Source organism: Okeania sp. SIO2C9 (genome assembly GCF_010672455.1).
Taxonomy (GTDB): Bacteria; Cyanobacteriota; Cyanobacteriia; order Cyanobacteriales; family Microcoleaceae; genus Okeania.
This window is the reverse complement of record NZ_JAAHGO010000017.1, coordinates 79,126-136,796: the sequence shown is the minus strand read 5'-3', so window position 1 is coordinate 136,796 and position 57,671 is coordinate 79,126. Positions and strand designations below refer to the sequence as shown.

Here is a 57,671-nt window from a genome sequence, read left to right as displayed (position 1 = left end):
AGGTAATAAAGCTGATAGCTGATAGCTGACTGCTGTTTGCGCAGCATTCCGGAGGAAATGCTTACAAAAGAAAGATACAGCAGATTCCATTAAGCGTGAGATATACCCCGAAGATGGCAAGATTGCCTCACTATAAATATTTAATTGTTAATCTCTCTACTTCTGATGGGAGGAATATGTTGTATTTTTGGCAATATGAAGTTGGAAATTTTCACCTCTACTGATACTTCTAGGATGTTAATTTTATATTGATACATTTCTGACTTCTGATTTATGACTTCTTTTAATTGCAATAAACTTCATCTAAGAAGAAGGTGAGTATAGCTAAAGTCAGAAATCGATCTTTCCTCTCAATAAAAAACAAAAAGAAAGATACAGCAGATTCCATTAAGCGTGAGATATACCCATCGCGGGCAAGATGCCCGCACTACAAATATTTAATTGTTAATCTCTGTACTTCTGATGGGAGGAATATGTTGTATTTTTGGCGATATGAAGTTGGAAATTTTCACCTCTACTGATACTTCTAGGATGTTAATTTTATATTGATACATTTCTGACTTCTGATGTAAGCATTCAACCGTCAGCTATCAGCTATCAGCTATTGTTTTTAGTTGACGATAAAAGCTTTATTAATTATCCTACTAGAAAAATTTGCTCCCTTGCCCTTAAAATCTATATTAATTTAAACACTGTCTTTAAGGAGAGAGTCTTGTTGCTGATAGCTGAAAGCTAATAGCTGAATGCTTACCTTCTGATTTATGACTTCTTTTAATTGCAATAAACTTCATCTAAGAAGAAGGTGAGTATAGCTAAAGTCAGAAATCAATCTTTGCCCTCAATAAAAAATCAAGAGTAAGATATTTTTAGCCATAGGAAGTTGTAAATTTTCACCTCTACTGATACTTCTAGGATGCTAATTTTATATTGATAGATTTCTGACTTCTTGCTTCTTGCTTCTTCCCTCTTCCTTCTGACTTATTTTAATTTCGATAAACCTCATCTAAAATATTGCCATTTGCCGCAATTAATTGAATATGTAATGGCATTTTACCCGCTGCATGAGTCGAACAACTCAGACAAGGATCGTAAGCTCGAATACCTGCTTCAACCCTGTTTAACATTCCCTCTGGAATTTGATTATTGTGAATATAATGTTTGGCTATTTGAGTCACAGTTTGATTCATTGCCAGATTATTTTGACCAGTGGCAATAATCATATTTACTTTCTGAATAATTCCATTTTCATCTACTTTGTAATGATGGAATAAAGTACCTCTTGGCGCTTCACTAACTCCCACTCCTTCGAGGCAGTTAATACCAGCAGTGGCACGAGTGCGAGGAGAAACAATATCCGGGTCATCTATCAATTTTTCAATTCTTTCTAAACAAGCAATAATTTCTATCAAACGAGCATAATGATAGAAGAAAGAAGAAGTAGAAACACCACCTACCCGCTCTTGCATTTCCTTTAATTCTCGGTCTGCTTTTTCTGTACCTATCTGAGAACAAACATTTAAACGAGCAAGAGGTCCGACACGATAAATTCCATCAGGATAACCCATTGGTTTGTAATAAGGAAACTTCAAATAAGACCAACTTTCCACCGCTTCCCCTAAAAATTCCTGATAATTATCTTCGCTTAAATTATCAGCAACAATATTACCTTCACTATCAGTAAACCGTAGTTTTCCGCCGTAATGTTCCCAGTCACCATTTGCGCCAACTAATCCCATAAATAATGATGGAAATTTACCAAAAACTTCCGCTTCAGTTTTCAGTTGTTCGTCTAATAAACCCTTAAACAAACTAATCGCAGTATTAGTAGTTTCAAAAGATTCTGGGAGACGATTTTTTATCCATTCTCGTCCCTCTTCAGATAAAGGAGAACGTACACCACCAGGTACTGCCCAAGCAGCATGAATTTTTTTAGCTCCTAACAATTCAATCACTGTTTGACCGAACTGCCGAAGTCGAATTCCTGCCCTAGCTAAATCTGGATTTTCCTCCATTAAACCAAAGACATTTCGTTTAGCAGGGTCGCTATCCCAACCTAATAGAAAATCAGGACTACTAAGATGGAAAAAACTTAAAGCATGGGATTGAGTTAACTGCCCTAAATTCATCATTCGACGCAATTTTTCTCCCGCGGGAGGAACTTGCACCGCGAGAATTTTATCTCCTGTTTTAGCAGAGGCTAATAAATGACTTACTGGGCAAATTCCACAAATTCTAGCTGTTATTCCTGCCATTTCTGTAAAAGGTCGCCCTTCACAGAATTTTTCAAAGCCACGATATTCTACGACATGAAATCTACAGTCAGATACTTCTCCAGCATCATCTAATATTACTGATATTTTGGCATGACCTTCGATTCTAGTTACTGGGTCGATGACTACTGTTTTAGACATAGTTTATTTTCTCCTTTACTAAATAAATAATCTCTAAATTTTGGGAAATTTGTCAAAGCTATTTTTTTGAGTAAGTAACTAATGTGATGAAAAGGAAACAGGAAAGTAATTTGTAAGCATTAAGCGGTCAGCTATCAGCTATCAGCTATCAGCTTTATTACTTTTACTAGACAATTTAAGCTCGTTGCTCTTGTGCTTCAATTCTTTGTTTAAAAATGTAGTAGAAGTTAAGCAAGTGCTTGCTTCATTCATTTTTATTGCTGTTTGCGTAGCATTCCGTAGGGAAGCATTCCGAAGGAAAGGAAGAGCTGACCGCTAATAGTTGAATGCTTACAGTAATTTTAGTAGGTTGGGTTAAGCGAGAGTGCAACCCAATAAAAAAGATGTGTAGATTGGCGTTAAAATTTGCCCTTGATAAAAAGGAAATAGGAAAGTAATTTTAGTAGTTTTGCTTGAGGAAACAAAACCTAACTTACTTAAATTAAACTCTAGTGCAGGATGGCAGAAATAACTAACCAGTTACAAAATTCTAAAAGCCTTACCAATCAATATTTTTGAGGGCGAATGCAATTTGCTTCGCATAACTATCGTTAACGCCCCTACGACTTTTAACTTCCGCGTAGCGGCACTAGGTTTTGAGAATATTATAAAATTTATTTCTCAAAGCTACCTCTACTTTGTTTATCAGTTTTCTTCTAATTAAAAACGCGGGCTTTTTGCCAAGGTTTTCGAGAATTCCAGATACCTAAACCTGCTTGTTTGGCAGAATTTTGAGCATTTAAGTAAGTAGCTTTTGAACTAGGACAAGTATCATTTAGATGTTTACAGAAAAGGGAAGCTTTTCCTTCGTTTACCAGTTGTAAATTAATGGAATATTACCTTTAAATACTTCTGAAACTATCCGTTTACGACTACTCTTACCTGTATCACTAACTAATACTATTGTACCTCTAGGAATCAGTGTTTCAAGTCTACTTTTGGCAGCCTCAAAAAAAGGATTATCTCCATATTCAGGACCATCAATACAGGCAAGTTGTAGCCGACATAATTGTGAATTTCCTTCCCAAGGAATTCGACATTGTGACATGGTAACTTCTAAAGTATCTCCATCAATAATCTGAGAAATTCTTGCTTGTTGGGTAGCTAAAGACTGGGGAGTATTTAATAGAGATAAAAGTATTAAAATTCCACAGGATATAACAGTTAAAATCAGACTTATTTTGTGTTTTTTCATCAGTTTTTTTTGAGTAGGTTGGGTAGGGGCAAACGGCCGTTTGCTCTTACAGTGAACAACCCAACAAAAAATATCTGTAGGTTGGCGTTAAAAATTGTCATTATTTAGAAGGTAAAAGGTAAGGAATTTTTCGTTTCAGCATCTCTTGAGATCTTATTTCTTTAAGATGTTGATTATTCTATTTAATATTACAGCTAAGTAAATTATTATAGGAGGCGAGCGAGACGCTCGCACTGGGGAAAAAATAATAATTTCCCTTCTTCCTTCTTCCTTCTTCCTTCTTCCTTCTTCCTTCTTCCTTCTTCCTTCTTCCTTCTTATTTCTTTAAGATGTTGATTATTCTATTTAATATTACAGCTAAGTAAATTATTATAGGAGGCGAGCGAGACGCTCGCACTGGGGAAAAAATAATAATTTCCCTTCTTCCTTCTTCCTTCGTCCTTCTTCCTTCTTCCTTCTTTTACCCAAACTTAATCATTTCTCGACCTGCCATTTTTGGCATTTCACCCTTTAATAAAGGTTCTAAAGTTGCCTTAATTCTATCGGCAGAAGGCGGACATCCAGGCATAAAAATATCCACTGGAACAACTTCATGCACTGGTCGAACTTTATCAAGTAATTCTGGTACAATTCCTGGCGCATTTGGTAATTGCTTACTTTCATCTGCCAACTCTAAATAACTTCTTTCTAAAACAGGTTTCGTACCACCCAACATATTTCGCATAGCTGGCACATTTGCAGTAACAGCACAATCACCAAAAGAAATTAAAGTTTTAGTCTTTTTCCTCACCTCAAAAATTATTTCTAAATTATCCTGATTAGCAATACCTCCTTCCACTAAACAAACATCTACATTTTCTGGATATTCTTTAATATCGCTGCCAACCGGACTATAAACAACCTCGACATGATTCGCCAGTTCAAACAACCATTCATCTAAGTCGAGAAACGACATATGACAGCCAGAACATCCAGCCAACCAAACAGTGGCAAATTTTATTTTTTTCGACATAATTAATACCTTTAATTAGAGAGTACCGTTTCACGGAATTCAAAAGTCAAAAGTCAAAAGTCATGCATTATGATTTTATAGCTTCAAAACTTTGACGCTACAGTAATTTCAGGATGTTTCAAATTTGTAGAATAGGGAATAGGTAGTTTTATTTCTAACTGTATTTCAAGAGTTGCTCTAAAACACCTTTTATTTGACTTCTAACTTCTAAATTCTACATTCTAAATTCTAAATTCATTCACCTTGTCCATTGTTTATTTTCCCTAGCATTGACCAAAAATTCCAACTTAGAGCGATCGCGCTCCATTTCAGCTACCGTTGCTCCCTTACGGAAAATAGCACCAGTGGGACAAGCATCCACACATTTACCGCAAGCAGTACAAGCATCTACCTCTCCCCAAGGTTGATTCAAACCAGAAACAATATAACAAGCAGCACCACGACTTCCCACATCCCAAACGTGCGCTCCCTCTATTTCATCACAAACCCGCACGCAACGAGTACACAAAATACAACGATTATGGTCTATACCAAACTGCTTGTGAGATAGATCCATTGCCCGGTCTGGGAAACGATAGGGAAACCGAGTATGATCCATCCCCACCTCTACTGCCATATTTTGCAATTCGCAATTCCCATTCGCAACACAAACTGCACAAACATGATTGCCTTCAGAAAATAACAACTCCACCAACATCCGTCGATATTCTTGCAACTTCTGAGTTTGAGTCTGAATTTCCATTCCCTCCGCAACCTGAGTTACGCAAGCAGGCAATAATTTTCTCGCCCCAGAAATTTCCACCAGACACAACCGACAAGCACCAATATCCCTCACTCCCTCCAAATGACAGAGAGTAGGAATGCGAACTCCTGCTTCCTTAGCAGCTTCAAGAATAGTCGTTCCCTCCTCCACTGCAATTTGATTACCATCAATAGTTAACGTTTTTACTGACATATTTTTTTTCTCCTAAAATTATATCAAATCTGGTCTGGTTAAACAGTTATAGAATGGTTAATTCTCTAGGAATCAACCCACCTCTACTGCTCCCAGGAGGGGAAGTCAGTGGGACCGAGTCATATCATGTCCGGTAGCATCGGTCTTGTATAGTAAATAGGCAACAGGCAACAGGCAACAGGCAACAGGCAAGAAAAAACTTAAATTTCTTGTAGATATCCACGCTAACTTTTACACAAACGATACCAACGGACATGATATCAGGAGTAGAAAGAATCACAAAGATGAGCGTAGTTATGACGATTGAAGATTTTTTTTATGTCCAATCAAACGGATTTGATATTACCGAATAATTAAGGTTTAAATCCTCTCCTTTCAAGGAGAAACAAGAAAAATTTTTCCTTTGAATCAATCCTATCCGTTTTTACTCTTGAGGTAATAATTAATAATTAATAATTAATTATTGAAACCTCTTGTAAAAGTAAAATTGCAGAGCTTTTCAACTCTGATAGCAGAAGGAACAAAGAAGACAGAAAAAAATCTTGTGTTGTCTGAGTTTGAAGCTCTTGATATATCCGCATTCTCTGCTTCGACTGGTATATAGAACACCCGATCGTATCTTCATAAATACGCACGTTTTTTTAGCGAGGAGACAGGAGACAGGAGACAGGAGACAGGAGGTAATATCATGTCCGGTTGAACAGTTATAAATAAATAACGACGGAGTCCTCAGTCCTCAGTCCTCAGTCCTCAGTCCTCAGGAGGAAAGAAGGAAGGAAGAAGAAGAACTGGAGTTGAAGGAGAAAGTTTTTTATCACTAATTATCCGGACATGATATAAGAGGGAAGATGTGGGGAGAAATAATACAAAAAAAACACTCCTTCAGATGATTTTCGGTCAAAATTGATGCGCGAAAAGACTTGACTACCATAATTATTATAGATATCAAATGGGTTCTATAAACCACTTAAATATTTAGGGAGTTAGTATTTTGGTTAATATCTCATCCAAATGCTCTGTTAATTGACTTCTCTAGCAAGGCGATCGCCATCTCCTACATTCTCCTGACTCCTAATATCATGTCAAGTTAATAGCGCACCTCCTTCTTCTCTCCTGACTCCTGACTTCTGACTCCTAATATCATGTCAAGTTAATACCGTACCTCCTTCTTCTCTCCTGACTCCTGACTCCTGACTCCTGACTCCTGACTCCTAAGTTAATACCTTACCGTTGCTGGAAAACTCCGACTCCTGCAATAAATCTAGATACTCTTGCTTAAAATAGTGCAACGTACTCAAAACCGGATTAGGTGCAGTCATCCCCAAACCACATAAACTAGTATCCTTCACCACATAAGACAACTCCTCCAACCTTTCTAGATCCATAGCAGTCGCCTGTTTATTCAAAATTTTCGTCAGCAAAGCATATAACTGTACCGTACCAGTTCGACAAGGAATACACTTCCCGCAAGTTTCACCACGACAAAATTCCATGTAAAACTGCGCCACCTCAACCATGCTAGTTTCCTTATCCATAATCACCATACCACCCGAACCCATCATAGAACCAACTTTGCTCAGAGAGTCGTAGTCTACAGGAGTGTCGAGCATGGAAACAGGAATACAACCACCCGAAGGTCCCCCAGTTTGTACCGCTTTCACTTCCCCACCAGGAACACCACCTCCCATTTCCTCAACAATTTCCCGCAGAGTAATTCCCATCGGTACCTCAATTAAACCGTTATTTCTAACTTTACCTGTGAGAGCGAATATTTTTGTGCCTTTGCTGTTTTCAGTACCAATACTCGCATACCACTCTGCACCTTTTTTCAGAATAGGAGCAATGTTGGCAAAAGTTTCCACGTTATTAATTAGAGTTGGATATCCCCAGAGTCCAGACTGAGCAGGATATGGCGGACGGGGTACGGGGTTGCCACGTTTACCTTCCACTGATTGAATCAGAGCGGTTTCTTCCCCACAAACAAATGCACCAGCACCGATGCGGATATCAATTTTGAAGTCAAAAGGACAGTCAAATATTTGACTACCCAAGAGTCCGTATTTTTTTGCTTGTTGAATAGCTTTTTGTAACCGTTGGATGGCGAGAGGATATTCAGCACGAACGTAAATGAAACCGTGATTTGCTCCCACAGCATAACCAGCGATCGCCATTCCTTCTAATACTAAATGGGGGTCGCTTTCTAATACGCTCCGGTCCATAAATGCGCCTGGGTCACCTTCGTCACCGTTGCAGATAATATATTTCTGACCTTCCGGCATTTTGGCAACGGTTGCCCATTTTAAACCAGTGGGATAACCGCCACCACCCCGACCGCGCAAACCACTACGAGTAATTTCCTCCACGACTTCACCGGGACTCATTTCATGTAACGCGTGGTAAAGAGATTGATATCCACCGACCGCGACATATTCTTCGATGCGTTCGGGATTAATTTTTCCTGTATGTTCCCTGACGATACGGAGTTGATGAGAAAAGAATGGGTGTTGGGAGTCGCCTTTAATGACTTCGGTGGTACCGCCGTTGAGTGCGTCGATAATGCTGGCAGCGTTTTCTGGTTCCACTTCTTCGTAGAGGGTGTCGTCAGGGTCTATTTGTACCAGGGGACCGCGTCCGCAAAATCCCATACAACCTACTCCTACTACTTCAACACGTTCTTCCAACCCTGCTGTTTTAACTGCATTCTTCATGTTTTTCATCACATCTACAGAATTAGCAGCTTGACAACCTGTAGACGTGCAGCAGTGAACTCGAATGCTTTTTTGTCTATTTTTTTCTGTTTCGGCAATGTCGAGCAAATCTTGATAGTCCATCTATTATTCTCCTTTCTTATTTCTAGCTATTAGCACTTAGCGATCGGCAGTTATAGCGCTATGTGCAAGTCAATCAGAAGTCAAAAGTCAAAAGTTAAAAGTTAAAGGTTAGAAATCAGAAGTCATCCATGACTAACTTTGAGCATTGACTTTGTTGCATGAAAGTAGCGTTCTTAACATCCATTCCGAAGCTATATTGCTCTGTTTGGCGATTATGGATGTTCTCATTTATCTATTGTCCAATAGTTATTGCTCTGCTGATTCGCGTACGCTCTCTTTCTATAGTATGGATGTTCTATTTATCTATTGTCCAATAGTTATTGCTCTGCTGATTAAACCTCAAAGCCTTTACAGGTGAAAGTTTCAGGCTTTTTCTGTCAAACATTGATGTTCTATTGATCTATTGTCCAATAGTTACCGAATAATTAACTAATTAATAATTAAATAATTCGCGCCTTGAAGCTTCCCCTTTTAAGGGGAAAAAGCGGTAGAGGGATGGCGAGGTCTCGGAGGCATATCCAATCGACCAAGAGAAAAGAAATAATATTTCCTTATATTCAATCAAGGACGGTTTTAACCAGAGGTAATTATCAATTATCCATTAATGAAAGCTAGTTTCCGCGCGTTATGAAATACATATGCGGAGCAAGTGTGGCAGCTATATACTTTCATGCAACAAAGCCTTGAGCATTTATAAATTCCGTGCCCTATTTGCGTAGTGCTATAGCTTTTTTTTTCTTTCCTTGAGTTTGATTTTGATTTATAAGTCAGTAAAAATAGGTCGTTAAGTAATTAGGGCTTGCTGATTAAATCTAAAACCATTGGCATATAAATACTTTAGCCTTTTTTTTGTCGAAAAAAGTTCCTGGTTTTCAGTCTAAAACGCTCAAAAAGTTAATACTTTAGGCGCATAGTTGGGCAGAAAAATCATTCTTACAATTCTTACTCCTACCTCTTCGCTCATTCCCATTTATCCTGTCTTCCCCTCCCCTCCTGGGAGGGGTTAGGGGTGGGTTTCTCCTGTCTCCTACAAAGAGCAAAAAGACTTTCCATACGCAAACCCTAATTAAGTGAGATGGTTTTTCGGTGGTGGTGCATTGTACGGCAGTGGGAGCATCTTGCTCCCGTGCCAAGCATCCCTTGTTTCTTGTATACCATTACTATGCAGGACTACCGATTTTTCTTAGTTTCCATCTTACTAAATATTCTAACTTCACAACTGGATTCTTTTTCTAGCTTTAAATATTTCCACAATCAAAAAATATCAACTTTTAATCAGGTAAAACTTTACCTAAATATCTATGTTTACTCATGCAATTTTGACTGTTGATTTTTGGCTAAATTTACCGAAATATTGTGGTTTAAAGCCTGCCCTTTTAAGGGGATAATAAATAAAAATTTTCATCTCTTTGTCAATCCTCTTAGTTGTCAAGGAGAGGAAATTCTAAATTCTAAATTCTAAATTCTAAATTCTTTAATCTTGCCAACCTTTAATTTTTTCCATAACTAATTCTGGAGTTTGTTTAGCTACGATACTACCATCAAAAACCACAGCTGGGGCAATCCCACAAGCCCCTAAACAACGGGCAGCCATCAGAGAAATTTGATTATCTGCTGTTGTTTCTCCTACTTTTATATCTAATTCTTTTTCTAGTGCTTTAATTACTTCTCCACCACCTTTTACATAACAAGCAGTACCCATACATACCACACAAGTATGAGCGCCATTAGGCTTAAGTGAAAAAATATGATAAAAAGTTGCTACTCCATAAACTCTACTCAATGGTAACTTTAAACCTCGTGCTATATAGGTCAAAACATCAGGTTCTAAATACCCAAATACTGATTGTGCTTTATGCAATACTTCAATTAAAGAATCTTGACGATATTGATTCCGCTTCATTGTAATATCTAACTGTTTAAAGCGTTTATCGCCACTAGGATGACCCTTTTTTGATTGTTGAGAATCTTTGCTTTTAGTATCTTTCGTGGCAGTTTCCATTTCTATAATACTCCTCAACTTACTGCTCTTGGTATTTGCTTTTGATAGTAGCCGATATTTACTTAATATTTACTGCCTGCTTATTAAAGTTTTAATTTATTTATATTGTTACATATTACTATTTTTTTGAACCACTTGATTCACATTTTATTACATTTTTTTCATCTTGTTTAATAAACAACAAACAAGTTGTTTAATCTGGTGTTAAGACCGAGCTTAAACTTTAAATAATTATGCAACAAAATCTCTAAAATAAACTAAATTTTTAATTCAAAATAGCAAAAGGAAGAAGGAAAAATACTGCGTTGTTTGAGTTTTCATCTTTTGATATGCCCGCGCCCTTTCCTTGAACTGCTATAATATCAAATTGATAAATGTTTGTTACAAATGCTAGAAGTAAGAAGCAAGAAAGAAGAAGGGTTCAAGAATTAAGAATTTAGAATTAAGAATTTAGAATTACCTCTCCTTGAAAATGGATAGGACTGGGTTAAAAGGAATTTTTTTCTTCACAGGAGTCGATTGGAGGACAGCTCCGAGACCTCGCCATCCCTCGACCGCTTTTTTCTCCATGAATGGAGAGGCTTTATACCTTAATTTTTCGGTAAATTTTTTAGGACTTACGCATAATATCAAATCCGGTTAAACAGTTATAGATTGGTTAAGTTAGGAGGAGTTAACCCACCCGCGCGCCTCTCCCAGGAGGGGAAGTCAGGAGGATCGAGTTAGGAGGAGAGATAATTACAAAGATGAGCGTAGTTATGACGATTGGAGAATTTTTTTATGTCCAATTATACCAATTTTAAAAAAGAATGCTACAAAAAGGTAGATATTGATCGGATATGCTTAAAAATAGCTGCTCTAGTTCATTTGAGATAGTTATCTCTATCTTTTTTCCCTTTTTTTCAATACTTACCCCTTCTTCCTTCCTCCCTCTTCCTTTTTTCTTACTTCTACCATTTGTAACAGACATTTATCAAATTGATATTAAACGGATTTGATATAAGGTACGAAAAACTAGGACTCGAGATTGCTTCCATATCGGTCGCAATGACAGAAATATATTGAGGTGCGTAATATCATGTCCGGATAAGAGCGTGATAAGAAACTTTCTCCTTCAACTCCAGTTATTCTTCTTCCTTCCCTCTTTCCTCCTGACTCCTGACTCCTGACTCCTGAGGACTCCGTCGTTATTTATTTATCACTGTTCAACCGGACATGATATAAGTCCTATTTTTGAAAAAAAGGGACATAAATAATTAGTAACATGGAAACTATTTGGAAATTCCAGAAGTAATTGAGATTGCTTCCTTCCACTCCGTTCCAGTCGCAATGACATTTTATATTTACAGCAGTTTTGGAGTTGATGAGGTACAAAATTTTAGGACTTTAGGGAGTAGGGAGTAAGGAAAAAAGATTAATCTTAAAACTGTACCTCAAACTCTACCTCACGCTTCCTCAAAAGTGCTGTAATTATACCTGCCTACTTACACAAAAGACGAAATTATACACCATTTGTACGGGTTAACGTTTGTAGGGGTTAACGGCCGTTAACCCCTACTACTATATGATAATGAGGTACAGTGCTGAACCTGATAAATTCTCACCATTAAAAAAACTGGCTGAAAAATCTTTGTTGCCGTACCTCATCAACCTGAAATACTATGTATTATCGTCGCTACGCTTTCGTTGTATTTTGAATGTTAGGTTTTAGGTATGAGGAAGTAGATTTTTCAGAACTATTCGGAGCAGTTACCTTTAAAACCCCAATTAACGATTTAACCATTAACCTGAAACCTACAATATTCTTCAATTAGAAGATGATATTACTTCCTGAAATTTATCTTCCCAAGAACCTTCTAAACGCGGACCTTGAATTTGTACAACAGCAGAAGCTAGATAATTTCCCCAACGTGCAGCTTGAATAGGTGTGTAACCATGGGTAAGACTAAATAACACACCTCCAGCAAAAGCGTCTCCTGCACCAACAGTATCGATCGCTTTCACAGGAAACCCTGGTACAGGAGTAATTTTTTGATCTTGTACAACTAAACAACCTTCCTTACCATTAGTAATAAAAGCTGTTTCTACCAACTCCCCAATTTTGATAGCACATTCTTCTAAAGACTCAATTCCACAGAAACTACGAGCTTCATCAGCATTGCAAAATAATACATCACAATAATTTGACGCTACTTCGCGGAAGTCATCAGCAAACATATCTACTAAAAATTGGTCAGAGAAGGTAAAACACACTTTAACCTCTTGACGCTTAGAATCTTCCATTGCTTGAATACAAGCTTGCTTTGTATCCGGTCCAGTCCACAAATAACCTTCTATATAACTGTATTTACAACGCTTTATTTGTTCTGCATCAATATCGCTAGTACTGAGACTCACAGATACTCCCAGATTAGTACACATGGTACGTTCAGCATCAGGAGTTGTCAGTACCACACAAGTACCAGTAGGTCCATTTTCTGTAGATGTAGGAACTACATTAAATTCAATTTTAGACTCGAGCATATCTTTGCGGTACAACTCACCATTAAAATCGTTGGCGACTTTTGCCACAAAAATACCCGTTCCTCCACTCTGAGCGATCGCTATCATCGTATTTGCTGCTGACCCTCCAGAACGCATTTTTAAAGGGATGTTTTCCAGGTCCTGCAATATTCCTCCTTGTGTGGGAGCATCCATCAGAGTCATTCCGCTTTTTTGGAGGGAATGTTTAGCGATTAAGTCTTCTTCTACAAATGCTAGAATGTCTACTAAGGCGTTACCGACGCCAAATACGTCTAATTTTTGGGTGTTTGCTGCTGTCATCTATTTTTCTATTTTTTGGCCACTTAGGCATAATATCATGTCTGGATAAAATGCATAATTTTTATTATGATGTCTGGTTGAATATTTATAGAACCCCTGATCGTATCTTCATAAATATTAAATTTTTCTAGCTAGGAGACAGGAGACAGGAGACAGGAGACAGGAGGGAAGAGGGAAGAGGGAAGAGGGAAGATGTGGGGAGAAATAATACAAAAAATTCAACACTCCTTTTCAGATTTTTCCTCACTCATTGATGCGCGAAAAGACTTGGCTACCATAATTATATAGCTATCAAATGGGTTCTATAAATAAGTTATTGGGGTAGTAGGGAGAATCAGGAGATTTGTCTTGTTATTGAGATAATAGGTTTTTTCATAACTAATTATCCTGATTTAATATAAGTACCATTAGGACAAAATACTTTAGTTCAAAGGGAACAGAAAGTATTTTGTCCTAACCTGCACTCGTGTACCATAAATTATGAAATAGAGGAAGAGAAGATTTACTTAGTTTAGTCTCAAACTGGCCTTAAACCTAGAATTATGTTTTATTAACTACACTCGATTTAAGATTGTTGAATGACCCAGAGTAGTTAACATTGAAACCATCAGGTAAAATCGCATCAGCTAACTTAGCACGACTTAAATTAACTTCACTCAAATTAGTATCAAGTAAATTTACCCAACTTAAATCAGCACCATTAAAATTAGCTTTAGTCAAATTAGAAGCAGACAAATTAGAACTGTTGAGATCGACTTGACTGAAATTAGCCTTAGTCAGATTTGCACTACTCAAGTCTGTAACAATTAAATATGAACCAGTTAAATCAGCTTTACTCAAATCTGCCCCTACTAAATTAGCACCAATCAAACTTACATATTTCATATTTGCATGAATCAGACAAGCATAGCTGAGACTAGCACTAAAAAGAAAAGCACCATCTAAATTCGCTTGAGAAAGGTTAGCGCAAAACAAAAAAGCACGATTTGCATCAATTTTTGATAGATTAGCACAACTTAAGTTAGCATTACTCAGATTAGCTTCAGATAATTTAGCACTTGTTAAGTTAGCTTCACTTAAATTTGCCCCTACTAAATTTGTACCACTCAAATTAGCATTACTAAGATTGACTCCACTAAGGTTAGCATTCGTCAAGTCAGCATCACTAAAATCAGAATTACTAAAATCAGCACCACTCAGATTAATACCACTAAGGTCAACTTCCGGCAGCTTTATAGCAATAAAGTTTCTATTACCATTAGTATAATCTTCTCGTATTTGCTTGGCATCTCTTATGGGCATCTACGCTAAATAGTTTAGGTTTGTTCTAGGTACTATTATCTCAAAATACTAATCAATTATAATAAAGCTTAATTTTTTATTAAGTAAAGAAAAGCGATCGCTATATACTCAAGAAGAAAAATGATAGATCGTCAACTAAAAATTGTTTCTCTAATTCCTAGTGCTACAGAAATTGTTGCTACATTGGGATTAACGGATGCTATGGTGGGTAGAAGTCACGAATGTGACTATCCTCGAGAAATTAAAAACTTACCTGTTTGTACTCAGCCTAAATTTAATCCTGAGGGAAGTAGTCGTGAAATTCATAATCGAGCTACGGAGTTATTACAATCAGCTTTGAGTGTCTACCGTGTAGAAACAGAAACCCTAGAAAAATTAGAACCTACTCATATTATTACTCAAGCTCAATGTGATGTTTGTGCTGCTAGTTTGGCAGAAGTAGAAGCTGCAGTGGCAAGTTTAATTAAAAGTCATCCTCAAATTATTTCATTACAGCCTAATTTATTGGCAGAAGTTTGGGCAGATATGGAACAAGTAGCAATGAGTTTAGGAGTGGATGGAAATGAAGTAATTTCTCAGTTAAAATATAGGGTTAAAGCTTGTTCGGAAAAAACTCAAAATTTACCAGTTAATGATATTCCGAAAGTAGCTTGTATTGAGTGGAGCTATCCGCTAATGGCAGCAGGAAATTGGATACCAGAATTAGTTAAGTTAGCTGGGGGAAATTCATTATTTGGAGTAGTGGGAAAACATTCTCCATGGTTAAAATGGGAAGAGTTATTAATTGCTAATCCAGATATTATAATTTTCATGCCTTGTGGTTTTGATTTAGAACGTACTCGCCAAGATACTATGGAGTTAATTAATCGTCCAGAATGGCAAGATTTACCTGTAGTTAAATCGGGGAAAGTTTACATTACAGATGGTAATTCTTATTTTAATCGTCCAGGGCCGAGATTAGTCGATTCTTTAGAAATTTTAGTGGAAATTTTACATCCTGAATTATTTGATTTTGGTTATGGAGGAATAGGTTGGGTGAAGTTATCTTAAGTATCAGATCAAATTTAAGCATTCAGCCGTCAGGTATTAGCTATCAGCTATTAATTTTGGGGAAGGTAAAACCAATTTAGAACTTGAGAGAACTTGAGAAAGAATAAAAAGTTACTGCCAAAGTCCCAGGACAAATCCTGAGAAATAATTATTCATTACTAATTGCTGTTTGCGTAGCATTCCGTAGGAATAGCTGACTGCTGATAGCTGAATGCTTACGATAAAATCCGCTATTCTTAAGTATAAAAATCTTTTAAATATAGGAGTCATAACTCAGAAATAAGGAGGTAAATACAGTTAAAAATATTTATTAATGGTAAAGATGGAGTAGATAAATAACGAATAAGATATCTTTACCTCATACAAATAATTACTAAAAACATTACTTAACCTGACTTATTATTTAATAACTGAAGTTTTCAATAAGTAGAGCATTATTTTTAGGACATTGATATGACTTTATTAATTACGCCTTACATTATTTTTGGGTAGCATTTCCGCACCGAAAGGATACCTCATAATTACACACTTACTTTTAATTTGTGCAAAGGAGTTGCCTGAGAACTTGAAGTTAAGCAGAACAGAAAACTTGCCAAAAACAAAGATATACAGCAGATTTAGTGCTATATGAAGTATAAATATTCAAGAAGAACTCGCCCGATCAGACGGGGTTTAAATAAAGTCTTTGTAGTGCGGGCATCTTGCCTGCCACAGATGTAGCTCACTTATATGAAACAAGCTGTAAATTAAATTAAATTAAATCTCAAATAATATATTTTTATAGTTAAGTTAATTCGGTATAACTAAATGTCAAACTACTAGATAAGTATTCGGGTATTACGTGAGATAAATTGTTTAATTATTACTCCTTGTTCCCTATTTCCATCTCAATATCCATTATTCTATTCATATCTAACTATTTAACATCTAGCAATTTTCATAAGGAGTTAAGATACAAAATTATAGATTTTACCGAACAGTTCATTTTTCAATAAGCAATAGGGAGTCAAAATACAACTTTAATTTATGCTTCCGGAGAAACCCTATATTCCTTACTTAGGATAATTAGTTTTAAGCTTTAATTCTACAATATTCAGATAGTGTGCCATGTACAAACAACAAGTACAAAAAAGAAGTAAACCTCAAACAATTTCAGACATTGAATTAATCAATATCTGGTTACAACAAATTCCTGCTATAAATAAATCATTTCATTTATATATAGCTCAAATGTTCCTGAAATTTGTCAAAAAGCCACTAAAAAAAGTAACTCAAGTAGATGTTGTAGCCTTTGCAAATATTCAGGGTATTCGCTCTAATAATCGAGAATTAGATCGAAATAAACGATTAGAAGCTATTAATTCTCTGCTAAAATTTGGTCAGCAAACTGGTATACTCCCTAATACTCAAAAAAAGATATTGTCTCCTACTATTAAAAACTTCAACAAATCAGCCCCCTCTAAATACAAAACAGAAAGTAATTATACTACTCGGAAAATACAGAAACAGCCCTTAAATTGGTTTAAACTGTTGAACATCCAGCTAGCTTGTACCTTATTAATTATTTTCGTGTTACTTATGGCCATCTTAAAACTATTTCGAGAAGTGGGTGGGGGCGCAAATGCTGCGGATGAAAAATGGCCAGAAACAGTAGCTATTATGCCTGAGATTGAGCCAACTCAGAATTGGGCTTATCCAGTAAATGTACCTAGAATACGAGCTTTTCTGGATACAATTGCTGTAACAGAAGGTACCACAGGTCCTCGAGGTTATTATCGCCAATACACAAACGACCATTTCTCTAGCTTTGAAGACCACCCTAGAGAAATGAAATGTGGCATTGATAGGAATAACGAAAAACTTTGTTCTGATGCAGCAGGTAGATATCAGTTTCTGAGTACATCTTGGGACCTCTATGCTCCTATGGTAGGTGCTAAGAACTTTGGTCCCACTTATCAAGACCGTGTAGCTATAGAATTGATTCGAGAAAAAGATGCTCTGGAAGATATTGAACAAGGGAGAATTGAAGAAGCTTTTAGAAAGTTATATATGGTTTGGCCGTCATTTGGAGAAACAACTACAGAAGTTGAACGGCTCATGCCTAAACTTGTAGGAACTTACAATAATAACTTGGCTCGGTATCAACCTCCTGAGATATCTTCAGAACAAAAGCCTCAGATGTAGTTTGAAGGAGATGGGGAGATGGAGAGATGGGGAGATGGGGTGATAGGGGGATGGGGGGATGGGGAGCATTGACTTAATCCGAGAATAACGATATAATCGGCATTTAAGCATACTTTTAGGCAGGTGGCACTCACCCATAAATGAAATCCATCAGAACAAAACTCAAATTAAATAATCGACAGAAAACGCTCTTGGCTCAACACGCTGGCTATTCACGGTGGTGCTACAACTGGGGTTTGAGTCTGTGGAATGCTGCTTATCAGGACGGTTACAAGCCTAATGCTCGTAAACTCAGAGAAGTGTTTACTAACCATACTAAACCACTTTATCCTTGGATGAAACGCTTATCTTCTAAGGTGTACCAATATGCTTTTCCTACGGAATGCTGCGCAAACATCAACTTAGGTGAAGCATTTAAGAGGTTTTTTCAAGGTTTAGGTAAACATCCAAAGTTTAAGAAGAAAGGTAGGTCTGATTCTTTCACAATTGATAATTGTGGAAAACCAATAAAACTTAATGGTTGGTCTCATAAATTACCTTTTATTGGTTGGGTAAAAACTTATGAACCCATTGAAGCAACAACTCAAAAAATCACCATTAGCAAACAAGCTGGTGATTGGTTTCTTAGTTTAGCTTTTGAATTTGCTCCAACAGTAACACCGAAAAATACTGAAGTTGTAGGTGTAGATTTAGGCGTTAAGACACTAGCAACACTAAGCACTGGTGAAGTTTTTCCAAGCATCAAGCCTTATCGTACAGCTCAAGACAAACTAGCAAAATTACAACGACAACTTAGTAGGAAAGTCAAGCATTCAAGTAATTGGTACAAAGCTGTAGTTAGGCTAGCCAAACAGCATAGACGAATAGCTGACATCCGTAAAGACGCACTTCATAAATTGACAACATATCTAGCTAAAAACCACGGCACTGTTTCAATTGAAGATTTGAACGTCAGCGGTATGTTAGCCAATCATAAGCTGGCGAAATCTATAGCAGACCAAGGATTTTACGAGTTTAGAAGACAGCTTGAATACAAGTGCCAATGGTACGGCTGTGAATTAGTAGTAGTAGACAGATTTTTTCCATCTTCTAAGACTTGCTCTAGTTGTGGTCATGTACAGGATATGCCTTTGAATATCAGAACTTATGACTGCCCAGAATGTGGTCTATCCATTGAGAGAGACTTGTTTGCGGAGCATTCCGTAGGAAATGCCTCAATTAATTTAAGAGATGCGGTTGGCTTGACCGTGAATGCCTGTGGATGAGTAACCGCTGACGGTCTCAGTTGTTTGCGTAGCATTCCGCAGGAAAGCAGGAAGTAAACATCAATTTATCACTTTTTGTGACGCGTTGTATCAGTTTTATGAAGCAGATGGATTTGATATCAAATATCACTTCTAACTTTTGACTTTTAACTTTTGACTTTAGTATGGTACTATGTCCTGTTTGTGGCACAGAATATATTGACACATTCCCAGAATTTTGTTCTGTCTGCAGTTGGGATTTAACATCAGACACCACTTTCCTTTCTACAGCAGAAATATATCAGCGAAAAGAAGAAGCAAAATTGAACTGGGCTAGACAAATGTGGAAATTTGTACAAGACCAGAAAAATCAAAATATTCATAATAATACCATAAGTTTACCTTTTGCACAAGTAGATGAGGTAAATCACAATCAAAATTTCAATGGGGACCTCAAAAGACAACTAGATAAACTACAAGCTCAGTTAGATCGGGCAGCAATGGAACGCTTTCAGCTTCATTCTCAGCTAGAGTGGGTACTTTATCGCCTCGAACAACTTAACCCAGAAATATTGACAGATACTTTATATCGTATTGAAGAAAATCTAAATGCCATGGCAACTCCTGAAGCACCGATGTCAGAAGTAGGGATAGACTATAACCCACTGATAAATCTTTTGGCTGCAGGAAAATGGCGAAAAGCGGACGAACTTACCTGGGAGTTGTTGTTGCAAGTAACCCTCCGCGAAGATGAAGGTTGGCTACAGTTAATAGATATTGAAAATTTTCCCTGCACAGACCTTCTGACTATTGACTGGCTTTGGGAATATTATAGTAACGGGTTGTTTGGCTTAAATGTACAACAACGTATATGGGAAAGTGTAGGTGGACAATATGGAGATTTTTGTGATCGCGTGGGATGGCGAGATGGAGAAAGTTGGAAATATTATGATGAACTTAGTTTTAACCTGCAAGCTCCAGAGGGTCACTTACCTATAATTATATGGCGACGACGTGCTTGTTATGGAGTTGGTAAAATGATGGCTCCTGAAACTTTTGTTGCTTTGATATCGCGACTAATAATTTGTAGTGGCAGTAGTTAACGAAGTCATAAGTTAGATAAAGAAAGCATTGGATTAGCAACGTACAGAAGTCAAAAGATATTAATTGATAAAATCATGACTACAGAAGAAAATGAAAAACCTTCACCTAATCAAAGTCAAACTACTGGAAATATAGATTTTTCTGGTGACGAAAATGCAATGGCTTTGGTAAATGTAGCAAGTACAGCTAATATTAATCAATCTAAGACTATTATCTACAACTATTGTTATGAAAAACAAGAAGTTATAACATCTACTGAAGAAGATGTAGATGATAATTTACCTTGTCCCTATCAAAGCTTATATCACTTCAATCAACAGGATGCCGAATATTTCTTCGGGCGAGATGTATTTATTGAAGAACTCTATCAAGCTACTCAGACAAAGAGATTTATTCCTGTTCTTGGTGCATCTGGGAGCGGTAAATCTTCCGTTATTTTTGCAGGATTAGTTCCGAAATTATTAATAGAAGGAAATTGGCTATTTACCCACTTTCGTCCCGGAAAAGACCCATTTTATGCTCTTGCTCAAGCATTAATTCCACTCTACACACCTGACTTAAATCAAACTCAACTCATTATTCAAACTGACGAGTTATCCGAATATTTAAAAGATACAAAAAAGACTAATCAATTACTAAAAGTTTTTGAGAAAATACAACATAATCATCCTCAAAGTCGGACTTTATTAATTGCCGACCAATTTGAAGAACTTTATACTCTTTGTAACGACGAACAAACCCGCCGGAATTTTCTAGATATTCTCTTAAATACATTTCAATCTTTCAAGGAACAATCTTCTTTATCTACTTTATTAATTACTACGATGCGGGCAGATTTTTTAGGAAATGTATTGTCTTATCGACCATTAGCCGATGTTCTACGAAATAATGGAGATGTGAAAATTCCCTCCATGAACGAAAAAGAACTCAGAGAAATTATTGAAAAACCCGCTCAAAAATTAGGGGTTAACTTTGAAGCAGGATTAGTAGAACGTATTTTTAAAGATATAGAGAAAGAACCAGGAAATTTACCCTTATTAGAATTTGCTTTAACAGAACTTTGGAAAAAACGCCAAGGTAAAATTTTAACTCATAAAGCCTATAAAGAAATTGGTCAAGTATCAGGTGCATTAACTCGTTATGCTGATGAAAAATATAGTCAATTCAAACCAGAGGAACAACAAAAAGTCCACCGCATTTTTGTACAGTTAGTTCGTCCAGGGGAAGGAACAGAAGACACTCGACGAGTCGCTACTAGAGAAGATTTGAATGAGAGCAATTGGAATTTAGTCAAAAAATTGGCTGATGCGCGGTTAGTGGTTACCAACCGTAGAGTTGTGACCCGCGAACAAAAAGAGAATTCAGAGCAACAGCAAAAAACAGAACAAGAAACTGTTGAAGTTGTCCATGAAGCCTTAATTAGAAACTGGGGTCAACTCAGAGAATGGATGGAAGCAGACCGAGAATTTCGTGCCTGGCAAGAACGAATGCGAGGGATAATGCGTCGTTGGCAGGAGATGCAGCAAGATCGGGAACAATTATTGCGAGGGGCGGCACTTGTCCAAGCAGAGGAAAAACTCAAAGAGCGTCAAGAGGAACTTTCTGAAGGGGAGAAAGAGTTTATTCGGTTGAGTCAAGAACAGCAAGAAAAGGAATATAAACAAAAACAACGCCAACATCAACAAATATTTGGTGGACTGGTCACGTTTTCTGTAATAGTTTCTCTTCTTGCTATTAGGACTTTTATTGGAGAGCAAAAAGCCCTGAATGCCCAGATAAGTTCTGAAATTAATAATTTAAAATCACGGTTTGTTGCAACTCAAAATGTCGATGCACTAATTGAAGGTATTAAGCTTGGGAAAAATTTAAAAAAAGCTAACTGGGTAGAAATGAAGACCCGCATTCAAGGTATTGATATACTGCGAGAGATGGTTTATTGGCAGGGTTTCAAGGAGTACAATAGCTTAGATAGACATACTACAGAAATTAATAGTGTAGCTTTCAACCATGATGGTAAATTAATTGCTTCAGCAAGTTCTGACACAACTGCGACAGTTTGGAGAGAGGATGGTACTGTTGTAACTACTCTTAGAGGACATAGTAAGCCAATATTAAGAGTAAGGTTTGGATATCATGTAGCTTACGGAGATGAGGAACTAATTGCTACTGCCAGCCAAGACACAACAGTAAAAATTTGGACGCGAGATGGCACTTTAATAGATACCTTAGATCATAATTCTCAAGTTTATAGAGTCGTTTTTAGCCCCAAACGCGATCTAATTGTAACTGCCACTAAAGATGGCACTGTAAAATTCTGGAAATTTGATGGTAGCTCGTTTCAAATATTCAAAGAGCATAAAAGACATAGCAAAGAAGTCAGGAAAATTTCCTTCAGTCCCAATGGAGAACTAATTGGTACTGCTAGTTTTGATGGTACTGTCAACCTTTGGAAATCTGATGGTAGCTTCTTTAAAACTCTCACAGGACATCAAGGACATAAAGTTTACAGTGTTGCTTTCAGTCCCAATGGCGACCTAATTGCTACTACCAGTGCCGATAAGACTGTTAAACTCTGGACATCAGATGGCAATCTGCTAAACACTCTCGAAGGGCATAAAAAGACAGTTTTTAGCGTTGTTTTCAACCCCAGTGGCAATCTAATCGCTTCTGGAGGTTTTGATAACAATGTCATACTTTGGGACCTTGATGGCAATTTAGTAAATATTCTGGAAGGACATAGTGATAAAGTTTTCAGCGTTGTTTTTAGCTTCGATGGCAGCCTAATTGCTACTGCTGGTGCAGACAACACCATTAAACTCTGGAGACCCAACGGTAACTTAGTGGACACTCTTGAGGGACATAGCAATCCCATTTACAATGCTGTATTTAGCCCCAATGGTACTCTAATTGCTTCGGTTGGTATGGATAATACCTTAAAACTTTGGAAAAAGAATACAGTAACAGACACATTTAATGGATATCATTGCCGACGTATTGCTTTCAGTCCCAAAGGAGATTTAATTGCTTTGGCTTGTTACGATAAGCAACTCTATATTTTGGACTATCACGCTCTGTTGAAGTCCAATGCTACTCCTATTGCCTCTGGAATAAGTAGCAAAGGTCTCAACAGTGTTGCCTTCAGCCCCAAGGGTGATTATATTGTTACAGGTAATGCAAGTGGTATAATTGAAGTTTGGAAATCTGACGGCAGTTTGCTTAATAATTGGAAAGGACACGATAAAAATATTTACGACATTGCTTTTAGTCCTGACGGAAATATAATGGCTACTGCTAGTCGCGATCGCACAATAAAACTCTGGAAACCTGATGGAAGTGAAGTAAAGACTCTCTCAGATAATAGCCATACGGTTCTGAGCGTTATTTTCAGCCCCACAAAAGATCTAATTATTTCAGGAAGTTACGATGCAAAACTTAAATTCTGGAGACAAAATGGCATTCCCTTAAGGACTCTCGAAAAGCATGAAGGTAGGATTTTTAGTATTGCCTCTAGCCCCAATGGCGACCTCATTGCTACTGCTAGTGCCGATCAAAGCGTCAAACTTTGGAAACCAGGTGGCCGTTTTTTAAGGAGTTTCAAAGGTCATAGCAATTTAGTTACGGGAGTTGCTTTCAGCCCCAAGGGTAATATGATTGCATCTACAAGTCACGATAAAACAATCAAACTCTGGAAACGAGATGGGACTTTAATACACACCTTACTTGGCCATAATCACCTGGTCGAATTTCTTGCTTTTAGCCCCAACGATGATATTCTTCTAACTATTAGTGACGATAAAAGCCTCAAACTTTGGAACTTAAATCTTGATGATTTGCTAGTACACGCTTGTAATTGGGTGCGCGACTACCTGAAGAATAACCCCAATGTCAGTGAGGAGGATCGTCGTCTGTGTGGAATAGAACCTTCTGCAACAGCCTTCTTTTTACAGGGCGAAAAATTGGCAGCAGATGGTAAAATTGATGAAGCAGTTTCTGCTTTTCAAAAGGCAGTAAAACTTGACTCTGACTAGAGTTTAAATTCAGCAAAGAGTCTCGTTTTTATTGGAAATAAATTAGTCACACAAGGTCAAGTTGATGAAGCAATTTTAGCTTATAATCAAGCTCAAGAATTGGATTCAGATTTAGAAATTTATGCTGATGATTGGAATTATATTTGCTGGAAAGGTAGTCTGAACAAGCAAGTAGAAAAGGTGATGTTTGCTTGTGAAAAAGCAGTTAAAATTGCCCCTAATAATGGATTAATTCGCAATAATAGAGGTTTCGCCAGAGCATTAACATCTGATTTAATGGTGCTATTGAAGAGTTTGAAGTGTTTATTAAATCGAATTATAATGCAGAATAAAAAGCAGAATAACAAGGTGGGATTGAATTTCTGAAAAAGAAATAAAATTCTTTTACATTCGAGGAATTAGAGAACCTTCGTTAAGAGTAAATACTGTAGGTTGGGTTGAGGAATCGAAACCTAACATAAAATTACATAACATAACATTATTTCTAGATAATACCAATTTAATAAAATAATTTTACAAATGAGTGGTTGGAAATTCTGATCAAATATAGAAACTATTTGGTCTCTTTTAAATTGATTTTCCTTTCTACAGCATTCGCGCTCGAAATTATAACTAGGGTCTGCTGAATAAAGTCTTTTTGTTGGGGTAGGAGACAGGAGACAGGAGACAGGAGACAGGAGGAACGGGGAATGAACGAGGAGATAGGAGTAAGAATTGTCTCTTAATTTTTCTGCCATAATCACCCCAAAATACTAGCTTTTTGAGCTTTTTCTACCGAAAAACTGGTACTTTTTTAGAATCTAAAAACGCTAAAACCTATGTCAGCCAATGCTTTGGTATTTAATCAGCAAGCCCTAACTATTTTTAGTTGAATAAAAAGTCATGTGTATGGGCGAGTATAACCATATAGTTTTTATTATATCAGAATTTTTGTGAGGATGCAACTGAAATTCCTTTGACCCGCCGATTTTTTTCAGGAGCTTCAGAGAATGAAAATGTTTGTGGTTTTTCACTGATATAGTTAGAAATTTTCCCACCCATCTAAGACTTAGATTAGCCTAAATTACCCTGAATCACTTTTCTATATTCACTCTTACGCTTCACACCTTTCAACTGTTCAACCAAACCCTTATTCTTAAAAAACTGAATCGTCGGTGTAGACATTACCCCCGCATTCTGAGCAATTTCTGGATCTTGCTCAATATCAATCTCTACATAATGAATTTTTCCCTCAAACTCTTGTAAGACCTTCTCCAAAATAGGCTTCAAAGTATGACATGGAGCACAGGTAGGAGCAGAATACTTAACTATAATTAGGCGATCGCTCTCGTGGTAAAGTTTCCGCAAAGCATAACCACCCAGATGGTGAGTAGCATTCTGGTCAAAACTCTCAACAGTATCAACAACTATCTCCTCATCCGACTTCTGAGTAACTTTTTCCTGAGCAAACTCCTGTGCCAAACCTCTTTCCGACAACCATCTCTCTACCAACATTGCTCCCATACAACCACTACCAGCAGCAGTTATTGCCTGACGAAACTCACTATCTTGGACATCACCCACAGCATAGACACCTTCAACGCTAGTTTTAACCATATCTCGAGTCAGCACATAACCCTTCTCATCCAATTCCAACTGCCCTTGAAAAATTTGAGTATTTGGGGTATGACCAATAGCATAAAACAAACCACCAACTGGTAAATCCTTTTGTGTTCCAGTCTGATTATTTCTGAGTTTCACACCTTCCAACACACCATTACCATATACATCTATAACTTCAGTTTGCCAATGAACAGTAATTTTCGGATTTTCTAAGACTCTCTGCTGCATAGTCTTACTAGCCCGCATCTGGTCTCGACGTACCAATAAATGAATATGAGAACCATACTTAGTTAAATAAAGAGACTCCTCCGCTGCAGTATCCCCACCACCAATAACTGCTAATTCCACTCCTTTAAAAGCAGGGTTAGCTCCATCGCAGACAGCACAAGCAGAAATACCACTATTCCAAAATTTTTCTTCACTAGGTAGTTTGAGTTTTTTGGCAGTTGCCCCAGTAGCAATGATGATGCTATAAGTCTTAATTTCTCGTTCCTCTGACTTAATAGTAAATGGGTACTGAGTTAAGTCTACAAAAGTAACATCTTCGGTGTATAGTTCTGTTCCCCAGCGAACTGCTTGATTTTTCATTCGTTCCATTAATTGGGGTCCGGTAATACCTTCGGGAAAACCAGGAAAGTTCTCTACTTCAGTAGTTGTCATTAGTTGACCGCCTGGTACACCTCCTATTTGATAACCTTCAAAGACTACTGGTTTGAGGTTAGCACGTCCTGCATAGATCGCAGCAGTATAGCCTGCTGGTCCTGAACCTATAATTACTAAGTTTTCTATTCTTTGTTTTGTCATAATATCAGACTTCGTGTTCATCAATTGATAATGAATAATGGATAATTACCTCTGGTTTTAACCGTTAAGGAATTGAATATCAGGAAATCTGATTTTTTTTCTCCTCGCTCATGAGAGGCAATAAAGCCTAATGGATTAATTATCCATTGTAAGAGTATTGGGCTTCTTGCAACATCATGTTGGGTCAACAAGAAAGCATAGAAGGCAAAGGATAAGTTGAACCTATATTAGGAACTTCAAAGCGTAGTATAAAGGGCAAGTAGTCAGTGATATCATGTCATAATAATTACCTTTATTGAAGAAGGCAGCTATGCTGTTTGCGTAGCATTCCGCAGGAAAGGCAGAAAGTCTAATTGCTTATGGATAGTCAAAGACCGGGCACTCCATGTCTTATAACCCCAAACAATTTTAAGCACCACCCTTGACGGTGGGGAATTAAACCCGCAAAAGAAAATATAAAAATCTCCTCCATCTCCCAACACTTCTATATTATTGTCGAAAAAAATGTCAGCTTTTCAGTCCAAAAAGCTCAAAAAATCAGTATTTTAGGCAGGCAAGAACAGAAAATTAAACAGACAATTCTTCCTCCTACCTCCTCTATAATTCTCCGTCCCTCCTGACTCGGTCCTCCTACTCTGACCAAAAGACTTTTTCAGCAAACCCTAAATACATAGCAAGCCACTGATGTTTGTTGTACTTTTTCTGTGACAAATTTACGCACAGGTACTTACATTTTAATCTAAGTTTTCTGCTTTACGTTTAATTTTGGCTACCTACTGTTATTAACATTATTAAAACAAATATTTCTGAAGAGATAATTTTAAAATTGTCATGTTAAGCACATTATGAATAAACGTAAAGTTGGGTAGTTATTGACATTATTCTCAATTATTTGACGAATTTACTGAATTTGCAGTCTATGATATGATTTTTATAGTCACAGGATTGGTGTGATTAATTTGTAAAAAAACTCTGGAAACTATATTGAAATCGTATGATGTTAAGTAATTTTAATTTTAATTTGTTGGAGGAAAAAAACAATTTTTCTAGAGACAGCTTAACAATAAAAGCCGAAAATTTGACAAAAAACTAGGTTTGTGTATTGCCGTTTTAGTTATTGGTAGGAATTGCACTGAAACAGAAAAAATTATGGACAGAATATTAGAACCAGAGGTCATGGACACATGGGAAGAAGCAGAAGAATATGACTCAATGGACTTTTTGGAAGTCAATCAAGCCTTTGCAAAAAGTTCTATAGAAATCGGCCCAAAAAAAGGATTGGTTCTTGATGTCGGTACTGGTACTGCCAGAATACCGATATTAATATGTCAGCAACAACCAGAATGGCAAATAATTGGCATTGATTTATCAAAAAATATGTTGACTATTGGAGAGAGAAATATTGAAAAAGCACAATTACAATCGCAGGTCAAATTAGAATTAGTAGATGCCAAAAAATCACCCTATTCAGAACATAGTTTTGAGATGGTAATTTCTAACAGTATTGTTCACCATTTATCAGAGCCATTACTATTCTTCCAAGAAGTTAAAAGAGTTTTGCAGCCTCAAGGTGGAATATTTATACGAGACTTACTTCGTCCAGAAACTCCAGAATTAAAAGAGGAACTTGTAGACAAATACGCTAGAGATTGTAATCAACATCAACAGAAATTATTTAGAGATTCTTTGCAAGCTGCTCTAACGATTGTTGAAGTAGAAAAAATAGTTAAAGATGCTGGTATTAAAGAAGTAAAAATATATCAATCGTCAGATAGGCATTGGACTGTAGAAAGAAAATGGTCAAAAATAGAATAGACATCTTCACCAAAAGAGGGAACAGGGAATAAGGAACGGGGAACCCACCCCTCGCCCCTCCCCCTCCCAGGAGGGGAATAATTTATAATTTATGGATAATAATTGATTTAATTTTTGTTTTTTGGAGATGTCTAATAGTCTTGAATAGTAACAAGTTCATACCAAGCTTAGTTACATCTTAAATCGGTGTGTTCTGCCGTAAGCATTTCCTGCGGACTGCTGCGCAAACAGCCGTCAGCTATTAGCTATAAGCTATTAATTTTGGGGAAGGTAAAAATAATTGAGAAATTGAAACAGAATAAAAGTTACTGTTAAAGTTCCCCTCCTCAACCTAATAAGTAATGAATAATTAGGGTTTGCTGATAGCTGACTGCTAATAGCTGAATGCTTACGTTCTGCCTTAAGCACAACATTTTATCGAGCGGAGATATTTTCAAAAATTAATGATTAATAATTACCTATTTGTTTTAAAATGATTTTTTTTCTTAATTTATTCAAATAAGAAGAGGCTTTAAACTTTAATTATTAGGCAAAAGCTAGTTTGGGTTTAGATAACTTCTTAATTCCTATATCTAATAACCTTGAATTTAGTACTCTAAAATAACTCAAAACATTAACTATAACAGGGAACAGGAAACAAGGAACAGGAAACAGGAAACAGGAAACAGGAAACAGTGGCAAAAACTTTTCTCTGTCTCAGGTTCATCATCAGTCTATGTCCTAACCAACTCGTTCCTTGCTATATAAATAGATGTTTTTATAAGTTAAAAAATTATTGAAAAATTGTGTCTTTGATTCGTTGGATTTCTGACGAATAATCTTGAGATATCTATTAGCTAGATTTAGTCAAAAAGACATCACTTCTATTAAAGGATATGATTTGATTATTGAGGCATTATCTTTAGCTGGACTTTAGGAAATTGGCATGAGAAAGCAAAACCACAGTATGTAGTAGATTTTTTGGAAAAATATTTAAGATACATGATTTTCATTAAAAATTTTTTATCATAACACTATACAGAATTGAAAAGTGGTCATAAGCTGTTAATAGAAGGTTAAAAAAATCAAAAGGAAGGAATTAGGGCAGAAGTTAGAAATATTTAGATTGCGGAGTTGTGATTGACCGCGATGTGTTTGCGTTTGCGCAGCATCCTGTAGGGAAGCATGACCTAGGAAACGCGGCGATCAATATAAAAAATAGGGCGGTAGGGCATTCCGTCCTTAAAGCACGCGCTTGCCCGACGGAATACCGGGGCTGCGAAACGAGAAGCCCACACTAAGCGCGCCAGCGAGCGTGTGGGAGTATGTCACTCAGGGATTAACCCTTGCTCTCTAAAGATTGTGCTTATGGAAGAAGCTACGGGCGGTCAAAAGAATTTAGTCAACCTTCTTCCCTTTTCCCTATTCCTTCAAGTTAATTTTTTCCATAGGAGCAATAGATTATGACCACAACTACAAGGTTTAATTCTTATCTAATGGGCAATTTTGCCCCAGTGAGCGAAGAAATTACTGTTGACAACTTAGAAATCAAAGGCGAACTTCCTAGAGATTTGTCAGGAATGTATGTTCGTAATGGCCCTAATCCTCAATTTACCCCTCTAGGTAAATATGACTGGATGGATGGTGATGGAATGCTGCATGGAGTGAGAATTAGTGGTGGTAAGGCAGAATATAAGAATCGTTATGTGCGGACAGGAGGATTTGAAGTTGAACGAGACTTGGGTTATGCGGTCTGGAGTGGAAGATTAGAACCGCCTCAAGTTTGTAATCCTTACGGGCCGTATAAAAATGTATCTAACAGTAGTGTTAGTTATCACAATGGCAAATTATTATCTTTTTGGGAAGCAGGGTTGCCTTACGCAGTTAAAGTTCCTAGTTTAGAAACAATTGGTCCATATTTGTGCGATGGTTACTTGGATTCTACTTTCACTTCTCATCCGAAAGTCGATCCTATGACTGGAGAATTAATATTCTTTGGTTATGCTCTTGATGCACCTCCTTATTTAAAGTATGGGGTGATTTCTAGTCATGGTGAGTTGCTACAAATAGTACCTATTAATATACCTGTGCCCAGTGGGCCACATGACTTTGCCATTACAAAAAATTATACAATTTTGATAGATTTACCATTGAGATTCCGTCCAGAACGAGTGGAGAAAGGTTTACCTGGTTGGATTTTTGAGAAGGGAGTGCCAAGTCGGTTTGGTATTTTGCCTCGGTATGGAAATAATGAAGATATTCAATGGTTTGAAGCTCATCCTTGCTATATCAATCATATTTTGAATGCGTATGAAGATGGGGATGAAGTAATATTGTATGCTTGTCGGATGAGTTCAACTCATTCCTATGCTAGTAACTTTAGAGATAGAGATCCTGATGAGAATATTCCTCGAATGTATGGTTGGGCATTTAATCTCAAAACTGGCGCTGTGAGAGAAGGAATGTTAGATAAAAGACCATCGGAGTTTCCTTCGATTAATCATCGCTTTGTCGGACGAGAGATGCGTTATGGCTATACTTCTAGGATGGCTTCACTGCAACCCTTGTTTGATGGGATTATTAAGTATGATTTTTATACTGGTAGGTCAATAACCCATGATTTTCAGGAGCAATGTTACGGGGGGTCTGTAACATTTGCGCCGAGAATAGGTGCTATTGATGAGGATGATGGTTGGTTACTAACCTTTGTGTATGATGAGAAAGATAAACGTTCTGAGTTATTGGTAATAGATGCTCAGAATATGAGAGAAGATCCTGTGGCACGAGTGATGTTACCTCAGAGAGTTCCTTATGGTTTTCACGGTACTTGGATATCTGAGATGCAGTTGATCAATAGGGTTTGCTGAAAAAGTCTTGTTAAGGAGTAGGGGAGTAGGGGAGTGGGGGAGTGGGATCAATTTATCATCAAGGGAGAAAAATTGTATCCTTTACTCTATAATTCTTCGTCCTTCCTAACTCCTGAGGACTGACTCCTAATTTGAGGCAGACAAGAGCCAAAAAATCATTCTGACAATTCTTCCTAACAACTACTCTATAATTCTCAGTCCTTCCTAATTCCTGAGGACTGAGGACTGACTCCTAATTATTTAGTCCAACGATTTTGACTTTGTTCTAGATGTTCTATTGACATCCTCCCGACGCTGCACTTGCGTGACAGCGCGGGATTCCCTAGCATCACTGTTAGGGGCTTTCTGCTTCAATGCACCCGCCTTCCGAGATTTACTCTCTTCGGGTCTTACGGTCGCTCCACAGACTGACACTGCTCCTCCCGCAGCCTTCGAGCGTGGGCGTTCCCTCTCTTGGTCAGCGTTCCCTTGCGCCTGTCGGCGGCGCGGGGTCTGACCGCTTGCGTCTGACGCCGACGCGGGTTCCCATCCGCAAAATATTTATACTTGCGTTGATATCCCGGTCATGGTGAGTAGCACATTCAGGACAATCCCACTCTCTAATATTGAGAGGCAATTTTTCTACTACATGACCACAATTAGAACAGCGCTTGGAACTAGGGAAGTATCGGTCAATTTTGACTAACTTCCGTCCATACCAATCAGCCTTGTATTCTAATTGCCTCACTAATTCTCCCCAGTTAGCATCACTTATCGCTCTAGCTAATTTGTGGTCTCTTGGTGCGCGTTCCCTTGCGACTGGCGTCGTCGCGGGGTCGCACCGCTTTTTGACAATGTTTCGTACTGCTAAATCCTCAACTACAATAGTTTGATTTTCTCTAATCAGTTGTAGGGGAGCCGTCGGATTGGCGACGTATGTTAGCTTGTGAGTGTAATCAAGTCTTGAGTCTTTAATCAAGCGCGTGTATCTTGGCTACTTTCAGCCTGGCCTTTTGATAGTTATTAGACTTTTTGTTGGGTTTTCTATCTAGGGATTTCTGGGCTATCCTCAGTTTTTTATGTAACCTCTGAAGATTTTTTGGGTTGGCAACTTTTTTACCATCGCTGGTGCTTAGTAAGCTGGTAATGCCTAAATCAATGCCAACTTGTTTGGTAACAGGTTTGAGTTTTAAATCTCTGGTATCATTAACTCTTCATTGATACAGACCATCTACCACTAGGCTCAAGCTTGACAGTAATTGTGCTAGGTACACAACCTCCTGGTAGTTGCCTACTCCATCTAATAGGTAGTGGTTCTGAACCCGATCGCTAAATAAACTTGGCCATCTTTCCACTTAAATGCTGAATTCACGAAGTCGGCACTACCACCGTTGCGCTTTTTCTTGAAGTTGGGATATTTCGCCTGTCCACTAAAAAAATTGGTAAAAGCAGTTTGTAAATGTCTCAAGCTTTGCTGCAATGGTACACTACTTACTTCAGTCAGAAAATCCAAGTCTTCCTGCTTTTTCCAGGAAGTTAGCATGGCTGAAGTTTGCTTGTAACTTACTCGCTCTTTGTTCTCATACCAGGCAGTAGTTCTAGCTGCTAAAGCTTTGTTGTAGATGAGGCGTACACATCCCAACGCTCTCCGCAACAGACTTTCCTGCTCTAGAGTTGGGTAAAATCTAAATTTGTACGCTTTTTCCACCATCTACTGACTAATTTTCAACCCACAACATTCTAACAGATCATTTGTAAACCCGCAACATTGATTGGTTTTCCCATACGGTGCTCCCCTACGGGAGAGCGCGGGTCTTCAACCAACGTTTTGATAAATAAACCATAGTCTTCCACTGTGACGTTCTCCTACATCAAATCAAAGATTATGATGTAGGCTTCCCAACCTCGCGGACGCGGGCTTTCTGTTTCACAGGGAGTGCAACCACTTAACCCTCACCAGACAGAGATGATGAGACCCACCACCTTTTTGTACTGAACAATTCTGTACTCCGATACACACCCTCAAGAGTTTTACCTTTTCACGGGCCGACCGCGAACTTCATGAATTGAACCCCATACTCGCTATTTGTTTTCTATGTGCTGTTATCAAGTGCGTATTACCGCTACTCCGGATATAATCACCAATAACACAAAAAAGCACACAATGCAAGAAATAATTGGACCCTACGCGGTTTATTTGTTGGTCGGCAATTCCCCTCCCGTTATACAAATGTTAACGGGAGACCCCTTGCCGACATCAAAGTTGGAAAAAGTAAGGCAGAAGGCAGGAGGCAGCTATGCTGTTTGCGCAGCATTCCGTAGGAAAGGCAGAAGGAAAGAAAAGGTTAGAAGAGAGAAAGTTTTTTGATTGCGCTTTCCATTCAATGCAGGCATAAAATGCTGGAATATCCCCAGATAATTCCCACTTTCTTCCTACTGACTCCTGACTCCTAACTCCTAAATTATTTAGTCCAACGATTTTGACTTTGCTCTAAATGTTCTAATAATTCTTGTTTACTCAAAGAAGGTTTTTTACATATCAAACCTTGGCAAACTAACCCTACAGAATTTTTTGGTAAATCTGCTTCAACTTTATAAATAGTAGTAGGAAAATAATGAGTAATTAAACTAGATATTTCTGCTTCAGAGGTTCTAACTAAGGTTTGATTTCTATACCAGTCAAGGGCACCAAATAAACTCGGGCAAGCTTGAGGAGATTTTTTCATTATGCTGCTAAAAGCTGTTAAGGCTGACTCAGCTCGGTCGAGATAATATAATTCTTCGGTTAGCAAAGATAGACGTACTAAATTAGCAACTGCTATTCCATTTGCTGCGGGAGTTGCATTATCAATGTAATTACGTTCTCGTAATATTAATTCTCCACTAACGTCGCTCGGTGAATTGTAATAACCTGATGCTTCTAAACTCCATAAAAATTTATCAAATTCATCTTGTAATTTTACTGCTGTTTCTAACCAATAATTAGTATTTGATGAAGTAATAGAAGCCTGTTGTAAGTCTAGCAAAGCTTTAATAAACAAAGCATAGTCTTCTGACTGTGCCATTACTGCCGCTTTACCTTCATAATTTAATCGATGAAAACGTTCGTCAACCCACTGATTTTTGATGATGAAATTAGCAGCATTAACGGCTAATTCTAGATATTCTGAATTGTTAAATACTGTGGCTGCTCGTGCCAATCCAGAAATCATTAAACTATTCCAAGCAACAATCATTTTAGTGTCTGTTACTGCTGGAATTTTACCAGGCCAATTATTATTTTTGGCTTCTTGATTATTGGTTGCTGGTGGGAAAGTTTTTACAGAAAAAGGTTTGGCTCCATACCGTAATTCAAACAGTTTGGATAAGGAATTTTCTAGAGTTTCACTTAACTCTCCTGCTTGCTTTCTTTGTAAGACAATTTTTCCCTCGAAATTTCCAGCAGATGTTATGAAAAATTGTTCTGATAGTTCAGATAATTCCTCTGAGGTTAATAAATTTTCTAATTCTTGATAATTCCAAATATAGAAAGCACCTTCTTCCGGTTCAGCTTCATCTGAAGTGGTAAAACTATCAGCATCTTGAGCAGCATAAAAAAATCCCTCTGGTGCAGTCATTTCTCGTTTTAGCCAATCTATTGTGCCAATAATTCCTCGTTTAAAAGCTGGTTCTTGATGTCCTGCACTCCATAAATTAGCTAAATATTCAACAATTTGACCATTATCGTAGAGCATTTTTTCAAAGTGGGGAACTGTCCATGTTGCGTCTACTGTATAACGATGAAAACCTCCGGCAACATGGTCATAAATTCCTCCTAATGACAGATGTAATCCTCGTTGTAAACAAATTTGATTACCATCATATTGAGATTCAAAATTAAACCTTGTTCCTTGTAATGCTGCTTGTCCATAAGGTATCATCGGAAAGCTTTGTTGAGAGTAGCGATCGCTAATAATTGCGGTACTAACTTCTAAACCTTTTTGCAGTATCTCTTCGCTTAAATCTTCTGCTTCTGGTAATAAAACTGATTTTCTTAATCCCTCCAACATTTCGGATTTTAAATCGTTAAGTTTATTTTTTTCAATGTCATAAAATCCCCTAATCTTTTGTAAAACTTCTAAAAATCCTGGTCGTCCATAGCGAGGTTCAACAGGGAAATAAGTACCACCAACAAAAGGTGTTAAATCATCAGGAGTTAAGAATATATTTAACGGCCAACCACCCTGTCCAGTTAACATTTGTAATGCCTGCATATAGATACTATCTACATCAGGTCGTTCTTCTCGATCTACTTTTATTGGTAAAAATTTTTCATTCAAATATTGAGCGATTTTATCATCAGAAAAAGCTTCCCCTTCCATAACGGTACACCAGTGACAACTTGAATAACCAATTGATAGAAAAATTGGCTTATCTTCCCGCCGTGCCGTTTCTAAAGCTTCTTCACTCCACGGCCACCAATCTACAGGATTTTCTGCGTGTTTGCGGAGATAAAGACTTTGGGATTTAGCTAAACGATTGGTCATTTTTTCTTACTCTCTATTTATCATTAATATTGTCAATTATTCTGGTACTTTGAAAAGTAGATGATTAACATTTCCGCAGATTATAACGTATTTATAAATTTTAGGGCTTGATTTGTAAGCATTCAGTTATTAGCAGTCAGCACTTCCCTGCGGGATGCTACGCAAACAGCAATTAGTAATTATTCATTACTTCTCAGGTTTGGCAAGGGGACGCATGACATTCAACAATTAATAATTAATTATTAATTATTAATATAGCAATATGATTTGAGTTGTGAGACATTGAAAACTTTTAGGGAACAGGGAAAAGGGAACAGAGAAGAAGAAAAAAACGTATCATATAAATATAAGAATTGCTATATTCTATACTTTTAAGGAACATCTCAATTCCCACAACTGATTCCTGATTGCTATAATTAACAATTACCTCTTCTTTTCAAGGAGAGGATTGACTCAAAGGAACAATTTTTCTTCTCTTGGTCGATTGGATATGGCGAGGTCTCTTCGCTATCCCTTGACCGCTTGTTTCCCCTTTTAAGGGGATAATAAAAAAAAATTCATTATTAGTCAATCCTCTTCTTTTCAAGGAGAGGTAATTATTCATTATTCATTATTCATTATTAATTGTTGAAGCAGACCCAAAATTAATAGCTGTTTGCTTAGTAATGAATAATTAGTTCGTAAGTATTCAGCTATTAGCGTTTCCTACGGAATGCTCCGCAAACAGCTCTCAGGTTTTTAATAAATAGACTTCTTGCAGAAGTCAGGGGATAGGAAATAAAGAGATGAAATTGTTGATTTAATATCTTGAATTGATTTAATTAATTTTTGCCAGAGATATAATTAAGCAAGCATTTGTTTGACTTTGACTACATTTTAAACCCATAAATTTGAAGAACAAGAATGACTAGCTTGCGTTAAAGATAATTAAGCTGATAGCTGATAGCTGACCGCTGTTTGCGCAGCATTCCGCAGGAAATGCTTACATTAGTTCTAAGGTTTTCTTCTGGGACTTTGGCAGTAAATTTTTATTCTTTTTCAACTTCAAACCTTGCTTTTACGCAGACCCAAAATTAATAGCTGTTAACGCAGTTCCTCCGTAGGAGGCTAGCTCATAGCTGACGGCTGTTTGCGCAGCAGTCCGCAGGAAATGCTTACATCTAAATTTTGAATAAAGCCAAAAATTTATCGCTTTTAGGGAAAAGGGAATAGAGAAAAGAGAATAGGAAAAAAGTATTTTTGCAAATATTGAGATGCACCCGTTTATTGTCGATCAAGAAGGTAGATAAAAAATAATTTATTCACATTTTTTTCTCTTATTCAATAATTAATTATGAATAATCAATTGCCACTTATATCGTAAGCATTCAGCTATTAGCGGTCAGCTTTTTAATAGACATCTCCTCCATACATAGGGAGTAGGGGGAAAGAATCGATAATTGCTGTGGGATAATTGATTTTATTTTTTATGATTGGAGATGTACATTCATTTAATTTCTACTACATTCTCAACCAGATATTCGTACTCTGAAGCTTTGATAAAATTGCTTTTTTCTCCTTTAAAGGTAATAAAGCTGATAGCTGATAGCTGACTGCTTACCTTATACCTAAAAGGAAGAGGATTAGTATAGCAAAATAAATTATTGATTTTTTTGTTTTTTATATAAGAGTAATCCAACCTTAACTATATATTAGTAATAGTAATTTATATTTCTATTTGCTCTCAAAAATCATCAAGATGTAATGCCAATTACCAAAAGCAATGCGATACTTATGTAACACTTCAATTATTAAGTAAATAATCCGTTAAAATTACTTTTTTGATGATTATTAGTTAGTTAATACTAATTATTATGATGTTTACTTCTCCCACATTCCCCTACTCCCCCTCCTGGGAGGGGTTACGGGTGAGTCCCATGCCCAATAAAATGTAGAAAAGTTTTTGAGAAATGGTATAAATATTTTTACTTCCACTTTTTTCCTTCCTCAATAATTTATGAATTACTCAAGAAGAGACTTCCATAAAATCGCTATACAATTTTCTTTAGGAGCGGGAATAGCTCCAATTTTATCAAAATATCTAAATCTCAACTTGTCAGAAAATTTATTAGAGAATAAAGTCAAAGAATTTTTTGCTTATCTCGACCCAGAGATTGATTTATTAATTCCTACATACTTGGGAAACGATCAAAGAAGATTCTATGGTCGTGGTACACCAGAAAATTTTAAAGTTCAAAATAAATTTAAACTAGGAACAGGTGTAACTTATGTTGGTAAAACTAGAAAAGTATGGAGTGGAGCTGGATGGACAGGGCAACCCACTATTACTAAAGATAGAGGAAAAACTTATTTAGTTATTGGTAGTTACGATCATCTTTTGCGCAAAATAGATGTCGCGAATAATCAGGAAGTTTGGCAATATAAATTTGATGATGTTATTAAAGGTTCGAGTACGGTTTATATTGATGAAACTGCCAATGAAGAAAATCGTATTGTGATTTTACAAGGCAGTAGAACTGGGAGACCAAAAAAAGGAATTGCTCCTAGTTTTCGTGCTATTTCTTTTAGGACAGGGAAAGAAATTTGGCAACTAGATATTAGAAAAACTCGTAGTTATAGTCGCGATAATGATAGTTCTGCTTTGCCATTAGGAAATAATTTAATTTTCAATGCTGGGGAAAATGCTATTGGTTATTTTATTAATAGTTCTGTCAGTAAAGCTAAAATAAAATCTTCTATTATGCAGCCAGAAGTATTATCCGAAATCAAACTTTATGTGGATAGTGATGCTAAAAGACAAGGGGGAAATATTGTATCTGAATCATCTCCCGCTAGATTGGGTAATAGAATTTTTTTAGCAGCAGGTTCCGGGCATATTTATGGTATTGATATAGAGAGTAAAAAGATAGTTTGGGATTTTTATACAGGTTCAGATTTAGATGGTACTATTGCTATTTCTAAAGCTGGTAAATTATTTTGTGCGATTGAAAAACAATTTATTCCTGGAAATGGTGGGGTAGTAAAATTAAATCCTAATCAAAAAAATCAGGAAAGTGTAGAATGGTTTTTGCCTACAGGTAATATTAAGTTTAATACTTGGTTAGGAGGTATTATTGGGTCGGTAGCTTTGAATGATGAATATAATAATTATGGTGAATTTCCGGCTTTATTTGCTACTAATGCTATTGATGGATATCTATATATTGGTTCCCAAGATTTAACTACAGGAAATAAAGTTAAAGGACCTTTGAAAAAGTTTAGTTATGATACTCCTTTAATTGTGTTTAAGCAGAAAATTGGTCCCTCAATTTCAACACCAATTTTTACTGATGGAAATAAACTGGTAACTGCTGGATATAATGGAGTTTATATATTTAATTTGAATTGGGAATTTGCTAAACCTGACGAACGAAATGTTTTACCTAACGCTCAAGGAGAATTTTTCCGCTTAATAGTAGAAGAAGCTGGCAAATTTACGGGTAAAGTTTCTTTTGAATCTACCCCTATTGTATGGGATGGAATTATTAGAATTTGTGGTCGGGATGGTTGGTTATATAGTTTTGGTTAAAATTCCGGAAGAGGGAAAAAGTCAAAGATTAGCAGTTTCCAACTTTCCGGAGGTAAAACATTTGTTCTGGACATCAGGGAGAATCCCCACAGAATTTGTTCGTGGCCAATGATGGCGATAATCCCGACACCAGTAGTCGCAGTGTCCTGTTGTCATGTTTGTACTTTTGCATTTTGGACACTCTAATTTTTGAAATATAGCAATGTGCGCTGGCATATTTACAAATTACAAGAGGTGTCCAATAGCTAAAAGTCTTATATTATAGGTTTTTTATTCCCCCTTCCGGAGCTGTTGCCTTCCGGAGCTGTTGCCTGCGCACAGCGCTATACTTTATAGCTCATCTTCGTTTATATGAATTTTGGTATGTGGGCGATAATCAAATTTTTTTCAAGAAAAGATTCAATCGTTCCGAGATCAAGGCAATGATTATTTACATGACGTATAATATCAAATCCGGTAGCATCGGTGTAATTAGATGGGGAGATGGGGAGATGGGGAGATGGGGAGATGGGGAGATGGGGAGATGGGGAGATGGGGACCCACCCCTAACCCCTCCCAGGAGGGGAAGATCGAGAAATATTTGGTAATGGTTGAAGATGGAACATTTTTGTATACCGAATTAAACTGATTTGATATAATATCAAATCCGGTAGCATCGGTGTAATTAGATGGGGAGATGGGGAGATGGGGAGATGGGGAGATGGGGAGATGGGGAGATGGGGAGTGAGAGAAATATTTGGTAATGGTTGAAGATGGAACATTTTTGTATACCGAATTAAACGGATTTGATATAATATCAAATCCGGTAGCATCGGTGTTATTCAGTCTTTAAAGATAAGAGTCTATACTGTAGGGGCGAATGGCCATTCGGCCTTACCGATTGTATGACTATCAACAGAATTATATTACTCCGAAGCCAACGGATTTGATATAATACTTTGATATTTTTGCCTGACGAAATTCCCTAATCTATTGATATAATTTCAGTTGTTTTCAACCTTATTTTCAAGCCTTCCAATGTAATAAGAAATTTTCCAGATCCAAAACATCACACCTGTGAAACTGGTAATCGTGCCGATAGTTATCACTGTCTGTGGACTAATTTCTTTTAACTGTCATTGAAAACTCAATGGCTGAGACTCCTAACAGTCCAACATTCCTACAAATTGAAGCGATTAAAATTGGTGCAATTCAAGCTAAAAAAAGTTTTCTTTTGGCTGCTGAATCAGGTGTAATACCATTTCTCAAAAACTTTTCTACATTTTATTGAGTAGGGGAGTAGGGGAGAAGCAAACATAATAATAATTAACATTAAATTTGCTCAAATTAACAAAAAAGTTATTCTATATAAGTTAATTACTTAATAACTGAAGTGTCACTTACAGCGGTTTTCATTTGGGTAGACCACAGTAAGGACGTTCCATGGAACGTCCCTACAGGATTTTGCTTGTGAAGATGTGGTTCATCAATTTGAAAAGCGCTGTAAGTATAGCATTACTTTTGGGAATTGGTATAATATCATGTCCAGATAATTAGTGATCAAAAAACTTTCTGCTTCTGTTCTCCTTTCTTCCCTCCTGACTCCTGACTCCTGACTTATGACTCCTCCGTCGTTTATTTATAACTGTTCAACCTGACATGATATAAATGTAGATTTACCGAAAAATTGTGGTTTAAAGCCTCCCCTTTTAAGGGGATAACAAAGAAAAATTTTCGATAGTCCTGCATGGTAATGGTAGGATACACATTCTTTAATTTCTCCCACACTCCCACACTCTCCATCTCCCCATCCCCCCATCCCCCCATCTCCCCATCTCCCCATCTCCCCATCCCCCCACACTCCTTTACCATTACTATGCACCACCACCAAATTTTCATTATTATTCAATCCTCTTCTTTTCAAGGAGAGGTAATTATTGATTATTCATTATTCATTATTAATTGTTGAACAGAGATTACAAACACAGAAAAAGTTAAAGGATTTAAAACTTTAATTGCTTTCAAAGTAATTAGCCTTGCCCTTAGAAGATTATGGCCAATGCTCAAAAAGGCTAATTGTACTAATTACAGCGCTTTTCAAGTTAATGAACCACATCTTCACAAACAAAACCTTGTCGGGACGTTCCATGGAAAGTTCCTACTGTGGTCTACCCAAATGAAAACCGCTGTAAGCGATCTCTACAATTGTCCCAAAAGGTTTAGGATATAAGTAGGGCTTGCTGATTAAATCTAAAAGCATTAATAGGTAAAGGTTGTAGCTTTTTTTCGCTGTAAAAAAGTACAACTTTTTAAGCTTGAGCGACCAAAAAGTTAGGATTTTGGGCTGACTATAGCAGAAAAATCAAGGGATAAAATACCCGACTACCTCCTCGCTCATTCCCCATTCCTCCTGACTCCCCCTCCTGGGAGGGGGAGGGGCGAGGGGTGGGTTGACTCCTAACTCCTGACTCCTACCCCATACCAAAAGACTTATTCAGCAAACCCTAAGTAAAATTTTGTTTCCTAAACTTACCAGAGTGAAGATTGGAATCAACAAGTACTTCCTTTGATGTTTGATGTACGGGAATTATTGCAAAGAAAAGGAATTTCTCTCCTAAATTTTATTTTTTTTAAATCCTTCTATGAAATCATCAGAAGCGATCGCTATCTCATTTGCTCGTGTTATCGTACCAATAATTTCTCCACTGCTAGCAACAATAAAATAGATAGTATTATCCTCACCAGTAATGATCGCTAGCGGGGAAAATGTCAACCCTTCTCTTAGCTCAATTAGATCGATACCATCTTCAAAATCTAATATTAGACATCTCCTCCAAAAGAGGGAATAGGGAATAGGGAATAGGGGGAAATAATTGATAATTTCTGTACGATAATTAGATTTTATTTTTGATTTTTGGATATGTCTATTGCATTGTTTGCTGTATCTACCGTCAACCGAAATACATCTTCCCCTCTTAAATTATCTTGCTATAATCAATCCGGGGATTTCAACCCAAGCTGATAGCTGAAAACTTTTAGCTGACACCTAGTTAATAGCGATCGCTTGAAAAAATAAACCCCCTGCTATGTACTATATAAACTCAATTTTTCGATAATTTCGATAATGTAGCAGGGAACAGGGAACAGGCAACAGGCAACAGTGGGAAAAGCATTTCTGGCGTCTTACGGTTGATCATCAATCTATGTCAAACACCAACTAGTTCTTTGTTATATAGTTTAATTTGCCAACAAAACAAAGGATAGCCAACAATGCCTGATCGCTCTCTTTGGATTACAGGGCCAACTCTTAGCGGTAAGACAAGTCGGTTAATAGAACAATTTTGTATAAGAGGCCAAAATCTGAAGTCTCCCCTAAATGAAATTGTTAGGCCAGAAAATTCCGAAAATATTTTAGACGATCGCCCAAAGATACCAGACTTTCTGCATACTTCGCCCAAGATACTAATATTGGCGGCTAATGCAAATAATCGACTTGACTTGATGGACAGAATTTCCGAGGCTACATCAGAACAATACCCATATCATTCAACTACACCATTAGGTTTTTTTGAAGATGAAGTAAACTTATTCTGGCCATTGCTAATCGAATCCTTGGACTTAAAGGCACAGTTTCCATTACGACTAAGGCCCGAAACAGAACAGGAACTTGCTGGCAAAGTTTGGCGTCCTCACATAGAGAAAGGATTATTGCAACAGCCAGGAGTAACTAGAGAGCGGATGATACGCCGCATTCTCGACCTATTTCAATTGGCTGCTTTCAGTTGCACGCCTATAGAAGAGACCGCAATGATTTTACAACAGGGATTTGAGCAAGTAGATTCAGGGGAATTCTATGAGAATATAGTAGAATTGCTCCAACAGTGGCGACATTGGTGTTTACAAAAAGGCTTGCTAACTTATGGTATCATCACAGAGTTATACTGGCGGTATCTACTACCAAATCCTAATTATCAGCAATATCTAATTGACCGTTATCCATTTTTGTTGGCAGATGATGTGGATGAATATCCAGCGATCGCTAGTGATTTATGCAACTTTCTCTTAGATAATGGAACTTTAGGGGTTTTTACTTATAATCCTGATGGTGGTATTAGATTAGGTCTGGGAGCTGACCCCGAATATTTAGCAGAACTGCAGAAACGCTGTCAAATTGAAGTATTAGACACTGAACAAAATTTAGCTACAGAAATAGGAGAACCTATTGTTGAATTAGTCCTGGATACTTATAGTCTTAATTCTTCTATTTTCCAACTTCCGGCTTTTTTACAATTAATTCAGACTAGATCGCGGGCGGCTTTGTTACGAAAAACGGCAGAGGCGATCGCTAAAGATATAAAATTGGGTATAGTAGAACCTCAAGAAGTGGCAATAATAGCTCCTGGTTTAGATGCCATTGCTCGTTATAGTTTGATTTCAATTCTCAACTATCATGGAATTGCTGTAGACTCACTCAAAGACCAACGTCCTCTAATTAGCTATCCCACGATCCGAGCATTGTTGAGTCTTTTAACTTTGGTTTATCCTGGGTTGGGACGTTTAGTAGACCGTGATGCAGTGGCAGAAATGTTGGTTGTATTAAGTCAAAGGTCTATTGGCAAAGCTGAAAAACAAACAGATGGTCAAGAAAATTTACAGAGGACTAATGATATAGATCCAGTGCGCGCAGGTTTGTTAGCAGATCACTGCTTTTATCCAGATATTACACATCCACACTTGCTGCCAATACAAGCTTTTTCTCGATGGGATAGAGTCGGGTATCAAGCAACTCGTGTTTATAATCAAATTTTGGAATGGATAGAAGAACAGCGGTCGCAACAAGAACAACGTCAACTGCCTAACCCGATATTTTTGTTAGACAGAGCAATTCAGAAATTCTTTATGTCTAGCTATCTTTCTTTTACTGAGTTAGCAGCACTACGAGAGTTGATGGAAACTGCTACCCACTATTGGGAAGTAGAGCGCAGACTGCAAAAAAGTTCCCAATTTTCGGTAACAACTTCTACTCCCAATGACTCATTGGAAGAAGACTTATCCTCTAGTACAGTAGAAAAATTTATCCAGTTTTTACGCAAAGGAGTTGTTAGTGCAAATCCTTTTCCCGTGAGGACAATTGGTTATTCTCCCCCAGCAATTACTTTGGCGACAGTTTTTCAATATCGAGCTAGTCGTAGATGTCATAGATGGCAGTTTTGGTTAGATATAGGCTCCCCTCTTTGGTTAAGTGGAGGTACTGCTACTCTCTATGGAGCACCATTATTTTTGCAAAGTCAGTTAGGAAATTCTTGGACTATTGAAGATACGCAAAAATCCGATCGGGAAAGACTGCGAAAAATTTTGTTAGATTTGTTAAGTCGTGTAGGTTCTCCTGTAGGTTATGGCAACAATAGTTCAGCCAATGGGTCAAATGAACATCGGATTTTCCTTTGTCATAGCGATTTAGCTGTTAATGGACAGGAACAAACAGGGCCACTTTTACCCTTGGTCTACAGTTCTATATCTAATACTGCTTAGTTGGACAATTTACAATAAACGTCTATTGTAATTATTGGTCAAATTGAGGACCAATGAAAAATAAATGATTTTATTACTATAAAAAAAAGTATTTGTCAAGAAAAAACACAAACTAATTAAAGATAATTTTTAGAAGGAGAAAAATAATGCCATCGTCAAATTTCGGTGCTCAAATAGTTACAAGGATAATAAATGGCTTTCCTATACGAGGTTTTATTGATGATTTTGGTGAGTTTGTGCCATTACAGCCAGTACCATCACCAACCCCGACAGAAACACCCACACCAACACCAACCCCAACAGAAACACCCACACCAACACCAACCCCAACAGAAACACCCACACCAACCCCGACAGAAACACCCACACCAACACCAACAGAAACACCAACACCAACCCCAACAGAAACACCAACACCAACCCCGACAGAAACACCCACACCAACACCAACAGAAACACCAACACCAACCCCAACAGAAACACCAGCACCAACCCCACCACCAACAGAAGTTATCGAAGTTAGAGGTGATAATGGCGAGCTAATTGGTTTCATTGTTAACGGCGAGCTTCAGCTATTACCCACACCAACACCAGCACCAACACCAGCACCAACTGCTACGCCAGTACCACCACCACAACCAATAGCTGTCGATGACGAAGTGACAACTAACCAGAGTCAAGTCGTTAGTTTTAATGTCCTCGAAAATGACATCGACCCTTCAGGAAATTCAATATTTGTTAGTAATTTTAGCTTACCTACCGATGGTTCATTACTCGAAAATGGTACAGGAACTTTCACTTATACCCCCAGACAATTTTTTATTGGAACAGATAGTTTTAGTTATTCTGCAAGCAATGGTACTACCAGTTCTCTGGCAACAGTTAACATCAGTGTTCTCAGTGAAGGAGCGCCTATAAGAGTTGAGGGAGTATTCCGAGGCACTCCTAATAATGAATTTTTAATCGGTAGCGACCAAGTAGATGTCATATTTGGAGCAGTGGGTGACGACACTATTGTTGGTCAAGGTGGTAACGATGAAATTAGAGGAGATGAAAATAACGATACTCTCAATGGTAGTCGAGGTAATGATACAGTTATAGGAAACCAAGGTAATGATAACGCTCGTGGTGGTAAAGATGACGATCTGATTTTAGGAGAGGAAGGTAATGATATATTATTTGGCGATCGGGGAAATGATACAGTTAGTGGAGGGGATGGTCGAGATACTCTTTATGGCGGTAGAGATAATGATAATGTTTCTGGTGATGCAGGAGATGATGAGGTATTTGGTGATAGAGGAGATGATGCTGTCTTAGGTGGAGATGGTAACGATAATGTTCTTGGAGGCGAGGGGAACGACTTTGTTAGCGGTGGCGCAGGTGAGGACTTTGTTAGTGGTGGTCTCGGTAACGATCGCTTATTTGGAGACCCTGGCAGCGATACTATTTTTGGTGATGAAGGCAATGACCAAGCATCTGGCGGTTTCGGCAACGACTCAATATTTGGAGGTTTAGGAGCAGACCTGCTCAGTGGTGATGGAGATAATGATACTATAGACGGTGAAGATGGTAACGACGAAGTTCAAGGAAATATTGGTAATGACTGTCTAATAGGGGGTTTAGGCACAGATACTCTTATTGGGGATCAGGGTAACGATACATTTGTCATTAGTCCCGAAAACGGTGGTCTAGAAATTTTTGAAGCAGATGTCATTGCTGACTTTAATGGTAATGCTGACGTAATTCGTTTAGGAGGAGGTCTTGGGTTTAACGACTTAGTTATTTTCCAAAGTCCCAGTGGGGAAGGCCGTGACACCATAATTCAGAATGGTTCCGATGGTCCATTTTTGGCTATTCTATTGGGAGTTGACAGTAATACTATTAATGCTGGTAATTTCATTGGTTCTGGTGGGTTTCCTTTTCCTACCCCTTCTCCCACAGGCACACCAGACCCAACGGGCACTCCAGACCCAACGGGCACTCCAGACCCCACAGGCACGCCAGACCCAACGGGCACTCCAGACCCCACAGGCACGCCAGACCCAACGGGCACTCCAGACCCCACAGAAACGCCAGCACCCACAGAAACGCCAGCACCCACAGAAACACCAGGTCCAACACCTCCACCCACACCTCCACCTGTTCCTAACCGGAGACCAAATGCAGAAGATGACGAAGTAGCAACTAGTCAAAGTAAATTAGTAGAATTTAATGTATTAGAAAACGATTCCGACCCTGACGGCGATCCTCTAACAGTAACTGATTTTACATCAGTCTCCAATGGAGAGTTAGTGGAGAAAAGCAATGGGTTATTTGAATATACCCCAGATGATGGCTTTGTGGGTACAGACAGTTTCAGTTACACTATCAGCGATGGTAATGGGGGTAGCGATAGTGCTGATGTGACAATCACAGTTAACCGATCGCCAGAGTTAGTTAACAATACTGGTATAGTAGTTGAAGCTAGTTCAGGTATACGGTTTATAAATTCCAATAATTTGCAAGCATCTGATGCTGATAATTCTCCTGATGAGTTAATATACACAATTACTGATGCTCCCGACTTAGGCGACCTAAGAATAGGAGGTAGTTCTCGTTTACGGGAAGGAGATACCTTCACTCAAGAAGATATTAACAATAACTTACTACAATTTACTCCAGATGATACGGCAGGTAATGACTTTTTTACCTACACAGTCTCTGATATTGCAGGGGGTCAGGTTCCTCCAAACTCATTTAGTATTGGTATTGTAGATGATACTAAAACATTAACAAATAAAGCTGATAACTTCACGGGTACTGCCCTAAGTAATAATATTTTGGGGTTGGCAGGAGATGATAGTATTGATGGTCTCAGTAGTAGTGACTATATAGATGGTGGTGAAGGAAACGACTCTCTGGTTGGCAACTCTGGTGATGACTGTCTATTTGGTGCTAGTCAACAAGATACTCTCAGAGGTGGGGATGGTTCCGATAGCTTATTTGGTGGTGATGGCAATGATCGCCTTTCTGGAGATGCAGGTAATGATAGTATTTCTGGAGATGCAGGTAACGACAACCTCTTAGGAGGAGATGGCAGCGATAGTATGACTGGAGGAGAAGGGAACGACTCTCTTCTAGGAGCAGATGGTGACGATACCATAGCTGGTAATGCGGGTAACGATACCATTCGCAGTGGAGCTGACAACGACTCCGTAACAGGTGGAGAGGGTAGCGATCTAATAGACGGTGGTTCAGACAACGATACTATTAGTGGTGGAGCAGGAGCAGATACCGTTTTAGGTGGTTCAGAGAACGATTCAATATTTGGAGAAGAAGGTGATGACTCTCTGGTTGGTGATGATGGTAATGACACTATCGACGCTGGTTCTGGTCAGGATATCATTTTGGGTGATATAGGAGATGATAGTATCCAAGGTGGTGATGACAATGATGGAATTGACGGCAGTATTGGTAATGATACTATAGCTGGAGGTTCTGGTTCCGATCGACTGACAGGTGGTGCCGGGAATGATTTCTTCTTCTATGAAGTTGCAGACGAAGGTATAGATACAGTCAGAGATTTCGACCGACCTGGTGATGATGATACATTCCTGTTTACATCTGCTAACTTTGGCGGTTTAACTAATAATGGTTTTTCTAGTGTAATTCTCCAGGATGAGAATATCGGATCGGAAGGTCAGAGTATCGGTGATGCAGAGTTGATTATTTTTGAAGGTAAGTTTGATAATGCACAAGCAGTTAACGCTGCCTTAAATGTACAAAATGGCTCCAGCGATCGCCCAGCTTTCTTTGTTTACCTAAATGGTCAACGAGGCAAATATGTCCTTGGTTATGACACAAGTCTTGCTGATGACAGTGTTCCTGCTTTTGAGTTGGGTATTCTCCAGTCTGTTGAACCAGAAGAAGACCAAATTTCCACTATTATTGATGCTGGTGATTTTGAGTTTATTTGAAGAAGGAAGAAGGAAGAAGGAGTAGGGGCGAATGGCATTCGCCCTTACAGGAGTGGGGGAGTGGGGGAGTAAATTTCAACCTTTTTCCCCTATTGTCTAACTGAATATTCTTACTTCTGTTCCGTTGTCTATAAAAAAATAGACATCTCCAATGCCAAAAAATCAAATCAATTATTACACAGAAATCATCAATTATTTCCCCTACTCCCTACTCCCTTTTTTCTAAAAATATCTAATAGCAATTATCAGGAAAAATTAAAATGACACAAACAGAAAGAATTACAGCGCTTTTCAAGTTGATGAACCACATCTTCACAAATAAAACCACAGTAGGGGCGATTTCCTACGGAATGCTCCGCAAACGCGAATCGCCCCTACTGTGGTCTACCCAAATGAAAACCTCTGTAAACAACAAGTCGAACTACCTCAGCAATAGGGAGCAGAGAACAGGAAATAGGGAATAGGTGAATTTTCTGTTCCTTTGTCTATAAAAAAATAGACATCTCCAATAATAAAAAATCCAATGAATTATCCCACAGAAATTATCAATTATTCCCCTCCTGGGAGGGGGAGGGGCGAGGGGTGGGTTCCCTACTCCCTACTCCCTACTCCCTACTCCCTACTCCCTTTTATCTAATAGCAATTATCAGGAAAAATTAAAATGACACAAAAAGAAAGAGTTAAACAACAAGTCGAACTACCACCACCAATTTTTATCCAAGGTTTAGGAGAGGGAAGTATTTTCAGCGACTCCATCATTGGGAGTACAGTAGCAGATACAATTTTAGCATTGTCTGGAGATGATACAGTTTTTGCTCTAGATGAAAATGACGCTCTCCTGGGAGATGAAGGTCAAGACCAAATGAACGGAAATGCCGGAAATGATTTTCTCGACGGTGGTCCGGGAGATGATAGTTTACGAGGAGGCAAAGATTTAGATACTCTGTTCGGAGCTAGTGGTAGTGACATCTTATATGGCGATCGCGACAGTGATACTATCATAGGAAATGAAGGTAACGATACTATCTATGGAGGTAAAGATAATGATAGTATTGTCGGTAGTGGAGAAGACGATCTACTATTCGGCGACCGGGGGGATGATTTTGCGGATGGGGACATCGGTAATGATACAGTAGTTGGTGGAGCAGGTGACGATCGCTTATTAGGAAATGATGGTGGAGATACATTATTTGGTGAAACAGGTAGAGATATTCTAGAAGGTAATACAGGAGATGATGTACTTTTTGGAGGAAAAGATGCAGACTCACTAGCAGGAGGTGTTGGTGCAGACTTCCTCTCTGGAGACCTTGGTGCAGATACAATAACAGGAGGAATAGGGCAAGATACCTTTAATATTACTCGTAACTCAGGAGGTCAGGGAGTTAGCAGTGCAGATTTTATTAATGACTTCAGTAACGAAGATTTAATCGGTCTGAGCAATGGTTTGACCTTTGAAGAACTAAGTATTTTTGCATCAGAAGACAACCCCGATAATACTATCATTAGTGTCGGTGGTACAAACGGCAATTTTTTGGCAGTGCTAGAAGGAGTTGAAAGTAGCACAATAGACTCTAATGACTTTGTAACATTATCACTCCCCACACCCACACCTCCTGGACCAACAACTTCACCAGGTCCTACACCAACACCTACAGAAACTCCCACACCAACACCTACAGAAACTCCCACACCAACACCTACAGAAACTCCCACACCAACACCTACAGAAACTCCCACACCAACACCTACAGAAACTCCCACACCAACACCTACAGAAACTCCAGAACCTTCCAACAACCCCCCTGAAGCAGAGGACGATAACTTAACGACAAATCAAAATGAACCGTTAACTATTACTGCTCAAGAACTACTAGAAAATGACTCTGACCCAGATGGAGATCCTCTCAGTATTTCTGCCATCGGTACACCACAAAATGGCTCATTAGTACAAGAAAACAGTACAACCTATATATATACTCCTAATACTGGGTTCCTTGGAGAGGACAGTTTTAGTTATAGTATTAGTGACGGTAATGGTGGTTCCGATACTGCCCAAGTTAATATTAAAGTCAATGACTCACCGCAGTTAGTTAACAACCGAGGTATCATTGCCGAGAAAGGTGGAGCAAGACAAACGATATTCAATACTAATCTTTTAGTTACAGATACTGACAACACAGCAGAAGAAATTACCTACAATATTATTACCGCACCCATACAAGGTAATCTGACATTAGTTGATGATAGTATCAATAATGACGATACTTTTTCTCAAGCTGATATTAATAACAACTTAATTCTATATACTCCTGGTAATACAGCAGGTAGGTTTCCGTTTAGTTTTTCTGTTTCTGATGGGGATAATGGAACAATTCCAACTACATCTTTTAGTATTACTGTTGTTGATAATGTATTTGAACGTGGAGCTGGTGATAATACTATTAACGGTACTCCCGCAAGTGACTACATTCTCGGAAATGCTGGAGAGGATACTATTAGTGGTCGTGCTGGAGAGGATGTTTTAGATGGAGGAGCGGACGAAGATTCTATATTAGGTGAAGCTGGTAATGATTCTTTGTTTGGTGCAGAACAAGCTGATACATTATTTGGAGGAGTAGGCAACGATACTCTAGATGGTGGTGCTGATAGTGACTCTTTGTTAGGAGAAGACGGCAACGATCTATTATTAGGAGCAGAACAACAAGATACTCTCAGAGGTGGACAGGGTAACGATACCCTAGACGGAGGTACGGGCAATGACTCTCTATCTGGTGAAGATGATAATGACTCTCTATTTGGTAATGCTGGCAATGATACTCTAGAAGGTAATTCTGGTAATGATACTCTAGACGGTGGTGCTGATGATGACCTGTTGCTTGGCCAAACTGGTAGCGATAGTTTATTCGGTGGGTTGGGCAACGATAGTGTTGTTGGTGGGGTCGGTGATGACTCTTTGAGTGGTGGTGCAGGGGTTGACACTCTTGATGGTAATGAAGGAAATGATTTTATCAGTGGTGACGAAGGTAACGACAGTATCAATGGCAATATAGGTGATGACTCTTTGAGTGGTGGTTTGGGTGCAGACAGGTTAACTGGTAATGAGGGAGATGATGCTTTCTTTTTTGAAGTCCCCAATGAAGGAGTAGATGTAATTACTGATTTTAATGGTAGTAATGTAGATGTATTCTTGTTTAGATCCAGTAATTTTGGCAATTTAACTAATCCTCCTGGCACTGCTACAGAATTTTCTAGTGTGATAGTTTCTCTTGATAATTTGGGTTCTCAAGGTCAGGATATAAGCGGTCAAGAACTTATTATTTTTGAGAATAGATTTGAAAATGTGCAGCAAGTTAATTCTATTCTGAATAATCAAAATGGTTCGGGAACAAGTCCTGCTTTCTTTATCTATGTAAATAATAGTTTGAATAGTAAAGTTATTTTAGGATATGATCCGAATCTTGAGGATGATGGTAATCCTGCTTTTGATTTAGCAGTTCTTAATAATATACCTCTTGTTCCTGATGCTATTAGTACTGTTATTGATTCTTCAGACTTTAAGTTTATTTAACCCTAGGAGGTAATATGAAAATGTAAAAAAATCGTTCAAATCAGCCCCAAAAGTGGATAAAAATAGTTCGACCTAGCTATTATCCACGATTTTATTTTTTAGGAGAATAAATCTTCAAAGTCTAGTTAATATAATGTGCCCCCTCCGAGGGAGCTACCCTAGCCCCTTCCAGGGGAGTTACACTAACAAATAAGCGCGTTATAATAAAGTTTTTGTTTGTAGTTGGGCTTTAGCCCTTTAATTAAATACTTGTCTTATATCATGTATCTTTGAAGAAGCACAATAAAAAATTTAGGGAGTAGGGAGCAGGGAACAAGGGAAAGTTTGTTTGCGCAGCATGACCTAGAAAAAAATATTCTCTCTCAATAAAATAACATTTTTATTATGGCTAATTAATGAGACTTGATATTAGGGCTAGAGCAAAACTCCGAAGCCCTATTATAACTGTTTGACCGTAAGTGTAGCTTCTCCGAAGGGGGCAAATGATATAATTTATCCCAGATAACGATCAGCAAATAATACTTGCAATATCTAGATAACTTTATAAGATTAAACCAATTGTTAAAAAGGAAAAAAAATGTTAACCTTAACAAAGTTGTAGAGCAAAAAAAAATCAAATTTTATGGTTGAAACTAATTCAATTAGTTATAGTTTTACTTTCCCAATACGAGAAATGTTGAATGAATATAGATGGGTTCGTTCGATTTAAGTAACTTGATAAATTAAAGTTATTAATAATACCATTTCCGGATAATTAAGTATAATAAAAATGTTCACTTCTTGCTCTGGAAGGTGTCTCCCAAATTTATGCTCCTATTCAGTATTTCCTCTTTAATTTACACCTACCACCTATTACCTAATAACTTTATTTTTACTAATTAAGCGGACATGATATAACCTGTAATAAAAACAATATTATCCCTTGTAAAATTCAACTATATTACTACATAATCAATAACTAAAACGACAAAAAAAAATCGAACTTGTATCATATTAACTAATGTAAATTATCTATTATTTAATGAGGTAGAAAAATGGCTTCAGCTTCCCCAATTTTTTCAATAGTTACAAGGGAAATCAATGGCTTTCTTATAAGAGGTTTCCTTGATGATAATGGTGACTTTGTACCATTACAGACAGTACCAGATCCAACTCCAGCTCCAACCCCAGCGCCAACACCAGCGCCAACACCAGCGCCAACACCAGCGCCAACCCCAGCGCCAACACCAGCGCCAACCCCAGCGCCAACCCCAGCGCCAACACCATCCCCAACACCATCCCCAACACCATCCCCAACCCCAGCGCCAACCCCAGCGCCAACACCATCCCCAACACCATCCCCAACACCATCCCCAACACCACCACCAACACCAATACCAACAACTCCCGAAGGTAGGGAAATAGTCGTAATAGATGGTATAATAGGTTTCTTCGATGCAAATGGCGACTTTGTAGTGATAGAGCAAGCAGAACCAACAGAACCGCCAGTAATAACACCAACTCCACCAGTAATAACACCAACCCCACCAATAATAACACCAGCGCCAACACCATCCCCAACACCACCACCAACACCATCCCCAACGCCAGCTCCCGTACCTACAGCACCAGGGGGAGGAATTCTTTTTGAAGGAGAAGACGTTGGCACTGAGGGAGACGATCTAGCATTTGGCAGTGCTTTCAGCGATACATATTCTGCACTAGGTGGCAATGATATCGTATTTGGCCAAGAAGAAAGTGATTCTTTACTTGGCCAAGAAGGCAACGACCAAATCAACGGTAACCGAGGCAATGATACAGTTAGCGGTGGTTTGGGAGATGATAGTCTACGAGGAGGAAGAGATGCTGACTCTGTTGTCGGTGATGCTGGGAATGATACAGTATTGGGCGATCGCGACTCAGATACAGTCAGAGGAGGAGAAGGTAGAGACATTATTTACGGTGGTAAGGAAAACGATGATGTAGCAGGAGGAGGAGAAAACGACTTTGTTTCAGGAGATATTGGCGATGATACGGTAGCAGGAGATGGGGGTAACGACAGTCTTTTTGGCCAGGATGGTAACGATATTATCTCTGGTGGCGCGGGGTTAGATGTTATTAGCGGTGGTGAAGGTACTGATAGTATTTCAGGAAATGAAGATAATGATTCTTTATCAGGAAACCAAGGTAACGATACTCTAGATGGTGGTACGGGAGATGACGTATTATCTGGAGGTAAGGATGATGACTTATTATTAGGAGGTGAGGGTAGCGATACTGTCAATGGCGAACGAGGAAACGATGTCCTTGCTGGTGGGGAGGCAAATGATGTCCTCTCAGGTGGTAGAGGAAATGATTCTATTGATGGAGGTCAGGGTGACGATCTATTGATAGGTGGTCGAGGTGATGATACTTTAACTGGGGGCGAGGGTGAAGATAGTTTCGTTATTGTAGATTTTGAGGAACCTGATAATTTATATACTGTTACTGATTTTAGTACTGTTGAAGACCTTATTAGTTTGGAGGGAGGTCTGAGGTTTGAAGACTTAGAAATATCTAACGAGGGTGGTAACACTGTTATTCGGAATGCCGACGGTAATACTTTAGCTATTTTAATTGGAGTTGATAGTGGCACTCTTAATTCTGATAACTTTTTCCCTACTCCAGAAACTCCTATTCCAACACCAACACCAACACCAACTCCAACGGACTCACCAGACCCAACACCATCACCAACTCCAACGGACTCACCAGACCCAACACCATCACCAACTCCAACGGACTCACCAGACCCAACACCAACACCAACACCAACCCCAACAGACTCACCAGACCCAACACCAACACCAACAGACTCACCAGACCCAACACCAACCCCAACCCCAACAGACTCACCAGACCCAACACCAACCCCAACCCCAACAGACTCACCAGACCCAACACCAACACCAACCCCAACAGACTCACCAGACCCAACACCAACCCCAACCCCAACAGACTCACCAGACCCAACACCATCACCAACACCTCCAGATCCAGGTGAAGTAACACCACCTTCTCTCAACGATCCTCCCACTGACATTCTGTTAGATAACGATAGTGTGGAAGAAAATAGTGAAGCAGGTACAGTTATTGGTACATTTACCACAGAAGACCCAGATGAAAATGATGTCCATGAATATAGATTAATTGATGATGCTGATGGACGCTTTGCTCTCAGCGAAGACCAGTTAGTTGTAGCAGAGGGAGCAAGTCTTGATTTTGAGGAACAAGAGAACTATGACATCCAAGTCAGAACCTTTGACAATGCTGGAGAAAATTTAACCAAGTCATTTACGATCGCCCTGCTCAATGTCAACGACCCGCCAGAAATTACCATTCCTGACGACCAACAACTGGTTAATGAAGGGGAAGAATTAGATATTGTTGGTATTGAGGTGACAGACCCTGATGCTGGAGACGAAGAATTAGAAGTTACTCTCGAAACTACTAATGAGGGTAAGCTTACTCTTAATTCTACTTCTGGTCTAACTTTTAGCACAGGTGATGGTAAAGCAGATGCCGAAATAGTATTTACGGGAACTTTAGAAGATATTAACCAGTCTCTCAACACCCTGACATATACAGGTAATAACTCAGGTAGTGAGTCTATCAGTATCTCGGTAAATGACCAAGGAAATACAGGTTTAGGGGAAGCTCAAACTGATACTGCTCTGATTAATGTCAGTATTAATGATTTACCATTGGTGGGCACGAATACCGAATTAGTGGTCAATACACAAGAGACTGGAATAATAGATAATACTCTCCTAGAAACAACCGATGACAGTAAAACTTCTTTAATTTATACAGTTACAGAATTGCCTACTCGTGGTAATTTGCTAGTTGATGGAGGAAGCTTTACTAGTTTTACTCAGGAGGATATTGACCAAGGGTTACTCACCTATGAACATGATAATAACGATACTAAAAATGATTCTTTTAGTTTCAGCGTTTCAGACCAGGTAGGAGGTGAAACTACAGACACTTTTGAAATCAGAGTTAATGTCCCGCCAAATATTACGAGCAAGAATTTAAGTCTCGATGAAAATACCCAGGGAGAAATTACTAATAAAAATCTACTGGCAGAAGATCCTGATACTGAGGCAGTTGCAGAAACTCTAATTTATGAAATTACGGAATTACCAAGCAGTGGGAAACTACAACTAGAAAACGCGACTCTGGGAGTAGCAGATACTTTCACTCAAGAGGATATTGACCAAGGTAGTCTTACTTACCAACATACAGGAGATGAACCTGGTACAGATACATTTAGTTATGTTGTGACTGATCAAGATGGGGGTACGACCAGTGGGTTGTTAAATATTGATATTAACCCTGGTAATACCTCTCCTATAGCTGGTGATGATGTATTTGAAACTAACGAAGATACTGCTATTACTATTGATAAGTCAGAATTATTAGCAAATGACTCTGACCCTGATGGTGACGAAATTACAATTACTGAGTTTGCTGCGGATAATATCAAAAATGGCACTTTAGAAGAAACCAAAAACAGTTTCATCTATACCCCTGATGAAAATTTTAGTGGAGAGGAGAGTTTTACCTATACTATTGCGGATACTGAAGGGTTAACAGATACAGCAACAGTTGGTATTAATGTTACTCCTGTTGCCGATACTCCTAACCTGGAAATATCTACACCAAATGTATCAGGTGGTCAAGATGAGTCAATATCTTTAGATATTACTGCCAGTTTAGTAGATACTAGCGGTTCGGAAAATCTGTCTATTACCATCGCTGGAGTGCCAGAGGGAGCAACACTTTCAGCAGGAACTGACCAAGGTAACGGTACTTGGGAGCTGACTGTTGAGGAACTGGAAAATTTAACTCTAATACCTTCTGCAGCAGAACAAACAGAAGTATTAAACTTTGAGTTAACAGTTACAGTCACAGCAACAGAAACAGCTAATAGCGATACTGCTTCGGAGTCTGGGGTTATTGCTGTAGAAGTGACTCCCCTAAACAGCGCTCCCATTGCTGGTGATGATGTATTTGAAACTAACGAAGATACTGCTATTACTATTGATAAGTCAGAATTATTAGCAAATGACTCTGACCCTGATGGTGACGAAATTACAATTACTGAGTTTGCTGCGGATAATATCAAAAATGGCACTTTAGAAGAAACCAAAAACAGTTTCATCTATACCCCTGATGAAAATTTTAGTGGAGAGGAGAGTTTTACCTATACTATTGCGGATACTGAAGGGTTAACAGATACAGCAACAGTTGGTATTAATGTTACTCCTGTTGCCGATACTCCTAACCTGGAAA

28 protein-coding genes and 1 pseudogene are annotated in these 57,671 nt (G+C 38.2%); 15 read left to right on the top strand and 14 right to left on the bottom strand.

Annotated features, from left to right (window positions below; translation table 11 throughout):
- Positions 1 to 983: 983 nt before the first annotated feature.
- The 9 genes from F6K23_RS16235 to F6K23_RS16200 all read right to left on the bottom strand — a co-directional run bounded on the left by F6K23_RS16235 (position 984) and on the right by F6K23_RS16200 (position 14,570).
- Complete coding sequence (locus F6K23_RS16235) at positions 984 to 2,411, bottom strand: Ni/Fe hydrogenase subunit alpha (protein ID WP_293157365.1); 1,428 nt, start codon at positions 2,409 to 2,411, stop codon at positions 984 to 986.
- A gap of 695 nt (positions 2,412 to 3,106) precedes the next feature.
- Positions 3,107 to 3,268, bottom strand: a complete 162-nt coding sequence (locus F6K23_RS41855) for a hypothetical protein (RefSeq protein ID WP_367267723.1) — start codon at positions 3,266 to 3,268, stop codon at positions 3,107 to 3,109.
- The gene (locus F6K23_RS16230) at positions 3,262 to 3,645 is read right to left on the bottom strand and encodes a thermonuclease family protein (RefSeq protein WP_293157362.1); all 384 of its coding nucleotides are present in this window, start codon (positions 3,643 to 3,645) and stop codon (positions 3,262 to 3,264) included. Before F6K23_RS16230 ends, F6K23_RS41855 begins: the two co-directional genes overlap by 7 nt.
- A gap of 460 nt (positions 3,646 to 4,105) precedes the next feature.
- A complete protein-coding gene (locus tag F6K23_RS16225) occupies positions 4,106 to 4,657 on the bottom strand; it encodes an oxidoreductase (RefSeq protein ID WP_293157359.1) in 552 nt (183 codons plus the stop codon).
- 238 nt (positions 4,658 to 4,895) lie between these two features.
- Entirely contained in the window at positions 4,896 to 5,612 is a 717-nt protein-coding gene (gene hoxU, locus F6K23_RS16220) for a bidirectional hydrogenase complex protein HoxU (RefSeq protein WP_293157356.1), read from the bottom strand.
- Between the two features lie 1,211 nt (positions 5,613 to 6,823).
- The gene (locus F6K23_RS16215; RefSeq protein ID WP_293157353.1) at positions 6,824 to 8,443 is read right to left on the bottom strand and encodes a NuoF family protein; all 1,620 of its coding nucleotides are present in this window, start codon (positions 8,441 to 8,443) and stop codon (positions 6,824 to 6,826) included.
- A 1,474-nt stretch (positions 8,444 to 9,917) separates the two neighbouring features.
- Positions 9,918 to 10,445, bottom strand: a complete 528-nt coding sequence (gene hoxE / locus F6K23_RS16210; RefSeq protein WP_293157350.1) for a bidirectional hydrogenase complex protein HoxE — start codon at positions 10,443 to 10,445, stop codon at positions 9,918 to 9,920.
- A 1,806-nt stretch (positions 10,446 to 12,251) separates the two neighbouring features.
- Positions 12,252 to 13,268: an adenosine kinase gene (locus tag F6K23_RS16205; RefSeq protein ID WP_293157347.1), complete on the bottom strand. Its 1,017-nt coding sequence runs from the start codon at positions 13,266 to 13,268 to the stop codon at positions 12,252 to 12,254.
- A 540-nt stretch (positions 13,269 to 13,808) separates the two neighbouring features.
- Complete coding sequence (locus tag F6K23_RS16200) at positions 13,809 to 14,570, bottom strand: pentapeptide repeat-containing protein (RefSeq protein ID WP_293157344.1); 762 nt, start codon at positions 14,568 to 14,570, stop codon at positions 13,809 to 13,811.
- Between the two features lie 120 nt (positions 14,571 to 14,690).
- Between F6K23_RS16200 and F6K23_RS16195 the strand changes: the two genes are divergently transcribed.
- The 6 genes from F6K23_RS16195 (at position 14,691) to F6K23_RS16170 (ending at position 24,546) form a co-directional block, all read left to right on the top strand.
- Positions 14,691 to 15,620, top strand: a complete 930-nt coding sequence (locus tag F6K23_RS16195) for a cobalamin-binding protein (protein WP_293157341.1) — start codon at positions 14,691 to 14,693, stop codon at positions 15,618 to 15,620.
- Between the two features lie 1,107 nt (positions 15,621 to 16,727).
- Positions 16,728 to 17,804: a glycoside hydrolase family 104 protein gene (locus F6K23_RS16190; RefSeq protein ID WP_293157338.1), complete on the top strand. Its 1,077-nt coding sequence runs from the start codon at positions 16,728 to 16,730 to the stop codon at positions 17,802 to 17,804.
- Positions 17,805 to 17,944: 140 nt separating this feature from the next.
- A complete protein-coding gene (locus F6K23_RS16185) occupies positions 17,945 to 19,069 on the top strand; it encodes an RNA-guided endonuclease TnpB family protein (protein ID WP_293157335.1) in 1,125 nt (374 codons plus the stop codon).
- Positions 19,070 to 19,233: 164 nt separating this feature from the next.
- Positions 19,234 to 20,151, top strand: a complete 918-nt coding sequence (locus F6K23_RS16180) for a GUN4 domain-containing protein (protein ID WP_293157332.1) — start codon at positions 19,234 to 19,236, stop codon at positions 20,149 to 20,151.
- A 75-nt stretch (positions 20,152 to 20,226) separates the two neighbouring features.
- Complete coding sequence (locus F6K23_RS16175; RefSeq protein ID WP_293157329.1) at positions 20,227 to 24,180, top strand: WD40 repeat domain-containing protein; 3,954 nt, start codon at positions 20,227 to 20,229, stop codon at positions 24,178 to 24,180.
- A gap of 99 nt (positions 24,181 to 24,279) precedes the next feature.
- The gene (locus F6K23_RS16170) at positions 24,280 to 24,546 is read left to right on the top strand and encodes a hypothetical protein (protein WP_293157326.1); all 267 of its coding nucleotides are present in this window, start codon (positions 24,280 to 24,282) and stop codon (positions 24,544 to 24,546) included.
- Between the two features lie 687 nt (positions 24,547 to 25,233).
- Here the strand turns inward: F6K23_RS16170 and trxB are convergent.
- The gene (gene trxB / locus F6K23_RS16165; protein ID WP_293157323.1) at positions 25,234 to 26,586 is read right to left on the bottom strand and encodes a thioredoxin-disulfide reductase; all 1,353 of its coding nucleotides are present in this window, start codon (positions 26,584 to 26,586) and stop codon (positions 25,234 to 25,236) included.
- A gap of 1,149 nt (positions 26,587 to 27,735) precedes the next feature.
- Between trxB and F6K23_RS16160 the strand changes: the two genes are divergently transcribed.
- Positions 27,736 to 28,401 carry a class I SAM-dependent methyltransferase gene (locus F6K23_RS16160; RefSeq protein WP_293157320.1) on the top strand — a complete coding sequence of 222 codons (666 nt, stop codon included), beginning with the start codon at positions 27,736 to 27,738 and terminating at the stop codon, positions 28,399 to 28,401.
- Positions 28,402 to 29,843: 1,442 nt separating this feature from the next.
- The gene (locus F6K23_RS16155) at positions 29,844 to 31,247 is read left to right on the top strand and encodes a carotenoid oxygenase family protein (RefSeq protein WP_293157317.1); all 1,404 of its coding nucleotides are present in this window, start codon (positions 29,844 to 29,846) and stop codon (positions 31,245 to 31,247) included.
- 532 nt (positions 31,248 to 31,779) lie between these two features.
- Here F6K23_RS16155 and F6K23_RS16150 read toward each other — a convergent pair.
- Positions 31,780 to 32,937: pseudogene (locus tag F6K23_RS16150) on the bottom strand (RNA-guided endonuclease InsQ/TnpB family protein); the annotation flags it as partial.
- 751 nt (positions 32,938 to 33,688) lie between these two features.
- Complete coding sequence (locus tag F6K23_RS16145; protein WP_293157314.1) at positions 33,689 to 35,752, bottom strand: thioredoxin domain-containing protein; 2,064 nt, start codon at positions 35,750 to 35,752, stop codon at positions 33,689 to 33,691.
- A gap of 1,996 nt (positions 35,753 to 37,748) precedes the next feature.
- Between F6K23_RS16145 and F6K23_RS16140 the strand changes: the two genes are divergently transcribed.
- The 3 genes from F6K23_RS16140 (at position 37,749) to F6K23_RS16130 (ending at position 40,590) form a co-directional block, all read left to right on the top strand.
- Complete coding sequence (locus F6K23_RS16140) at positions 37,749 to 39,320, top strand: PQQ-binding-like beta-propeller repeat protein (RefSeq protein ID WP_293157311.1); 1,572 nt, start codon at positions 37,749 to 37,751, stop codon at positions 39,318 to 39,320.
- Positions 39,321 to 39,795: 475 nt separating this feature from the next.
- Positions 39,796 to 39,948, top strand: a complete 153-nt coding sequence (locus F6K23_RS16135; protein ID WP_293157309.1) for a hypothetical protein — start codon at positions 39,796 to 39,798, stop codon at positions 39,946 to 39,948.
- Between the two features lie 501 nt (positions 39,949 to 40,449).
- Positions 40,450 to 40,590: a hypothetical protein gene (locus F6K23_RS16130; protein ID WP_293157307.1), complete on the top strand. Its 141-nt coding sequence runs from the start codon at positions 40,450 to 40,452 to the stop codon at positions 40,588 to 40,590.
- 348 nt (positions 40,591 to 40,938) lie between these two features.
- Here F6K23_RS16130 and F6K23_RS16125 read toward each other — a convergent pair whose 3' ends face one another.
- The gene (locus F6K23_RS16125) at positions 40,939 to 41,208 is read right to left on the bottom strand and encodes a hypothetical protein (RefSeq protein WP_293157304.1); all 270 of its coding nucleotides are present in this window, start codon (positions 41,206 to 41,208) and stop codon (positions 40,939 to 40,941) included.
- Between the two features lie 705 nt (positions 41,209 to 41,913).
- A complete protein-coding gene (locus F6K23_RS16120) occupies positions 41,914 to 42,072 on the bottom strand; it encodes a hypothetical protein (RefSeq protein WP_293157301.1) in 159 nt (52 codons plus the stop codon).
- Between the two features lie 497 nt (positions 42,073 to 42,569).
- Between F6K23_RS16120 and F6K23_RS16115 the strand changes: the two genes are divergently transcribed.
- From F6K23_RS16115 to F6K23_RS16100, 4 genes are all read left to right on the top strand, one after another.
- Positions 42,570 to 44,831 carry a recombinase family protein gene (locus F6K23_RS16115; RefSeq protein ID WP_293157298.1) on the top strand — a complete coding sequence of 754 codons (2,262 nt, stop codon included), beginning with the start codon at positions 42,570 to 42,572 and terminating at the stop codon, positions 44,829 to 44,831.
- A gap of 146 nt (positions 44,832 to 44,977) precedes the next feature.
- The gene (locus F6K23_RS16110) at positions 44,978 to 48,787 is read left to right on the top strand and encodes an Ig-like domain-containing protein (RefSeq protein ID WP_293157295.1); all 3,810 of its coding nucleotides are present in this window, start codon (positions 44,978 to 44,980) and stop codon (positions 48,785 to 48,787) included.
- Between the two features lie 661 nt (positions 48,788 to 49,448).
- On the top strand, positions 49,449 to 52,355 hold the full coding sequence (locus F6K23_RS16105) for a cadherin-like domain-containing protein (protein WP_293157292.1): 2,907 nt from the start codon (positions 49,449 to 49,451) through the stop codon (positions 52,353 to 52,355).
- A 1,034-nt stretch (positions 52,356 to 53,389) separates the two neighbouring features.
- Positions 53,390 to 57,671: tandem-95 repeat protein (locus F6K23_RS16100; RefSeq protein ID WP_293157289.1), on the top strand; the 4,282-nt coding region annotated here is incomplete at its 3' end.

Bases quoted from the DNA above. Each gene is read 5' to 3' on its own strand.
- F6K23_RS16235 (WP_293157365.1), bottom strand. From the start codon at position 2,411: ATGTCTAAAACAGTAGTCATCGACCCAGTAACTAGAATCGAAGGTCAT.
- F6K23_RS16230 (WP_293157362.1), bottom strand. From the start codon at position 3,645: ATGAAAAAACACAAAATAAGTCTGATTTTAACTGTTATATCCTGTGGA.
- F6K23_RS16225 (WP_293157359.1), bottom strand. From the start codon at position 4,657: ATGTCGAAAAAAATAAAATTTGCCACTGTTTGGTTGGCTGGATGTTCT.
- hoxU (WP_293157356.1), bottom strand. From the start codon at position 5,612: ATGTCAGTAAAAACGTTAACTATTGATGGTAATCAAATTGCAGTGGAG.
- F6K23_RS16215 (WP_293157353.1), bottom strand. From the start codon at position 8,443: ATGGACTATCAAGATTTGCTCGACATTGCCGAAACAGAAAAAAATAGA.
- hoxE (WP_293157350.1), bottom strand. From the start codon at position 10,445: ATGGAAACTGCCACGAAAGATACTAAAAGCAAAGATTCTCAACAATCA.
- F6K23_RS16205 (WP_293157347.1), bottom strand. From the start codon at position 13,268: ATGACAGCAGCAAACACCCAAAAATTAGACGTATTTGGCGTCGGTAAC.
- F6K23_RS16200 (WP_293157344.1), bottom strand. From the start codon at position 14,570: ATGCCCATAAGAGATGCCAAGCAAATACGAGAAGATTATACTAATGGT.
- F6K23_RS16195 (WP_293157341.1), top strand. From the start codon at position 14,691: ATGATAGATCGTCAACTAAAAATTGTTTCTCTAATTCCTAGTGCTACA.
- F6K23_RS16190 (WP_293157338.1), top strand. From the start codon at position 16,728: ATGTACAAACAACAAGTACAAAAAAGAAGTAAACCTCAAACAATTTCA.
- F6K23_RS16185 (WP_293157335.1), top strand. From the start codon at position 17,945: ATGAAATCCATCAGAACAAAACTCAAATTAAATAATCGACAGAAAACG.
- F6K23_RS16180 (WP_293157332.1), top strand. From the start codon at position 19,234: ATGGTACTATGTCCTGTTTGTGGCACAGAATATATTGACACATTCCCA.
- F6K23_RS16175 (WP_293157329.1), top strand. From the start codon at position 20,227: ATGACTACAGAAGAAAATGAAAAACCTTCACCTAATCAAAGTCAAACT.
- trxB (WP_293157323.1), bottom strand. From the start codon at position 26,586: ATGACAAAACAAAGAATAGAAAACTTAGTAATTATAGGTTCAGGACCA.
- F6K23_RS16160 (WP_293157320.1), top strand. From the start codon at position 27,736: ATGGACAGAATATTAGAACCAGAGGTCATGGACACATGGGAAGAAGCA.
- F6K23_RS16155 (WP_293157317.1), top strand. From the start codon at position 29,844: ATGACCACAACTACAAGGTTTAATTCTTATCTAATGGGCAATTTTGCC.
- F6K23_RS16145 (WP_293157314.1), bottom strand. From the start codon at position 35,752: ATGACCAATCGTTTAGCTAAATCCCAAAGTCTTTATCTCCGCAAACAC.
- F6K23_RS16140 (WP_293157311.1), top strand. From the start codon at position 37,749: ATGAATTACTCAAGAAGAGACTTCCATAAAATCGCTATACAATTTTCT.
- F6K23_RS16135 (WP_293157309.1), top strand. From the start codon at position 39,796: ATGGGGAGATGGGGAGATGGGGAGATGGGGAGATGGGGAGATGGGGAG.
- F6K23_RS16130 (WP_293157307.1), top strand. From the start codon at position 40,450: ATGGCTGAGACTCCTAACAGTCCAACATTCCTACAAATTGAAGCGATT.
- F6K23_RS16115 (WP_293157298.1), top strand. From the start codon at position 42,570: ATGCCTGATCGCTCTCTTTGGATTACAGGGCCAACTCTTAGCGGTAAG.
- F6K23_RS16110 (WP_293157295.1), top strand. From the start codon at position 44,978: ATGCCATCGTCAAATTTCGGTGCTCAAATAGTTACAAGGATAATAAAT.
- F6K23_RS16105 (WP_293157292.1), top strand. From the start codon at position 49,449: ATGACACAAAAAGAAAGAGTTAAACAACAAGTCGAACTACCACCACCA.